The sequence below is a fragment of the Brevundimonas lutea genome (assembly GCF_003704105.1).
Taxonomy (GTDB): domain Bacteria; phylum Pseudomonadota; class Alphaproteobacteria; order Caulobacterales; family Caulobacteraceae; genus Brevundimonas; species Brevundimonas lutea.
Genome location: NZ_QUOQ01000002.1, coordinates 552631 through 607616, shown reverse-complemented (window position 1 = coordinate 607616; position 54986 = coordinate 552631). Strand labels below are relative to the sequence as shown.

55 protein-coding genes and 1 tRNA gene (1 of these 56 running past the window's edge) are annotated in these 54986 nt (G+C 68.4%); 17 read left to right on the top strand and 39 right to left on the bottom strand.

The annotated features are described in order from the left end of the window. Positions 1 to 4 precede the first annotated feature (4 nt). Positions 5 to 1174 (top strand): aspartyl/asparaginyl beta-hydroxylase domain-containing protein, encoded by a 1170-nt coding sequence (locus EES48_RS03160; protein WP_240623193.1) that lies wholly within the window; start codon positions 5 to 7, stop codon positions 1172 to 1174. Between the two features lie 337 nt (positions 1175 to 1511). On the opposite strand, the gene rplA is transcribed toward EES48_RS03160, so the two are convergent. The 5 genes from rplA to EES48_RS03135 form a co-directional block, all read right to left on the bottom strand. After that, positions 1512 to 2201: a 50S ribosomal protein L1 gene (rplA, locus tag EES48_RS03155; protein ID WP_122464900.1), complete on the bottom strand. Its 690-nt coding sequence runs from the start codon at positions 2199 to 2201 to the stop codon at positions 1512 to 1514. 2 nt (positions 2202 to 2203) lie between these two features. Further along, positions 2204 to 2635 (bottom strand): 50S ribosomal protein L11, encoded by a 432-nt coding sequence (rplK, locus tag EES48_RS03150; protein WP_122464899.1) that lies wholly within the window; start codon positions 2633 to 2635, stop codon positions 2204 to 2206. A gap of 163 nt (positions 2636 to 2798) precedes the next feature. After that, positions 2799 to 3374 carry a transcription termination/antitermination protein NusG gene (gene nusG, locus EES48_RS03145; protein WP_122464898.1) on the bottom strand — a complete coding sequence of 192 codons (576 nt, stop codon included), beginning with the start codon at positions 3372 to 3374 and terminating at the stop codon, positions 2799 to 2801. Between the two features lie 26 nt (positions 3375 to 3400). After that, on the bottom strand, positions 3401 to 3712 hold the full coding sequence (secE, locus tag EES48_RS03140; protein ID WP_122464897.1) for a preprotein translocase subunit SecE: 312 nt from the start codon (positions 3710 to 3712) through the stop codon (positions 3401 to 3403). Between the two features lie 76 nt (positions 3713 to 3788). Further along, positions 3789 to 3864 (bottom strand) — tRNA-Trp (locus EES48_RS03135). Positions 3865 to 4085: 221 nt separating this feature from the next. On the opposite strand from EES48_RS03135, the gene EES48_RS03130 reads away from it, so the two are divergent. From EES48_RS03130 to EES48_RS03120, 3 genes are all read left to right on the top strand, one after another. Further along, entirely contained in the window at positions 4086 to 5588 is a 1503-nt protein-coding gene (locus EES48_RS03130) for a pilus assembly protein (RefSeq protein WP_122464896.1), read from the top strand. 24 nt (positions 5589 to 5612) lie between these two features. Beyond that, on the top strand, positions 5613 to 6461 hold the full coding sequence (gene gluQRS, locus EES48_RS03125; RefSeq protein ID WP_122464895.1) for a tRNA glutamyl-Q(34) synthetase GluQRS: 849 nt from the start codon (positions 5613 to 5615) through the stop codon (positions 6459 to 6461). Between the two features lie 214 nt (positions 6462 to 6675). Continuing rightward, positions 6676 to 7587, top strand: coding sequence for a DMT family transporter (locus EES48_RS03120; protein ID WP_122464894.1), 912 nt, complete (start codon positions 6676 to 6678; stop codon positions 7585 to 7587). A 27-nt stretch (positions 7588 to 7614) separates the two neighbouring features. Here the strand turns inward: EES48_RS03120 and EES48_RS03115 are convergent, their stop codons facing one another. The 3 genes from EES48_RS03115 to EES48_RS03105 form a co-directional block, all read right to left on the bottom strand. Then, entirely contained in the window at positions 7615 to 7818 is a 204-nt protein-coding gene (locus EES48_RS03115; RefSeq protein WP_122464893.1) for a cold-shock protein, read from the bottom strand. A gap of 167 nt (positions 7819 to 7985) precedes the next feature. Next, positions 7986 to 8747 carry an extensin-like domain-containing protein gene (locus EES48_RS03110; protein ID WP_122464892.1) on the bottom strand — a complete coding sequence of 254 codons (762 nt, stop codon included), beginning with the start codon at positions 8745 to 8747 and terminating at the stop codon, positions 7986 to 7988. A 37-nt stretch (positions 8748 to 8784) separates the two neighbouring features. Then, complete coding sequence (locus EES48_RS03105; protein WP_122464891.1) at positions 8785 to 9897, bottom strand: serine hydrolase domain-containing protein; 1113 nt, start codon at positions 9895 to 9897, stop codon at positions 8785 to 8787. A 48-nt stretch (positions 9898 to 9945) separates the two neighbouring features. On the opposite strand from EES48_RS03105, the gene ppk2 reads away from it, so the two are divergent. After that, positions 9946 to 10701, top strand: a complete 756-nt coding sequence (ppk2, locus tag EES48_RS03100) for a polyphosphate kinase 2 (RefSeq protein WP_122464890.1) — start codon at positions 9946 to 9948, stop codon at positions 10699 to 10701. A gap of 79 nt (positions 10702 to 10780) precedes the next feature. Further along, complete coding sequence (locus EES48_RS03095; RefSeq protein ID WP_162997977.1) at positions 10781 to 11611, top strand: polysaccharide pyruvyl transferase family protein; 831 nt, start codon at positions 10781 to 10783, stop codon at positions 11609 to 11611. Positions 11612 to 11620: 9 nt separating this feature from the next. On the opposite strand, the gene EES48_RS03090 is transcribed toward EES48_RS03095, so the two are convergent. The 9 genes from EES48_RS03090 to EES48_RS03050 form a co-directional block, all read right to left on the bottom strand. Next, entirely contained in the window at positions 11621 to 12232 is a 612-nt protein-coding gene (locus EES48_RS03090; protein ID WP_240623192.1) for a M23 family metallopeptidase, read from the bottom strand. 346 nt (positions 12233 to 12578) lie between these two features. Further along, positions 12579 to 14390, bottom strand: a complete 1812-nt coding sequence (locus tag EES48_RS03085) for an autotransporter domain-containing protein (protein ID WP_122464887.1) — start codon at positions 14388 to 14390, stop codon at positions 12579 to 12581. Positions 14391 to 14486: 96 nt separating this feature from the next. Further along, entirely contained in the window at positions 14487 to 14996 is a 510-nt protein-coding gene (locus tag EES48_RS03080; protein WP_122464886.1) for a DUF6173 family protein, read from the bottom strand. Between the two features lie 48 nt (positions 14997 to 15044). Continuing rightward, positions 15045 to 16199 (bottom strand): rod shape-determining protein RodA, encoded by a 1155-nt coding sequence (gene rodA / locus EES48_RS03075; protein WP_122464885.1) that lies wholly within the window; start codon positions 16197 to 16199, stop codon positions 15045 to 15047. Further along, the gene (gene mrdA / locus EES48_RS03070; protein ID WP_122464884.1) at positions 16196 to 18214 is read right to left on the bottom strand and encodes a penicillin-binding protein 2; all 2019 of its coding nucleotides are present in this window, start codon (positions 18212 to 18214) and stop codon (positions 16196 to 16198) included. Before mrdA ends, rodA begins: the two co-directional genes overlap by 4 nt. An 8-nt stretch (positions 18215 to 18222) precedes the next feature. Continuing rightward, positions 18223 to 18741: a hypothetical protein gene (locus EES48_RS03065; RefSeq protein ID WP_122464883.1), complete on the bottom strand. Its 519-nt coding sequence runs from the start codon at positions 18739 to 18741 to the stop codon at positions 18223 to 18225. Next, on the bottom strand, positions 18738 to 19880 hold the full coding sequence (gene mreC, locus EES48_RS03060) for a rod shape-determining protein MreC (protein ID WP_122464882.1): 1143 nt from the start codon (positions 19878 to 19880) through the stop codon (positions 18738 to 18740). The genes EES48_RS03065 and mreC overlap by 4 nt, the downstream gene beginning before the upstream one ends. A 125-nt stretch (positions 19881 to 20005) precedes the next feature. Next, on the bottom strand, positions 20006 to 21046 hold the full coding sequence (locus EES48_RS03055; protein WP_122464881.1) for a rod shape-determining protein: 1041 nt from the start codon (positions 21044 to 21046) through the stop codon (positions 20006 to 20008). Between the two features lie 197 nt (positions 21047 to 21243). Next, positions 21244 to 22041, bottom strand: coding sequence for a tRNA1(Val) (adenine(37)-N6)-methyltransferase (locus EES48_RS03050; RefSeq protein ID WP_338067365.1), 798 nt, complete (start codon positions 22039 to 22041; stop codon positions 21244 to 21246). 140 nt (positions 22042 to 22181) lie between these two features. On the opposite strand from EES48_RS03050, the gene EES48_RS03045 reads away from it, so the two are divergent. Next, a complete protein-coding gene (locus EES48_RS03045; protein ID WP_122465113.1) occupies positions 22182 to 23117 on the top strand; it encodes a polyprenyl synthetase family protein in 936 nt (311 codons plus the stop codon). A 3-nt stretch (positions 23118 to 23120) separates the two neighbouring features. Here the strand turns inward: EES48_RS03045 and EES48_RS03040 are convergent, their stop codons facing one another. Further along, complete coding sequence (locus EES48_RS03040) at positions 23121 to 24323, bottom strand: pyridoxal phosphate-dependent aminotransferase (RefSeq protein WP_122464879.1); 1203 nt, start codon at positions 24321 to 24323, stop codon at positions 23121 to 23123. Positions 24324 to 24524: 201 nt separating this feature from the next. On the opposite strand from EES48_RS03040, the gene EES48_RS03035 reads away from it, so the two are divergent. Together EES48_RS03035 and EES48_RS03030 are read left to right on the top strand one after the other, a co-directional pair. Further along, positions 24525 to 25532 (top strand): hypothetical protein, encoded by a 1008-nt coding sequence (locus tag EES48_RS03035; protein WP_162997976.1) that lies wholly within the window; start codon positions 24525 to 24527, stop codon positions 25530 to 25532. Positions 25533 to 25538: 6 nt separating this feature from the next. Further along, the gene (locus EES48_RS03030; RefSeq protein ID WP_240623191.1) at positions 25539 to 26216 is read left to right on the top strand and encodes a glutathione S-transferase family protein; all 678 of its coding nucleotides are present in this window, start codon (positions 25539 to 25541) and stop codon (positions 26214 to 26216) included. Between the two features lie 153 nt (positions 26217 to 26369). On the opposite strand, the gene ileS is transcribed toward EES48_RS03030, so the two are convergent. Then, a complete protein-coding gene (gene ileS / locus EES48_RS03025; RefSeq protein WP_122464877.1) occupies positions 26370 to 29291 on the bottom strand; it encodes an isoleucine--tRNA ligase in 2922 nt (973 codons plus the stop codon). Positions 29292 to 29470: 179 nt separating this feature from the next. Continuing rightward, positions 29471 to 30310 carry an aldo/keto reductase gene (locus tag EES48_RS03020; RefSeq protein ID WP_122464876.1) on the bottom strand — a complete coding sequence of 280 codons (840 nt, stop codon included), beginning with the start codon at positions 30308 to 30310 and terminating at the stop codon, positions 29471 to 29473. Positions 30311 to 30550: 240 nt separating this feature from the next. Between EES48_RS03020 and EES48_RS03015 the strand changes: the two genes are divergently transcribed. Beyond that, positions 30551 to 31057 (top strand): response regulator, encoded by a 507-nt coding sequence (locus EES48_RS03015; RefSeq protein ID WP_122464875.1) that lies wholly within the window; start codon positions 30551 to 30553, stop codon positions 31055 to 31057. Here the strand turns inward: EES48_RS03015 and EES48_RS03010 are convergent. Then, positions 31003 to 31965 (bottom strand): lysophospholipid acyltransferase family protein, encoded by a 963-nt coding sequence (locus EES48_RS03010; RefSeq protein WP_240623190.1) that lies wholly within the window; start codon positions 31963 to 31965, stop codon positions 31003 to 31005. The genes EES48_RS03015 and EES48_RS03010 overlap by 55 nt on opposite strands. Then, entirely contained in the window at positions 31955 to 32725 is a 771-nt protein-coding gene (locus tag EES48_RS03005; protein ID WP_122464874.1) for an SDR family NAD(P)-dependent oxidoreductase, read from the bottom strand. Before EES48_RS03005 ends, EES48_RS03010 begins: the two co-directional genes overlap by 11 nt. Before the next feature lie 123 nt (positions 32726 to 32848). On the opposite strand from EES48_RS03005, the gene tipF reads away from it, so the two are divergent. Further along, complete coding sequence (gene tipF / locus EES48_RS03000; protein ID WP_122464873.1) at positions 32849 to 34120, top strand: flagella assembly cyclic-di-GMP phosphodiesterase TipF; 1272 nt, start codon at positions 32849 to 32851, stop codon at positions 34118 to 34120. 160 nt (positions 34121 to 34280) lie between these two features. Here tipF and EES48_RS02995 read toward each other — a convergent pair whose 3' ends face one another. Further along, on the bottom strand, positions 34281 to 35654 hold the full coding sequence (locus EES48_RS02995) for a class II 3-deoxy-7-phosphoheptulonate synthase (protein WP_122464872.1): 1374 nt from the start codon (positions 35652 to 35654) through the stop codon (positions 34281 to 34283). Positions 35655 to 35771: 117 nt separating this feature from the next. Between EES48_RS02995 and EES48_RS02990 the strand changes: the two genes are divergently transcribed. Continuing rightward, positions 35772 to 37061 (top strand): S41 family peptidase, encoded by a 1290-nt coding sequence (locus tag EES48_RS02990; protein ID WP_162997975.1) that lies wholly within the window; start codon positions 35772 to 35774, stop codon positions 37059 to 37061. Here EES48_RS02990 and EES48_RS02985 read toward each other — a convergent pair. Genes EES48_RS02985 through EES48_RS02975 form a run of 3 tightly spaced genes read right to left on the bottom strand, consistent with a single transcriptional unit; the run spans position 37058 to position 39450 of the window. Continuing rightward, the gene (locus EES48_RS02985; RefSeq protein WP_122464870.1) at positions 37058 to 37816 is read right to left on the bottom strand and encodes a competence/damage-inducible protein A; all 759 of its coding nucleotides are present in this window, start codon (positions 37814 to 37816) and stop codon (positions 37058 to 37060) included. The genes EES48_RS02990 and EES48_RS02985 overlap by 4 nt on opposite strands. Then, positions 37806 to 38492, bottom strand: a complete 687-nt coding sequence (locus EES48_RS02980; protein WP_122464869.1) for a histidine phosphatase family protein — start codon at positions 38490 to 38492, stop codon at positions 37806 to 37808. Before EES48_RS02980 ends, EES48_RS02985 begins: the two co-directional genes overlap by 11 nt. A gap of 37 nt (positions 38493 to 38529) precedes the next feature. Further along, the gene (locus EES48_RS02975) at positions 38530 to 39450 is read right to left on the bottom strand and encodes a histone deacetylase family protein (protein WP_122464868.1); all 921 of its coding nucleotides are present in this window, start codon (positions 39448 to 39450) and stop codon (positions 38530 to 38532) included. Positions 39451 to 39499: 49 nt separating this feature from the next. Between EES48_RS02975 and EES48_RS02970 the strand changes: the two genes are divergently transcribed. The 5 genes from EES48_RS02970 to EES48_RS02950 are packed head-to-tail and all read left to right on the top strand — an operon-like array spanning position 39500 to position 42422. Then, a complete protein-coding gene (locus EES48_RS02970; protein WP_122464867.1) occupies positions 39500 to 40039 on the top strand; it encodes a GNAT family N-acetyltransferase in 540 nt (179 codons plus the stop codon). A 14-nt stretch (positions 40040 to 40053) separates the two neighbouring features. Continuing rightward, positions 40054 to 40338, top strand: a complete 285-nt coding sequence (locus EES48_RS02965) for a nucleotidyltransferase family protein (RefSeq protein WP_122465110.1) — start codon at positions 40054 to 40056, stop codon at positions 40336 to 40338. Further along, positions 40331 to 40684, top strand: coding sequence for a HepT-like ribonuclease domain-containing protein (locus EES48_RS02960; protein ID WP_122464866.1), 354 nt, complete (start codon positions 40331 to 40333; stop codon positions 40682 to 40684). The genes EES48_RS02965 and EES48_RS02960 overlap by 8 nt, the downstream gene beginning before the upstream one ends. Next, positions 40684 to 41880, top strand: a complete 1197-nt coding sequence (locus EES48_RS02955; protein ID WP_122464865.1) for a vWA domain-containing protein — start codon at positions 40684 to 40686, stop codon at positions 41878 to 41880. The genes EES48_RS02960 and EES48_RS02955 overlap by 1 nt, the downstream gene beginning before the upstream one ends. A 23-nt stretch (positions 41881 to 41903) precedes the next feature. Beyond that, positions 41904 to 42422, top strand: a complete 519-nt coding sequence (locus EES48_RS02950) for a hypothetical protein (protein ID WP_122464864.1) — start codon at positions 41904 to 41906, stop codon at positions 42420 to 42422. A 63-nt stretch (positions 42423 to 42485) separates the two neighbouring features. Here the strand turns inward: EES48_RS02950 and EES48_RS02945 are convergent, their stop codons facing one another. The 13 genes from EES48_RS02945 to EES48_RS02885 all read right to left on the bottom strand — a co-directional run. Continuing rightward, positions 42486 to 42668 carry a CsbD family protein gene (locus EES48_RS02945; RefSeq protein WP_122464863.1) on the bottom strand — a complete coding sequence of 61 codons (183 nt, stop codon included), beginning with the start codon at positions 42666 to 42668 and terminating at the stop codon, positions 42486 to 42488. Positions 42669 to 42725: 57 nt separating this feature from the next. Further along, a complete protein-coding gene (locus tag EES48_RS02940) occupies positions 42726 to 43208 on the bottom strand; it encodes an NUDIX domain-containing protein (RefSeq protein ID WP_122464862.1) in 483 nt (160 codons plus the stop codon). 2 nt (positions 43209 to 43210) lie between these two features. After that, positions 43211 to 44254: a sensor histidine kinase gene (locus EES48_RS02935; RefSeq protein WP_122464861.1), complete on the bottom strand. Its 1044-nt coding sequence runs from the start codon at positions 44252 to 44254 to the stop codon at positions 43211 to 43213. Between the two features lie 7 nt (positions 44255 to 44261). Beyond that, on the bottom strand, positions 44262 to 44663 hold the full coding sequence (locus EES48_RS02930; protein WP_122465109.1) for a response regulator: 402 nt from the start codon (positions 44661 to 44663) through the stop codon (positions 44262 to 44264). Between the two features lie 23 nt (positions 44664 to 44686). Then, positions 44687 to 46219 (bottom strand): sensor histidine kinase, encoded by a 1533-nt coding sequence (locus EES48_RS02925; RefSeq protein WP_122464860.1) that lies wholly within the window; start codon positions 46217 to 46219, stop codon positions 44687 to 44689. 46 nt (positions 46220 to 46265) lie between these two features. Further along, positions 46266 to 48365 (bottom strand): flagellar biosynthesis protein FlhA, encoded by a 2100-nt coding sequence (gene flhA, locus EES48_RS02920; RefSeq protein ID WP_122464859.1) that lies wholly within the window; start codon positions 48363 to 48365, stop codon positions 46266 to 46268. Continuing rightward, positions 48358 to 49236, bottom strand: a complete 879-nt coding sequence (gene bla / locus EES48_RS02915) for a class A beta-lactamase (RefSeq protein ID WP_122464858.1) — start codon at positions 49234 to 49236, stop codon at positions 48358 to 48360. The genes flhA and bla overlap by 8 nt, the downstream gene beginning before the upstream one ends. 203 nt (positions 49237 to 49439) lie before the next feature. After that, positions 49440 to 50861, bottom strand: a complete 1422-nt coding sequence (gene flbD / locus EES48_RS02910) for a sigma-54-dependent transcriptional regulator FlbD (RefSeq protein ID WP_122464857.1) — start codon at positions 50859 to 50861, stop codon at positions 49440 to 49442. A gap of 36 nt (positions 50862 to 50897) precedes the next feature. Further along, positions 50898 to 51230, bottom strand: coding sequence for a flagellar motor switch protein FliN (gene fliN, locus EES48_RS02905; protein ID WP_122464856.1), 333 nt, complete (start codon positions 51228 to 51230; stop codon positions 50898 to 50900). A 1-nt stretch (position 51231) separates the two neighbouring features. Then, on the bottom strand, positions 51232 to 51888 hold the full coding sequence (locus EES48_RS14730) for a FliH/SctL family protein (RefSeq protein WP_162997973.1): 657 nt from the start codon (positions 51886 to 51888) through the stop codon (positions 51232 to 51234). 1 nt (position 51889) lies between these two features. Next, positions 51890 to 52927, bottom strand: a complete 1038-nt coding sequence (gene fliG, locus EES48_RS02895) for a flagellar motor switch protein FliG (protein ID WP_122464855.1) — start codon at positions 52925 to 52927, stop codon at positions 51890 to 51892. Then, complete coding sequence (gene fliF / locus EES48_RS02890; protein ID WP_122464854.1) at positions 52927 to 54567, bottom strand: flagellar basal-body MS-ring/collar protein FliF; 1641 nt, start codon at positions 54565 to 54567, stop codon at positions 52927 to 52929. Before fliF ends, fliG begins: the two co-directional genes overlap by 1 nt. A 157-nt stretch (positions 54568 to 54724) precedes the next feature. Further along, positions 54725 to 54986: the final stretch of an MBL fold metallo-hydrolase gene (locus EES48_RS02885; protein ID WP_122464853.1), read on the bottom strand. It continues 605 nt past the right edge of the window; the window shows 262 of its 867 coding nt (coding positions 606-867); its start codon lies off the right edge, out of view — the gene reads right to left on this strand; its stop codon occupies positions 54725 to 54727.

Here is a 54986-nt window from a genome sequence, read left to right as displayed (position 1 = left end):
CCTCATGAATCTGGGCTCTCCCCAGTCCGACCTGCTGCGGCAGGCCGGCGAGCGCCTTGCGCGCATGGATCCGCACGGAGCGCTGGACCTGATTGACCAGGCCGAGCGGATGGGTGGGGCCACCCACAACTCCATTCTCAACCGGGCCCTGGCGCTGAGGCTGATGGGCGACTTCCATGGCTCGCTGGCGACGATTGAGGACGCGCTGGCCATTCAGCCGTATGACTTCATCGCCCTGCTGGCCAAGGGGGCCCTGCTGGAGAAGATCAGCCGCCCTAAGGCCGCCGCCGAGGTGTTCCGGAACGCTCTCAAGATCGCGCCGCCACGCGAACGCTGCCCGCCCGCGATCCTGGCCCAGATCGACTACGCCGACGGCCTCGTGAAGCGCCATGCCGAGCGGCTTGGCGAGGCCATGCGCCGCGCCGTGGCCGACATCGGCTCGGACCTGGACGAGGCCACGCGCGACCGGTTCGAGGAGGGGCTGGAGATCTACGCCGGCCTCAAGCCTGCGCCCAAGCAGGAGCCGATCCTGCTCAACTACCCCCGCCTGCCGGCCATCCCCTTCTACGACCGCGCCCTGTTTCCCTGGCTGTCGGAGCTGGAAGCCGCCACCGACATCATCAAGACCGAGCTGGAGGCCTTGCTGGCCGCCGATCTCGACGCCTTCGCCCCCTACATCCAGTATCCCAAGGGGGCCCCGGTCAATCAGTGGGGCGAGCTGAATCATTCGCGCAAATGGACCTCGCTGTTCCTGTGGCGCGACGGCGAGAGACAGGACGAGGCCTGCGAACGCTGTCCCCGGACCACGGCCCTGCTGGAAGGCCTGCCGATGGCGCATCAGGACGGCTTCGCGCCGACCGCCGTCTTTTCGGCGCTGCAGCCTCATACCCACATCCCGGCGCACACCGGGTCGGCCAATGTGCGGCTGTTGACCCATCTACCGCTGATCCTGCCCGGCCCGGCGCGGTTCCGGGTCGGCAACCGGACGCGGGAGTGGGAGATGGGCCGCGCCTGGGTCTTCGACGACACCATCGAGCACGAGGCCTGGAACGACGCCGACGCCTTGCGGGTCATCCTGATCTTCGACGTTTGGAACCCCTATCTGGCCGAGGGCGAAAAGGCCCTGATCACCGCCATGATGAAGGCCCAGCGCCAGTTCGCGCAGGACGAGTAGCGCGCCAGGTTCGTCGGCCGTTGGCGACTGTCCGGTTCATCACAACGAACACGACGAAGGCACAGCGGGCACGACGGGATCGTGCGCGCTTTAAGACCAGCAACATCATCGTTTTGATTTGATCGATGCCGTGGCGTCGATCCAGGCGCCCCTGCCGTACCCGCCTTATCGTCTCGACGACGACAGCGCCTCACACCCCGTGGTGTTCGTCGTGAGCCCGTGGTGTTCGTTGTGATGAACCCGCCTTCGCATATGGCCGTCAACGGCAAACGAAAAACGGCGGCGCGGATCGCTCCGCACCGCCGCAATATCTAGTGGCCTATCGCCCTTGGAGCGATCAGGCGCCCAGCGAGGCCGGGTCGATCTTGAAGCCGGGGCCCATGGTCGAGCTCAGGCTGATCTTCTTCACATAGGTGCCCTTGGCGCCCGAGGGCTTGGCCTTGTTCAGGGCGTCGACGATCGCCTTGACGTTGGCTTCCAGGGCGTCCTGGGTGAAGGAGGCCTTGCCGATGCCGGCGTGGACAATGCCCGCCTTCTCGACGCGGAACTCGACCGCACCGCCCTTGGCGTCCTTGACGGCCTGGGCGACGTTCGGGGTCACCGTGCCGACCTTGGGGTTCGGCATCAGGCCGCGCGGGCCCAGCACCTTACCCAGACGGCCGACCAGGGCCATCATGTCCGGCGAGGCGATCACGCGGTCGAACTCCATGAAGCCGCCGTTGATCTTCTCGTACAGGTCTTCGGCGCCGACGTGCTCGGCCCCGGCGGCCTTGGCTTCTTCGGCCTTGGCGTCCTTGGCGAAGACGGCGACGCGGACGTCGCGGCCGGTGCCGGACGGCAGGTTCACGACACCGCGGACCTGCTGGTCGGCGTGACGCGGATCGACGCCCAGGTTGACGGCGATCTCGATCGACTCGTCGAACTTGGCCTTGGCGTTGTCCTTGACCGCCTTGATGGCGTCGGCGAACGGCAGAGCCGTCTCGCGGTCGCCGGTCCAGGCCTGAATACGCTTGGGTTGCTTCGCCATGATCAAGCCTCCACGACCTTGAGGCCCATCGCGCGGGCCGAGCCTTCGATGATCTTGGTCGCGGCGTCGAGATCGTTCGCGTTCAGATCCTTCATCTTCTTCTCGGCGATCTCCTGCAGTTGCTTGCGGGTGACCTTGCCGGCGGTCTCGCGGCCCGTGAGCTTGGCGCCCGACTTCAGGCCGGTGGCCTGTTTCAGGTACCAGGTCGCCGGCGGCGTCTTGGTGATGAAGGTGAAGCTCTTGTCCTGATAGACGGTGATGACGGTCGGCAGGGGCGTGCCCTTGCCTTCCTTCTCGGTGCGCGCGTTGAACTCCTTGCAGAAGCCCATGATGTTGACGCCGCGCTGACCCAGAGCCGGGCCGATCGGCGGCGACGGGGTCGCGGAGCCGGCGGGCACCTGCAGCTTGATATAGCCGAGGATCTTCTTGGCCATTGATCTCTCCTAACGATGAAGCCCCGTCAGATCTGACGGGGCCGGTGAGCCGTGGTGCGGCATGGCGGCCTCCCACGGATTTGAGCCCTCTTTCGAGGGAGGCGGGCGTTTAGCAGAGCGGCGGAGCGGTGGCAATCTGAGCCGCCCCGGACCGGCGGGGCGATCACCCCCCCGTCTTCTCCACCTGGCCGTATTCCAGTTCGACCGGCGTCGGACGGCCGAAGATGGAGACGGCGACGCGCAGGCGGGCGCGTTCCTCGTCGACGCTCTCGACCGCGCCGTCGAAGCTGGCGAAGGGACCGTCGATGACCTTGACGTTCTCGCCGATGTCGAAGCGGATCGTCGGCTTGGGACGCTCGACGCCCTGCTCCGGCGAGCCGATGATGGCCTGGACCTCGCGCTCGGACACCGGCAGCGGCCGCGTGCCGCCCTGAGATCCCAGGAAGCCGGTCACCTTGGGTGTGTTCTTGACCAGGTGATAGGCCTCGTCGGTCATCTCCATCTTCACCAGCACATAGCCGGGGAAGAACTTGCGCTCGGAGTTGATCTTGCGGCCCCGGCGGATCTCGACGACCTCCTCGGTCGGCACCAGGATCTCGGAGAAATTACCCTCCAGCCCCTGCTGCTTGGCCTGATCGCGCAGCTGCTCGGCGACCTTCTTTTCGAAGTTCGAATAGGCGTGGACGATGTACCACTTGTGGCGGGGATTGGCGGGGGCGGCGGGCGCGGCGTCCGTCATGGGCGCGTCTCCTGAAATCTTGTGTCTTAACGGCCGAGGGCGATGATGCGCTGGAACGCCGCGCCCAGGGCGAAGTCGACGCCCCAGAAGAACAGCGCGGCGATGATCACCATGATGAAGACCATCACCGAGGTGATCCAGGTCTCCTTGCGGCTGGGCCAGGTGACCTTGCGGCCTTCGGCGCGGACCTGGCTGATGAACTGCATCGGGCTGGTGCGCGGCTTCTTGGGCTCGGGCGCGTCGACGGTCAGGGTGGCGCCCGAAGCGCCGCCGCCGGCTCGCGTTCCCGAAGTCTGCCCCCCGGAGCGGCGTCCGCCCGGAGTCTTCGCCTTGGCCATGATGTCTCTACTCGGCTTTCGTGGTCCCCTATCGTCGCCAGATGGGAAAGCCCGACCGGTTTCGACAGGGGGAAGGTGGCAGGAGTGGAGGGACTCGAACCCCCGGCCCTCGGTTTTGGAGACCGATGCTCTACCAGCTGAGCTACACTCCTAGGCTCCCGGACAAGGAACAGCGCGCCGGAGGGCGGACCCTTCGGCGCGCATGGCCTTGGCCAGACCGGCGCGTTTATCAGCGCCCCCCGCGAGAGGCAAGGACGGGTCGGAGCCGGCACGGCGGAAAATGGTCCCAAGCTAACGGTTCGCTAGCCTATTGCTGATATCCCGCGCGGTATCGGGCCGTCAGAGCCCGCGATGGTGATCGAAGGATACGAGCATGGCGGGGGCCGAGCGCTTCACGGAAAGGTTTCGGCGCGACCAGTCGGGCGCGACGGCCATCATGTTCGGGATCGGGGCGCTGGTCCTGATCCTGATGACCGGCTTCGGCGTCGACTACTACCGCTGGACCATCGCCAAGAGCGAAACCCAGGGCGTGCTGGACGGTGCGGCCCTGTCGGCGGCGGCGTCGCGCGAGATCGATGAATCCGCGCTGAGCACCATCGCCGACGCCCATGTGGCCGCGAATTCGCCGAACATGCGCAAAGCCTTCGTCGATCCCGACTACGACACCGAGCTGACCTATGCCGACGAGAAGGTGACCGTCACCATGACCGGCGGCGTGCCGACCATCTTCATGGGTCTGGCGGGCGTTCAGACCATGCCGCTTAATGTCACCGCCGTGGCGCAGCGTGGCGAGGCGGAGGCCGTCGAACTTGTTCTTGTGCTGGATAACACCGGCTCGATGAACCAGATGGACGCGGGCGGCCAGACCCGTATCGCCGCCTTGAAGGCGGCGGCAGCCTCGCTGGTCACCAAGGTCAAGGAACGCGAGGAGGCCGATGTGAAGGTCGGCGTCGTGCCCTATGCCGAGTACGTCAACGTCGGAAAGGCCAACCGCGGTCAGGCGTGGCTGAGCCTCGAAGAGTACGACAAACATGTGCCTGCCAAAGATCCAGGAAAGCAGGCGGACGAGATCGAGGAATGCACGGCGTACGGCCCGTATTACACCGTCAACCGGACACGCCAGCTGGACGGGCGCACCGAAAGCTACACCGAGCAGCGTCGCGACTGCACCAAGAAGGAAAAACGCCCGAACCCGAACGCCGGCAAGCCGACGGGCGGTCGCGCGGCCTATACCGAACAGTTCCGCTGGGAAGGCTGTGTCTACTCCCGCATCGGAGACCTGCGGCTGAGCGATACGGCGCCCATGAGCCCGTATGCGGGCATCATCGTCAACGACAAGAAGCGCGACTGCCAGACCGAGATCGTGCCGCTGTCCGACAACCGCGCCACCGTCCTCAGCGCCATCAGCGGGATGGTCACGACCAAGCAGCGCGGCGGCGATCCGATGACCTTCATCCCGGGCGGCCTGATCTGGGGCGTCAACGTCCTCTCGCCCGGCGCGCCGTTCACCGAGGGCCGCGCCTATGGCCCCGCCAACCGCAGTCCGCGCAAGATCATGGTGCTGATGACCGACGGCGTGAACACCATGACCTATCGTCCGAACGGCACGAAGTTCGGCCAGCACATCGCCACGACTGCGGCTGGCCAGCTCAAGCAGACAAACGACGACGTCACCGCCATCTGCAACTACGCCAAGTCGCAGAACATCGAGATCTACACGGTGGCCCTGGGCATTGAGGACGACGCCTCGACGACCATGCTGCGCGGCTGCGCCAGCCAGGCGGACTATTTCTTCAACGCCTCCAACAACGCGGCTCTGGGCGAGGCGTTTGACGCGATCGCGGCCTCGATCAATCGGGTGCGTCTGGTCCAGTAAGCAGGGCGGCGCTAAGCGGAGCGGATGCTGGTCACCCGCTTCGCCCCCTCGCCCACCGGACGGCTGCACAAGGGTCACGCCTTCTCGGCCCTGACCGCGTGGCAAGCGGCGCGCGAGGCCGGCGGCCGGTTCCTGCTGCGCATCGAAGATATCGACCCGATCCGCTGCCGGCCCGAGTTCGAGGACGCGATCCTGGAGGACCTGGCCTGGCTGGGGATCGATTGGGACGGGCCGGTCCGACGGCAATCCGATCATCTCGGCGATTACGCCGCCGCGATCGACGATCTGCGGGCGCGCGGTCTGCTCTACCGCTGCTTTCGCACCCGCAAGGACATCCTGGACGCCATCGGCGACGCCCCCCACGGCGCGCTGGAGGCGGCTCGACCCGGCCCGCATCCGGCCGATGAGGAAGCCAGTCTGCTGGCCCAGGGCCGTCCCTTCGCCTGGCGTCTGTCGCTGGACCGGGCGCGCGAGGTTCTAGGCGAGGCGGCCTGGTCGTCGCTGAGCTTCGTCGAGGAGGGCGCGGGTCCGGATGGCGAGACTGGTCGCATCCCGGCCCGGCCCGAAACCGCCGGCGACGTGGTGCTGGCGCGCAAGGACGCCGCCGTCGCCTATCATCTGGCCTGTGTCCACGACGACGCCTTGCAGGGCGTCACCCACGTGATCCGGGGTCAGGACCTGTTCGAGGCCACCCATATTCAGGTGCTGATCCAGACGCTGATGGGCTGGCCGATCCCGACCTATCGCCACCACCGGCTGCTGACCGGCCCGGACGGCCGTCGGTACGCCAAGCGAGACCAGAGCGTGACCCTGGCGGAGATGAGGGCGGCGGGGGTGACGGCGGCGGACCTGCGGGCGGAGCTCGCTCCATAACCGTGTCCCGGGCGAAGGCCGGGGCCCAGATTCACGCGCGGGAGTGAGACGGCGGCCAAGAGACGGCGCTCCTCGCGGCCATAGTCTGCGTCTTACAATCTGGACGCCGGCCTTCGCTCGGGGAGACGGACCTTTTTCACAGCCCTGAGCGGTCGCGGCCCAGCCAAGGCGCAATCCCCATGACAACCGCCCCGGCCGGGTCTATCGGCCGTCGATGAGCCGCATCTCCCAGCATCCCCTGCTTCCCCTGGCCGTGCTGGTCGGGGCGGCCATGGTGTTGGGGCTGGCGCCGATCCTGGTCCGGTTGGCCGACACGGGACCGACGGCGGCCGCCTTCTGGCGCTTCGTCTTCGCCCTGCCGCTGCTGCTGGCGATCGCCGGGCGGCCGGGCGGCGGAGGCTTCGGTTCGCCGACACGGCCGATGGCCCTGGCGGCGCTGTTCTTCGTGCTGGACTTCAGCTTCTGGCACTACGGCATCGTCATGACCTCGGTCGCCAACGCCACCCTGCTGTGCAACCTGGCGCCCGTCGTGGTCACCCTGTTCGTCTGGCTGGCCTGGGGCGAGCGGCCGGGACGCATCTTCATCCTGGCGCTGGTGCTGGCCCTGGCCGGCGCCGCAGCGATGGCGGCGGGGGCCAGCGGCGAGCAGGGCTCGAATCCGCTGCTCGGCGACCTCCTCTCGACCGGCACGGCGGTGTGGTACGCGGGCTATTTCCTGGCGGTTTCGGTGGCGCGACGGCGCGCCTCGGCCATGCGGGTCATGGTGTGGACCACGACCCTGGCCACGCCCGGCCTGCTGGCGGTCAGCTTGATTCTGGGCGAGCAGATCTTCCCCGCCAGCCTCGGCGGGTGGCTGGCCTGCGCGGCCATGGGGCTGATGCATGTGGCGGGCCAGGGCGGGGTCACCTGGGCGCTTGGCCGCGTCCCGGCCAGCCTGACGTCGCTGGTCGTGCTGATCCAGCCGGTGGCGGCCGCGATCCTGGCCTGGTTGCTGTTCGCCGAGACGATGACGGCGGTCCAGATGGCCGGCGGCGTCCTGGTGCTCATCGGGATCGTTCTGGCCCAGCGGGCCTCCAGACGCACGACGGGCGCGATGGCCAAAGCCCCCGCGCCCGTCGCATCCTGATCGAAGCGGTCCGCAGACCGCCGGAAATCAGAGAACCTTGAGGTTCACCGCCGCCGTCTTGCCGCGCTGGTTTTCCAGCTCGTACTCGACCTTGGCGTTCTCATCGAGGCCGGCGAGGCCCGCCTTCTGCACGGCGGTGATGTGCACGAACACATCGGCGCCGCCCGCTTCGGGCTGGATGAAGCCAAAACCCTTGGTGGGGTTGAACCACTTGACCGTTCCGGTCGCCATTGTGCGTCTCCAAATCTAACGCGCTTTCCAGGCGAGAGCGCCGAGACGCCCCCGACAGCCACTCTGGACAGCTCGTTCCAAGAGAAGGAGCGACCGCAAGTTCCTAGCTGCGCAGGGGTTGTCACCCGGTCAAACGAGACCGTCAACAGATAAACGATGACACGGCGTCAACGGCACAGGCTGTAAGGCGCCCCGTCCAGGTGCAGGTGATCGCGGTGCGCCTCGTTGTAGTCCGGGCTGAGCACCACGCCGAACAGGCGGCAGGCCCCGTCGCGCGCGGCGCGGATGAAAGCCTGACCATCACGCCCGGCAGGTCCGTCGCCGTCCCAGTCGGTGAGGACGGACACCTGCCGTCCGTCGGCGAGGGTGACCCCCGCGACGTCCAGGGCGTTGGCCCGCGCATGTTCGCTGGGCCGGTCGCCGTCGGACTGCGAGCCATAGATGCGGCGGCAGGAATAGGTCCCCATGTTGTCGACCGCGGCCGGGGGCGAACCATAACGCGAGCGCGCCAGCGGCTGCAGCACCTGGCGGTCCCAGATGACATAGCGGATGGCCAGCGGGCACTGCATGACAACCCCGCCGGGGCGCAGCGGCGTGACCGCCCCTCCGGTGATGCGGACCGCGCCCTGCACCACGCAGAAGCCGCCGTCGTCGGTATCCTCGGCCCGTTCGACCTGAACGCCGGCCGCGCGCAGGGTGGCCATGCACTCCTGGGTCGTCTGTTCGATGAGGGGCGGCGCCGCGGTCCGGGGGATGTCGAAGTCGCGCACCTGGCGGGCGGTGGCCTGACCAATCGGCCGCTCCAGATCCAGCGGCTTCCAGAACAGGTGTTCAGGCGGCGCCAGGGCGTCGAGCATCAGGAACAGGGCCGCCGCGCCCAGCGCCAACTCCCACAACAGGTTCCAGAAGTCGGCCAGATCACGACGCATGCGGCAGCACCCTGCCCGCTCGCCGAAGAGTCGGCAATCAGGCCTGAGCCGCCATCTCGATCAGGCGCGCGGCCAGGGGCGCGCAGTCATCGGTGTCGCGATTGGCGATGACAGCAGCGGCGAGGCCACGCGCGGGCGCGACGAGGGCGGCGCAGCGCCACATCGTGTTCGAGCCTTCGTGCGCCAGACCGGGCCCCGCCCCCGCCCAGGGCGCGCGCGGCGCCACGCCCCAGCCCAAAGCGTAGGTCGAGGCGGCGTCGGGCCACGGCCGGGCAAGGCGCGCCAGACTGCCCTCGGAGACGAAACCCTGCGGACCACCGCCCAGGAAGACCCGCAACCAGCCGCCATAGTCGGCCAGGCTCATGTGGGCCGTCCCGGCCGGACCGAGCGCCAGCGGATTGTCCGCGCCCGGACTGGCCGGGTCCATGGGGATCAGCTGACCGAACAGGTTGCGGTGGCCCCAGGGCGCGGGATCAGGCGGTGCGCCCCAGCCTGCGGACAAAAGGCCCAGCGGTTGGAAAACCTGCTCGGCGATCGCGGTTTCGGCGGGCCTGCCGGTGATCTGTTCTATCGCGGCACCGACCAACATGTAGTTGAGATTGCCGTAGGCGTACTGGCCCGGCGTCCCATTCGGCGGCGCCGACAGGGCGCGGTCGATCAGGGCGAGGCGCTGCTCCGTCAGACTGCGCGGATCGGCACGAGCGGTGGCGAACCAGCCGTCCAGATGGCCGGCGTCCAGCAGCCCGGCGCGGTGCGCCATGAACGGCTCCAGCGTCATACCCGCCCAGGCTGGATCGACCGAAATCACGGGAAACAGCTGCGCCAGCGGGGTATCCCAGGCCGCCCCGCCCGCCTCGACCAGACGAGCGTAGGTCAGGGCCGTCATCGCCTTGGTGTTGGAGCCGAGGTGCCAGCGATCGCCGAGCGTCACCATGGCGTCGCCGCCCCGACGCCGAACGCCGGCCACATCCGACCAGACCACGCCGTCGCGATCGACCACGATCGCGCCCATGGCGGGAGCGTCGGCCGCCGCTCGCGCCCGATCCAGAGCGCCGGCCATGCCGGGGCGCGGAGGCGACGGCTCGCGTCCGCAGGCGGCGCCTGCCAGGGCGCTGAGGCTAAGCCCGGCCAGGATGTCGCGTCGGCGCATGAATCGATCCCTCTTTCGCTAACTCCGGTTTCAGCCCATCGTCGTTTCATGGGCAAGAAATCCGACAAGAAAGCCTACGATCGCGATCTCGAGGCGCTGCAGATCGAATGGGTCAACACCCAGGCCTGGACGATCGAAACCGGCCTGCGGACCCTGATCGTGTTCGAGGGCCGCGATACCGCCGGCAAGGACGGGGCGATCAAGCGCATCACCGAGGTCGCCGCTCCGCGCCAGACGCGCGTCGTCGCCCTGCCCAAGCCGTCGGATCGCGAGCAGAGCCAGTGGTATTTCCAGCGCTATGCCCCTCATCTGCCGGCCGCCGGCGAAACGGTGATCCTGAACCGGTCCTGGTACAACCGCGCGGGGGTCGAGCCGGTGATGGGCTTCTGCACGCCGGAACAGCACGAAGCGTTCCTGAAGGACGCCCCGGTGTTCGAGCGCCTGCTGGCCGACGACGGCATCAAGATCATCAAGCTGTGGCTCGACATCAGCCGCGAGGAGCAGGCGGCGCGGCTGGAGGCCCGGCGCGAGGACCCGCTGAAGAAGTTCAAGATCTCGCCCCTGGACGGCGAGGCGCAGAAGCGGTGGGACGCTTATTCCGCCGCGCGCGACCGCATGCTGGCCGAAACCGACCACCCGGCCGCGCCCTGGACCGTGGTCGCGACGGACGACAAGAAGACGGCGCGGATCAATATCCTGCGCCATGTGCTGCGCGCGATGGGGCGGCCGGGGGCCAGGGTCGAGGCGCCGAACGTGGATGTGGTGTTCCCCAGCGCCGACAGTCTGGCGCGGCTGGCGACGTGAACCACATCTCGGCTTGACGCCGTCTGCTCGCAGCGAGAGACAGCCCCGGCGCAGTTTCCGGCACGTTCCAAGGACCAGCATGACCCCAGTTGCGACCGCCGGCGAACCTATCGACCTCTACTGGTGGTCGAAGGAAAAGAATTTCGGCGACCTTATTGGGCCCTGGATGGTCGAGATGATGTCGGGACGACCGGTCCGGAATGTCATGGGTCGCCGCCACGAGCCTGACGCCGTAGGCCTCGCCACGGTCGGATCACTGATCCAGACGTTTGATAGACCGGGGCTCGAGGTCTGGGGCAGCGGCTCGATCCGGCACATCAGCAAGGCCCGCGCTGAACGGCTCAAGCCCATGCGGCCTCGACGAATCCATGCCCTGCGTGGTCGCAAGACGCTCTGGTATGTCCGTCATCGCCTGGGATGGGAAGCGCCCGAAGTCTTCGGGGACCCGGCCGTTCTCCTCCCGCGTCTCTACCAACCCAAGCCACGTCCCGACGTGGCGGGAAAGACGGCGATCGTCGCGCACTATGTGCACAAGCCCACGCTCGGCGGGCTGAGCCGCGACCGCTTCCACTGGGTGGATGTTCAGGACGACCCAGACAGCGTCATCGATCAGATCGCGGCGGCCGATCGGGTCATCAGCAGCTCGCTCCACGGACTGATCATCGCCAGCGCCTATGGCGTGCCGTGGGTCTGGCTGTCGGTGGGTGACGAGCCACTGTCAGGCGGTCGCTTCAAGTTCGAGGATCATTTCACCACGCTCGACGCCAAAAAGGTCAGCGAGGCGTTGATCGCTCCCGTCGAGGTCAGCGACGATCGTCTGGCTGCCATCGCAGACACCGCGACGCTGCCGGAGTGGACGATCAGTCACGATCCGCTGTGGAACGCCTTCCCCTACCACAAGCCGGGATAGGGTCGCGGTTCAGCCCAGAGCGGACGTCGATGTCGACCGGAAGGCGAACTCGCGGTCGATGAAGCGGGTGGGGTCCAGCTTCACCCCGCCGCGACGGATTTCGAAGTGCAGGTGCGGGCCGGTCGAATAGCCGGTCGAGCCGATCCGGCCCAGGCGCTCGCCACCCGACAGGCGGTCGCCACGCTTCACCTCCACCCGGCTCATGTGGGCGTAGAAGCTGGTCAGGCCATTGGCGTGCTTGATCTCCGCGAAGCGCCCGTAGCCGCCGGGCTCGTAGCCGGTTCGGACCACCTCTCCAGGAGCCGTGGACAGCACGGCGACGCCCACCGGCGCGGCGATATCGACGCCCTGGTGCGGGCGCGGCTTGGCCTCTCCGGCCAGATGACGGAGGCCGAAATTGGAATTCACGTCATACCCGTCAACCGGCTTGAGAAAGCGGACAATCTGGATCGGCGGGCCCAGCACCTCGGCCTCGGCCTGAACCGGCGGCGCGGTGGGGGCGTCGTCGCCCTGGATCTGGACCAGCGGATCGACGGGCGTCAGCGGCGCCATGGCCATCGCCAGGCCGGCGGCGGCGATCAGACCGGCCGATTGACCGGAATGGATCAGGAAGGATTTCACGCGGGCCCAGCGAGGGGCCTGAAACGAAAAAGTCGGCGTTAGGCGTCGCATTGCGGCGGCGTCTCCGTGTCGGCTCTATGTTGGAAGGTCGCCGGAGCGGGCGCCCTCCCGGAAGGAGCGACGCGCGGGCCCGGAGATGAGCGGGCGGCGACCGAATGGATGGGTCTTATGCCGACCGGTCCGGGCCGGAATGAGGCAGGGAGCGCGGCGGATTGTCGCGGCAACGGAACCCGACACGCGCTTGCGTAACCCGCGCTAGACGAACGCAAAATGTCGGACAGAGCGCGAGAAAAAGGCCGCCCCTGCAGGAGAGGCGGCCTCCAAACTTCAGCAATCGACGTGGAATTTACGGCAGGGTCAGGGTGAAGGCGACGCCCGCCAGATGGCTGTCGGCCGCATCGCCGAACCGGCCTCGATAACCCGCCGATACCCGCATGGTGTCGCTGATGCGGGCGCTGATCCCCGCCTCGGCCAGCCACTCCTCGCCCTGCGGCAGGTCGAAGTCGCGCTCCAGGATCTGGGCGGTGTTTCCCAGGATGCCGACGCGCACGGGATCGGCGGAGTCGTCGAAGGCGTGGCGATAGCCGCCCGAGGCGTAGAAGCCCAGGTTCTCGTCGCCGCCGGCCAGGGCCAGGACGGCTTCGCCCGACAGCGCCTCGACGGTCCGGTCCTGGAATTCCAGCTGCGCCGCCGGACCGGTCTCGCGATAGCCGTCGACTTCGGCCGAGATCCAGTTCAGCCCCACGCGCGGGACGAGGGCCAGACCGCCGAGGGGCACGGCCACGCCGCCCTCGATCTTGGCGCCGACGCTGAAGGCGTCCGTCCCGGCGGTGTGGATGGCCGGGGCCAGCTGGGTCATCCGCTCGATATCGTCGTAGTTCTCGGCCGAGACGCCGCCGTAGGCGTTGACGAACACCATGCCGGAGCGCCAGCCGCCCCAGGCGTCGAAGCTGAGGCTCTCGCTGTCAAAAGTCATCGCCCCCGCGTCCGCGTCGCCGGAGAGGATCGACCCCGCCAGGCCGAACCGCCAGGTGTCGTTGGGGCTGTGCTCCAGCGCCAGGCGCGCGCCGCCCGCCTGGGTGTCGGTTTCGGCCACCACGCCGCGCGCGTCATAGGTGGTGTTCTCGTACAGGCCCATCATGGTCAGACGCGTGCCCGCGCCCCAGCCGGCGGCGTCGGCCATCAGCGCGCCGGCGTCGTCCAGCGCATCCTGGCGCCGGCCATAGGCCATCTCGCCCAGCACCGTCGCCTGGGCGCCCCAGTCGCCGTAATAGATGTAGTCCCGCGCCAGGGAGGCGATGATCCGGTGTCCCGCGGCCGTGGGGTGCACCCCGTCCCAGTAGAAATAGCCGTCGGGGTTGGCGCAGATCGATCCGGTGGTCTCGTTCAGGCAGGTGTCGGTGATGTTGGTGATGCCGAAGCGCTGGGCGTTGGGGGCGATGAAGTCGCCGGCCCGGAACAGATCGACATAGATGATGTTGCTGTCCGTCCCCGCCGCCGTGGTGCGCAGACCGGTCAGCAGGGCGGTGTTGAAGGTGCCCACGCCCTGGTCGGCCAGCGGCCCCGCCGGGCTGTTCAGGAACTGGGGCGTCAGCGACAGGCGCGGCAGGTTGACGACCATGATGGTCCCCGCCCCCGCCTGGGCGACCTGGGAGACCAGGGCGTTGACGTCGGCGGCGGCGGCGCTGGCCACCAGGTTCAGGGCCGCGATGGGGGTCGGGCTGGTGGCCGCGCCGGGAATGCCCTGGAACAGGTTGTTGGCCCCGCCCAACACGCTGACCAGGTCACCGTCGCCGAAGGTCCCGCCATTCTGCAGATAGGCCGCGAGCTGCAGCCGCATGCCCGGGGGGCTCATGGCGAAGTCGGTGCGGGCGCCGCCGAAGGCGTAGTTGACGCTGCCCGAGGTCGTGCCGAAGCCGGTGGCGTCGAAGCCCAGCAATTCGGTGAACACCGGCCCGTTCGAGAACCGGCCGTTCACATAGAATGGCGCGGGCGGCTGGGTTCCGCCGGTGAAGGCGAACAGATTGCCGTTGTCGCTGAGGCTGTCGCCGAACACGACCAGCCGGTTGTAGGTCTGGGCCTCGGCCGCCTGGGGCGCGGCCATGAGAGCCGCCGCCATCAGGGCGCAGGACGCGGCGCCGCGAAGAAGTCGAGACATGATGTAGTCCTCCCGTCGGCCGTCGATCCCGCGACCGTTGCGAGACAGTGTGAACCGCTTCGCGAAAGGTGCAAGATGCCGTTGGGGAAGGTTTCGCTATGACTTGGGATTGGTGCTCTTCACCATCTCCGCCAGATTGAAGCCGATCCGCCGGGCTGGCCGGGCCTCGGGCTTCTTGCGGGCATCCAGCAGCAGGTTCACCTGGGTGTAGTGCTGGATCAGGCGCACCGGCTTGCCGTCCGGGTTCTTGCCGAAGAACAGGATCATGTCGGGGCCCCAAAAGCCGATGTCGTCGATCTGAAGCGTGGCGTCGCCGGGCGCGCCGACCAGCCGCACCCCGACCTCGTCGTCCTTGTCAAGCTTGGACTCGAACTCCTCGACCAGCTTGGACAGGCGCACGAACGCCCATTCCGCCGGGTTGTCGCGCATGCGCACATCGGCGGTCATCTGACGCCGCTCGTCGGGGGTGGCGGCTGGCACCATCGGCTCGGGACACGGCGTGTCGCCGCAGTCGGAAAACATCGCCGGATCGGCCTTGACCGGGGCGGTCTGGGGCGCGGCCTTCTTCGAGGCGGCCTTGGCGGGTTTGGTCTTCGTCTTGGTCATGGCCGCACCCTACACCGGTCCCCGGCGGCGCCGTCCACCCCAGCTGGCTCAGAACAGCGCCTGGCCCTTGGGGAGTTCGCTGTAGCGGTGCACACGGACCGCCATGATCAGACCGAAGCCGATCATCAGCGTCATCATCGACGATCCGCCATACGACAGCAGCGGCATCGGCACCCCCACCACAGGCGCCAGGCCCATGACCATCGCCCCGTTGATCAGGATGAACAGGGCGAAGGTCGAGGCGATCCCCGCCGCCGCCAGTCGCCCGAAATGGCTGTAACTGAGCGAGGCGATCCGAAGCGAAATCAGCACGATGGCGGCGTAGCAAAGCAGGATGGTGAAGGAGCCGACGAAGCCGAACTCCTCCGACAGGGCCGAGAAGATGAAGTCGGTGTGCCGCTCGGGCAGGAACTCCAGCTGGCTCTGACTGCCCAGGCCGAAGCCGCGTCCCAGCAGGCCGCCGGAGCCCAAGGCGATCTTGGACTGGATGATGTTGTAGCCGGTGCCCGCAGGGTCCGCTTCGGGATTGAGGAAGGTCAGCACGCGATTGCGCTGATAGTCGTGCATCACGAACATGACGAAGGGCGGAATGATCGCCACTGCCGCGCCGACGCCGACCGCGATGATGCGCCAGCTGAGCCCCGCCAGGAACATGATCGCCGCTCCGGTCAGGGCGATCAGCATGGCCGAGCCCAGGTCGGGCTGTTTGGCCACCAGCAGGAAGGGCACGCCGACCATGGCGGCCGGGATCAGCAGCTTCCACGACAGCCGGGCGTCCTGGGCGGAATGCGCATGGTACCAGCGGGCCAACGCCAAAACCAAACCGAACTTGATGAACTCGGCCGGCTGCAGACGGATGAAGCCCAGGTTCAGCCAGTTACGGGCGCCGCCGGCCGTGTAGCCCAGCGGCGTGAACTCGGTCATCAGCACCAGCAGCAGGAACAGGCCGTACAGCGGATAGGCGGCGCGGAACCACCATTTCAGATCGATCAGGGCCAGGCCGAGCATGACCACGGTCATGACCGAGAAACGGATCACATGGTCCGCCGCCCATGGGCTCCACCCGCCGCCGACGGAATAGAGCATCATCGCGCCCGTCCCGCCGACCACGGCGAGCAGGATCACCAGGCGCCAGTCGATCTCGGTGATCTTCTCCGACAGCCGGTCGCGTTGGCCCGGCCGGGTCAGGGCCGAGGCGGTCATCCGCGCGGCTCCGACAGATAGGGGCGTGGCCCTGTCGGGGTGGCCGCGGGCGCAGCGGTGGGCGGCGCGGCCGCCGGGGCCAGGGATTCCGGCACGTCGTGGGCGCCGGGATCCTCGGTCTCGACGAAGCCGTTGCGCTCGATGCGCTCGCGCAGCTCGGCGTCCTTGAGCAGAGTGACCCGCATCACCTCGCGGGCGCGGGGCGCGGCCGCGGTGCCGCCGCCAAGGCCCCCGTGCTGGATGATGACGGCCATGGCGTAGCGCGGCTTGTCGATCGGGGCGTAGGCGATGAACAGGTTGTGGTCCTTCATGGCCCAGGGCTGGCCGGCGCCCTTGCGTGAGCCGGCGCCGTAGTTGCGCACCTGGGCCGTGCCGGTCTTGCCCGCCATGCGCACGGCGCCCAGGCCCAGCTGACTGTTGCGGAAGGCGGTGCCGCCCGCCTCGGTCACCGCATTCATGCCGTCGCGCAGCACCTGGATGCGGTCCTCGGGGAAGGGCAGCGGCTGGAAGGCCTGGCGCGGCTGCTCGACCCCGCCGACCGAGTGGATCAGGCGCGGCAGCACGTTCTGTCGACCGTTGGCCAGGCGCGCGGTGTAGACGGCCAGTTGCAGCGCATTGACGCTGACGGCGCCCTGACCGATGCCGAAGCTGGGGTTCTCGCCGGGATACCAGTTGGGGTCGCCGCCCACCGGATTGCGCCGCCGCCAGGCGCGGTCGGGCACCAGACCTTCGCTCTGGCCGCCGATGCCGATGTCGAACTCCTGTTCGAAGCCGAACTTGCGGGCCGTCTCGGCGATGGGATCCGGCCCCATCTCGACCGCCAGCGTCATGAAATAGACGTTGCAGGAATTCTTAATGGCGTCGCGCATGGTCTGGGCGCCGTGCGTGGCGTGGCAGGCGAAACGCCGGCCCAGGTAATATCCGCCGGAGCAGTTGATGACGCGGTCGGGGTTCGCCCCGCGCAGCATGGCGGCCATGCCCACCACCGGCTTGAAGGTCGAGCCCGGCGCATAGGTGCCGGTGGTGGCCTTGTCGAGCAGCGGGCGACGCTCATAGTCGGCCCAGGCGCGGTAGATCGAACTGGGCACCCCCGAGACGAACAGGTTCGGATCGAACGCCGGGGCCGAGGACATGCACAGGATGTCGCCGTTCCTGACGTCCATCACGACGCAGGCGCCGGATTCCTCGCCGAATACCTCCAGAGCGCGCTTCTGGATGTCGGCGTCCAAAGTCAGGACCACGTCCTTGCCCGGAACGGCGGGGCGTGATCCGGCCTGGTCCTCGGCGACCACGCGGCCGCGCGCGTCGACCTCGACCCGATTGCCGCCGGCCTCGCCGCGCAGCTGGGCGTCCAGCGCCTTTTCCACCCCCATGCGGCCGATGCGGTAGCTGGGGTTGAACACCACCTGGGGCACGTCCTCGCCCCGGTCCTTCATGGCGTCGACGTCTTCGGCCGAGACCTTGGCCACATAGCCGACCACATGGGCGAAGGCGCCGCCATGCGGATAGTAGCGGGCCTCGTTCATGTCGGCCATCACGCCGGGCAGTTCGGTGGCGTGCAGATTGACCTTGGAGAACTCCTCCCAGGTCAGGTCCGACTTGACCGGCACGGGCGAGAAGCGCGGCGCGGCGTTCACATCGCGGATGATGGCGCGGCGCCGCTCCAGGGTGTCGGGCAGGATCTTGCCGACGTAGTCCAGCGTCTGGTCCAGGTCGTCGATCTCGTCGCGCACCACCAAAACGCGGAAGCTGGGGCGGTTTCCGGCCAGGACCACGCCGTTGCGGTCCAGCACCCGGCCGCGCGGCGGCGGCACCAGGCGATAGTTGAACTGGTTCTCGGTCGCCAGCGTCGAATATTCCGCCGCCTGGACCACCTGAATTTGACCCAGCCGCGCGCTCAGCACCGTCACGCCCAGGGCCGTGCCGCCCCCGAACAGCAGGGTGCGGCGCAGAAACGACCCCTGGCGCTCATTGGCGTCGGAGAAGAAGATCGAGGGTTCGGACTTCTTGCTCATAAGCCTACTCAGCGGAACCCGACGTCCGCGTCATCGAACCGCCGGATCAGCCAGTCGGCGGCGGGAAACAACACAAGGGTCGGGATGATCTGCCACACCACCGGCCAAAAGTGCGGCCCGGCCCCCAGGTCCAGTCTGAGCGTCCAATAGGCCACGAAAAAGGCGATCAGGACGGCTCCGGCGAACCAGAAGAACAGCATGCGCGTGTCCTGTCCCGCCAGCAAGCTTCGCCCAAACAGAACAAGGCCATAGACGATCAAGAGTGAGAGAGGCCACAGCCCCAGCGTCCCGCCCCAGAACAGATCGAGGAACACCCCCAAGCCTAGCAGCGCGACCGGCGCCAGCACTGATGGCCGGATCAACGGCCAGGCGAAAGCCAGCACCAGAGGCGCCACCGGCTCGGGCAAATGCGCACCCCAGAATCGCAGGGGAACGGCCAGCAGGATGGTCACCCCCAGAGCCGCCAGGGCCGGCAGTACGATCCACTCCAGCGGACTGAAGCTGCGCGATCCCCGGCCCCGCCTCACGGTTGGGCGGCCGGCTGGGTGGGCGCGGGCGAGGTTCCGGCGCCGGGCTGCGCCGGCGCGGTCGCCTGCTGGCGCGCTCTGGCTTCGGCCGCAGCCTGGGCGGCGGCCTCGATCCGGGTCTGCTCCTGGATGCGGGCGCGCAGGATCGCCTCCTCGCGCTGGCGAGCGGCGGCCTGTTCCTGGGCCAGGCGTCGGTTGGCGGCGTCGGTGACGGCGGCGGCCAGCTCAGGGCTCGGCGACGGCGCGGTGTTCAGCCCGGCCAGGGGCGCTTCGTTGAGTTCGCCCTCGCTCACCAGCTGGGCGAAGTCCTGGAACAGCAGCACCTTGACCACATCGACGGGATTGCGGTCCGAGAACAGCTTGACCCGCCAGGCCCCGTCCAGCCCCTTGGCCGCCACGCCGACTGGCACGCCGCGCGGGAAACCGCCGCCGTCGCCGGAGGTGACGACGCGGTCGCCCTCCTGGATCACGTCCTCGCCGCGCACGAAGTCGAGGCGAGGATTGTTGGATGCGTCGCCCGCCAGCAGGGCGCGCGCATTGGTGCGCTCGATCATCACCGGAATGCGGCTGGCCACGTCGGTGACGAGAAGCACCCGCGAGGCGATCGGCGTCGTCCCGACGACGCGGCCTACCAGTCCGTCCTGGCTGACCACCGGATTGCCCACGCGCACCGCCTTGTTGGCGCCCGCGTTGATCAGCCGGGCGTTGGCGAAGGGGCCGCGCGCATCGGACACGACCCTCGCGCCCACCGTCGGCACCGGCGGCTCGGGCTGGACGCCCAGCAACGCCTCGTAGCGAGCATTTAGGTTCGAAAGCGCTCGGGCCTGATCGCGCCACTGCTCAAGTTCGACGATCTCCGCCTTCAGGCGGCGGTTCTCGGAAACGGCGTTGAAATAGCCGCCGACATAACTGCCGGCCCCGCGCAGCCAGCGCCCCGGCAGGGACAGCACTCCGCCGACCGGCGCGGCCGCCGTGTCGAAGGCCTGACGCGTCGGGGCGTAATTTTCGGCCGCCATCGCCTCGCGCCGGTCGCCGAGCAGCAGCATCACCGCCGCGATCAAGGCGACGATCACCGCCGCGGCGGCCGTCCAGGCCACCGGCAGTTTCAGCTTCTCGAACGGTCCGTCGCGAAACGCCACGGCGCGCCTTCCTGGAAATGGCCCCGGTCGGGAGAGGTCCCGTCCCTTTGGGCCGCGAGTCTATCGCGATTGTCGATTCCCGGTCACGCCCGGCCGCAAACGACCGCGTGATCCGGCGCGGGGGCTCAGAGCGTGGCGTCGAGCACGCCCTTCATCCAGCGCGGATGCTCCAGCACCCGGCCGCAGCCCACGGCCACGCATGACAGCGGATCGTCGGCCACGGAAACCGGCAGGCCGGTGTGATCGCGGATTTCGGTGTCCAGACCGCGCAACAGGGCGCCGCCGCCGGTCAGCATGATGCCCTTGTCGGCGATGTCGGCGGCCAGTTCGGGCGGGGTCGCTTCCAGCGCCACCTTCACCGCCTCGACGATCTGGACCACAGGCTCGGACAGGGCCTCGGCGGCCTGGCGCTCGGAGATGCGCACCTCGCGCGGCACGCCCTGCATCAGGTCGCGGCCCTTGACCTCGATAAACAGGCCCTCGCCATCCGGCGGCATGCGGGCGGTGCCGATGTCCTTCTTGATCCGCTCGGCGGTGGTTTCGCCGATCAGAAGGTTATGGTTGCGGCGCATGTAGCTGATGATGGAGTCGTCCATCTTGTCGCCGCCGACCCGCACGCTGCGCGAATAGACGATGCCCGACAGCGACAGCACGGCCACCTCGGTGGTGCCGCCGCCGATGTCGACGACCATCGAGCCCTGCGGCTCATGAATCGGCAGGCCGGCGCCGATGGCCGCGGCCATGGGCTCATCGATCAGGCCGACGCGGCGCGCGCCGGCGTTCAGGCAGCTGTCGTTGATGGCGCGACGCTCGACCGCCGTGGCGCCCGAGGGCACGCACACGATCACCTTGGGGTTCACGAAGCCCTTGCGGTTGTGAACCTTGCGGATGAAGTACTTGATCATCTCCTCGGCGACTTCGAAGTCGGCGATGACCCCGTCGCGCATCGGGCGGATGGCCTCGATGTGGCCGGGCGTGCGGCCCAGCATCTGCTTGGCCTCGATGCCCACGGCGTGGACGATCTTGCGGCCGCCGACGTTTCGGAGCGCCACGACCGAGGGCTCATTGAGCACAATGCCCTTGCCCTTTTGATAGATCAGGCAGTTGGCGGTGCCCAGGTCGATGGCGATGTCATTGGAGATAGCGCCAAACAGGGAAAAGCTCATGGGGGTCGGTACCGTGCGGGAGGCCAGATGCGAAGCGATCAGCCGACCCCAGCAACGCCCCCACGATGCGGGACCCCTCATCCGAGATGTCCGGCGACCTGATCGTGATCACTGCGACCGACTGTCGCCGGTTTGCCCGTCCCCGCCCCTCATGGCAAGTGCGCACACCGCCTGAATCCGGGCTTTGCCGCGCTTATTCAGACTGGGGTCCAGCCAAGCGCTGATTCCCCACGATAAAGCCGCTCCGCCTCGGCCGAATGCGCGCCGTCGGCGGTCTGCAGAATCAGCGGCGGCAGCAGGGTGACGGGCCCCTTCGACGCCTTGGTGGCCCGCACCAACACGCGAGTCGCCGCTCGATTGGGTCGGGCGTGGACCGGTCGGATTCGCATATCGCCCATCGCGGCCCCCCACCCGGCCAGGATATCGGCCAGCCGCTCGGCGCGGTGGATGATGACCGCATGGCCGCCTTCCCTCACCGACCGGCGCAGATAGGCCAGCCACGCGTCCAGCCCGTCCTCGGCCATCCAGGCTCCGGCGCGGCTGGCGTCCGGCGTCCGCATCGCGCCTGGGTCGTCGAAGAAAGGTGGATTGGCCACGGCCCAGTCGAAGGCGGCGCCCGGTGTCGGCGCGGGCCGGTCGGCGATAGCGCCCGCGACCACCTCGGCCCGTTCGCCCAGCCGGTTCAGTTCCAGGTTCATCCGCGCAAGCGCCACGGCCGCCGGATCCCGCTCCAGCCCGGTCAGCATCACGCCCGGCCGCCGCGCCGCCACCTGGCAGAGCACCGCCCCCGGCCCGCAGCCGACGTCCAGGATCCGCTGCCCCGGCGCGGCCTCCACCGCCGCCGCCAGCAGAGCCGCGTCCATGCCGGCGCGATAGCCCCGCGCGGCCTGACGCAGCCGCACCCGGCCGCCCAGCAGGGCGTCCTCGCGCCAGTCGCCGTCGCCGCCCACGCCCATCTCCCGCGCTTCAATCCCCGTCTGTGTCGTCGTCACCATTGTGCGCCGTCGCGCCGTGGGGCAAGGAGCGCGCAATCTTCCTTTGCACGGACCGACGCTTGCCGCTCGCCCCTCGCCCTGCTCCGGACGCCCGCTCGCCGGGAGACGTCGAGGCCCTGATCGGTCTCGCCGCCGGGGACATGGCGCGCGTGGACGCCCTTATCGTCGAGCGCATGCAGTCGGACGTGCCGGTCATTCCGCTGCTGGCCGAGCATCTGGTCCAGGCGGGCGGCAAGCGGCTGCGCCCGCTGCTGACCCTGGCCGCCGCCCGCGCGGTTGGCGGATCGATCGAGGCGCCGCTGCGCCTGGCCGCGGCGGTCGAGTTCATCCACACCGCCACCCTGCTGCATGACGATGTGGTCGACGGCTCCAAACTGAGGCGCGGCAAGGTCGCCGCGCATCTGATCTGGGGCGCGCCGTCCAGCGTGCTGGTCGGCGACTTCCTGTTCGCCCGCGCCTTTGAGCTGATGGTCGAGACCGGCCAGATGCGGGCCTTGGCCGTGCTGGCCCGCGCCTCGGGCGTGATTTCCGAGGGCGAGGTGCTGCAGCTGACCCGCGCCCACGATCTCAACCTGGATCAGGACACCTACCTCCAGATCATCCGCGCCAAGACCGCCGAACTGTTCGCCGCCGCCGCCGAGTCCGGAGCCATCGGCGCCGGCGCGACGGAGCCCCAGGTCGAGGCGCTGCGCGACTACGGGCTGAACCTGGGCCTGGCCTTCCAGCTTGCCGATGACGCGCTGGACTATTCAGGAGAGACAGGGGCGCTGGGCAAGAACGCCGGCGACGATTTCGCCGAGGGCAAGGTGACGCTGCCGCTGCTGCTGGCCATCCAGCGCACGCGCGGCCGCGAGGACGCCTTCTGGACCCGCGCCATCGAACAGGGACAGCGCGCCGACGACGATTTCGCCCGCGCCCGCGAGCTCGTCATCGGCTCCGGCGCCCTGGTGGCAACGCTCGAGGCCGCCGGTGCCTACGCCGATACCGCCAAGGCCAGCCTGGCGACCCTGCCCGACAGCGACTGGACCCAGGCCCTGGCGTCCCTCGCGGATTTTGCCGTCAGCCGGGCGGCGTAAACGTCAGCGCAAGCTGGCGCAGAACCGCTGGATGCGTTGGCAGGCCTCGGTCAGCGCGTCCTCACCGGTCGCATAGCTGACGCGAAAATAGGGGCTCAACCCGAACGCCGAGCCCTGCACCACCGCCACGCCCTCGGCGTCCAGCAGCTCCTTGGTGAAAGTCTCATCATCCGCGATCGTCGTCCCGCCCGGAGTCGTCTTGCCGATCAGTCCCTCAATCGAGGGATAGACGTAGAAGGCGCCCTCCGGCGTCGCGCAGCGCACGCCCTCGGCCTGGTTCAGCATCGACACCACCAGGTCGCGGCGCCGCTCGAAGTGGCCGGCGCGTTCGGCGATGAAGTCCTGCGGCCCGTTCAGCGCCTCGACCGCGGCCCACTGGCTGATCGACGACGGGTTCGACGTGGTCTGCCCCGCCACCTTGCGCATCAGGTCGATCAGCGGCTTGGGCCCGCCGGCAAAGCCGATGCGCCAGCCGGTCATGGCGTAGGCCTTCGACACCCCGTTCATCGTCAGCGTCCGGTCGATCAGGTCGGGCGCCGCCTGGGCCAGGGTGACGAACTGAAAGTCGCCATAGGTCAGGTGCTCGTAGATGTCGTCGGTCAGCACCCAGACCTGGGGATGGCGCCGCAGAACCTCGGCCAGCGCCTCCAGCTCGGCGCGGGTATAGGCCGCGCCGGTCGGATTGGACGGCGAATTGAGGATCAGCCAGCTGGTCCGGTCGGTGATCGCCGCCTCCAGCGCCTCGGGCTTCAGCTTGAAGCCGTCCGCCTCGTGCCCGACCACCACCACCGGCTCTCCGCCGGCCAGCAGCACCATGTCGGGATAGGATACCCAGTACGGCGCCGGCACGATCACCTCGTCGCCCGGCGACAGGGTGGCGACCAGGGCGTTATAGATCACCGCCTTGCCGCCCGGCGCCACGTGGATCTGGCTGGGCGCGTAGCTCAACCCGTTCTCGCGCTCGAACTTGGCCGAGATGGCCGCCTTCAGTTCCGGCAGGCCATCGACGTCGGTGTATTTGGTCTCGCCGCGCCGGATGGCGTCGATGGCCGCCTCCTTGACGTTGTCCGGCGTGTCGAAGTCCGGCTCGCCGGCGCCCAGACCGATCACGTCGCGCCCCTCGCGCTTCAGCTCGCGCGCCCGCGCGGTCACCGCGAGGGTGGCGGACGGCTTGACGCGGGCCAGGGCGGAGGACTGCAGGGTCATGCGAAACGCCTCTTCAATCGGGAGCCCGCCGTTCTTACGCACCTGCGAAGGGCGTGAGAAGGGCGCATCCGAAGCCAAGGTCGCCAAGCCGAACGGCAAATTGGCGGCCTCGTCAGCGGCGGCGATGCCTTAACCAAACCGATCAATCGCCGCTTAAGGGAAGGATGAAAGGCTACGCCACTCAACATTGTGGAGACGGCCGTGCCGCTCATCCGTTCCGACTCAAAAGGCTTCGGGATTCAGGCCGCCTTCGCCGCCGCCTTCCTGTTCTTTTCGCTGCGCAACGGCTTGCTCGATTTGCCGGACGTGCTCAGGAGCTATGATCGACTGGTCTTGTGGCTCCTCATCGGAACAATTCTCTATGCTGGCCTGTTCGTGGGCGGCCACCATCTGCTCCGTTGGAAAGGCGTCGGCTCCAGAGGGGCCTATGCGGCACTGGGCGCAGCCGCCCTGGTGATGCTGCAGGCCGTGATGCAGGGCCCTCAAGATCTGGCGGCGGCCTTCACGCGTGGCGTGGGCCTGATGCAGTTCATCTTTCCCGCCCTGCTCGGCGCGGCCTTCGGCTTTCTCTACGCCAAGCGAGCAGGCTGGGAAGAAGCGCCTGATGATTGGAGCAGGCTTGACGGCGCAGGGGCGCCTAGTTCGGCGTCGGACGGTGCGGTCCAGGCCGGCGGATCGACCTATTTCGCCGGACCAGTGCGCGTCAGGACGTCAATCCCGATCATACTGCTGGCGGCGCTGGGCGGCATGCTGTTGTGCGGGCTGGCCCGCATGGCCTTCTACACCAGTTGGGAAATGTCCTTGCTCGGTGACGCCAGCACAGCGGACGCCCTTCGGCATGCAGCCGGGGCCAGCGCCTTTGGCGGGTTTATGATGGTCGCGGAAGCGGTGATCGGTGTGCCGATCCTGTTCGTTTCCATACTCGCGGGCCACTACGTGGCGCGAGGCTTCGGGCGGTCAGACTACGGCGCTTACTTCGGGATCGGCTTGGTCGCTCCAATAATTCTCGTCGTCGTCGGCATGTTCGTCCTCGCTCCACTCGCCCTTGCACTGGCGCTCGCGAACGGCGTAGCGATGGTCCTCTATCGGAACCTCGCGGGATTAGAGCCCGTGCCGGTGAGAGAAGACATAATCGTCGCTCGCGAGCAGGATCTCGTCCCGGCGAACCATCCGCGCCGCGCCTTCGGTAGGGTGGTGAGGAGCCGCTGATCGCCGGTGAACCGACCGGTCACCGAGATCGTTTGCTCCGACGACCCCGCGATTCTGGAGACGCCGATGCTCAAGCTTTATTACTCGCCCGGCGCCTGCGCCATGGCCTCGCACATCGCTCTGGAGGAGGCCGGCGCGGATTATGAGGCCGTGAAGATCGACCTGAAGAAGGGCGAGCAGAAGACGCCCGAGTATCTGGCCATCAACCCGGCGGGCGTGACCCCGGCCCTGGTCACTGACGAGGGCGTGCTGACCGACAATCTGGTGATCATGGGCTATGTCGCCCAGACCCATCCCGAGGCGAAGCTGGCCGACACCGACTCCGCCTTCCGCTTCGGCCAGATGCAGGCCTTCAACGCCTTCCTCGGCTCGTCCCTGCACCCCGCCATCGGCCGCGCCCTGTTCTCAAAGCCGCCGCTGGAGGGCGAGGCCAAGGATCAGGCGCTGGAGAACGCCCTGGTCAAGTACCGGCTGGTCGAGGACCACCTGTTCAAGGGTCCGTGGGCCATGGGCGAGGCCTATACCGTCGCCGACGGCTATCTGTCGGTGTTCAGCCGCTGGGGCCGCCAGGCCGGCTTCCTCGACACGGGCCGCTTCCCCAAACTCAACGCCCACCTCGACCGCGTCCAGCAGCGCGACGCGGTCAAGCGTGTGTTGGAGCAGGAGGGGATCGAGGCGGTTTAGGGGCCACACCCGGCGCACCTTCCCGCCTCCCCGGCGAAGGCCGGGGTCCAGATTGTAAGACACCGAACGCGCCGATCAGGCACGGTGAGGCAATATCCAACACACTCCGGCGCTCTGTAATCTGGACCCCGGCCTTCGCCGGGGAGACGGTGTTTATCCCGCCCGCCGCGCGTCCAGCCACCGCACCGCGTCGGCATCCCGCGCCGACAGGTCGGGATAGTCGGGGTCCGAGCCCACGTCAGGAACGCGGCGCCAGGAACGGGCGCATTTGGCGTGATCCGCCGGCTTGATCTCGACGCTCACGGCGTCGCCGCCGACCCGCAGTTCGGCGCCCGAGGTGCGGAACACCTCGGCGGGGTCCAGGGCCTGAAAGGGAGCGAAGGCCTCGCCCGGGCCGCTGACCACCGGCCAGGCGTCCAGGGCGCCGCCGATGATCTTGTCGCGGCGGGCAGCCTCCAGGGCCTCGTTGACGACCTCAAGTACGGCCTCGACCTTCGCCCACCGCTCGGCCTCCGCGTCGTTGCGCCATGCCCCCGGCGTCTCCGGCATCACCCGCAGGCAGTTCGAGCCGGCGTTCGGGAAGCGGGTCGTCCACGCCTCCTCCATGGTGAAGGGCGTCAGCGGGGCCAGCCAGGCGGTCAGCCGCTCGAACACCGCGTCCATCACCGTGCGGGCCGCGCGCCGGCGGATCGCGTCGGGGCGGTCGCAGTACAGGCTGTCCTTGCGGATATCGAAATACAGCGCCGACAGATCGCCCGAGCAGAACTCCAGCACCGGCCGCACCACGTCCTGGAAGTCATAGGTCTCATAGGCGCGGCGCACCTGGCCATCCAGCTGCCACAGGCGGTGCAGGATGAACCGCTCCAGCGGCGGCATCTGGTCCAGCGGCAGGCGCTCGCTCTCCTCGAACCCGTTCAGGGCGCCCAGCAGATAGCGGACGGTGTTCCTCAGCTTGCGATAGGCGTCGACCGTGGTCTGGAGGATCTGCTTTCCGATCCGCTGGTCCTCGGCATAGTCGACCAGGGCGACCCACAGGCGCAGGATGTCGGCCCCGCTCTCCTTGATCACCACCGCCGGATCGGTGGTGTTGCCCCGGGACTTCGACATCTTCTCGCCGTTCTCGTCCTGGGTGAAGCCGTGGGTCAGGACTGCGTCGTAGGGCGCCCGGCCACGCGTGCCCGACCCTTCCAGCAAGTTGGACTGGAACCAGCCCCGATGCTGGTCCGAGCCCTCGAGATAAAGGTCCGCCGGCCAATGGCTGGGCCGATCGCCCTCATAGCCGTGGGCGGGATCACGCGGCTCCAGGGTGAAGGCGTGGGTGCAGCCGCTATCGAACCAGACGTCCAGGATGTCCTCGATACGCTCATAGCGGGCCGGGTCGTGGGTCCCCAGGAAGTCGGCGTCGGGCGTATCGAACCAGGCGTCGGCGCCGCCCTGTTCGATGGCCGTGAGTATGCGGGCGTCGACGGCGTCGTCGTGCAGCGGCTGGCCGGTGTGTTTGTCGACGAACATGGCCAGGGGCGTGCCCCAGGCGCGCTGGCGGCTGATCAGCCAGTCTGGACGCCCCTCGACCATGGTGCGGATGCGGTTCTTGCCCGCCGCCGGGTGGAAGGCGGTGGCGTCGATGGCGGCCAAGGCGCGTTCGCGCAGGGTGCCGTCGTCGTCCAGCGGCTTGTCGAGCCGGATGAACCACTGCGGCGTGTTCCGGAAGATCACCGGCGCCTTGGAGCGCCAGCTCATCGGATAGGAGTGCTCCATCCGGCCGCGCGCCAGCAGGTTGCCCGCCTCGATCAGCCTTTCGGTGACCGCCTTGTTGGCCGGGCCGAACTTTCCGATCTTGTCCTTCTTGCCCTCGGTCTCGATGACCTTCAGGCCGGCGAACAGCGGCACGTGCGGATAGTAGGCGCCGTCCGCGTCCACGGTGTCGGGCACTTCGTGATGCCCGTGGGCCTTCCACACCTCGAAGTCGTCGGCGCCGTGGCCGGGAGCGGTGTGGACAAAGCCCGTGCCCGCGTCGTCGGTGACGTGGTCACCGGCCAACAGCGGCACGGAGAAGCCATAGCCGGGATCCAGCGACGCCAGCGGATGGGCGCATTCCAGGCCCGACGGGTCCAGATCGTCCACCCGCGTCCAGGACGCCACCTTGGCCGCCTTGAACACCGCCTCCGCCAGCTTGTCGGCCATGATCAGCCGGTCGCCCGGCCTGGCCCAGGGCTCGAACTCCAGCCCCTCTTCCATGGCCGTGACCTCGTACAGGCCATAGGCGATGTCGGGGCCATAGCTGATCGCCCGGTTGGCCGGGATGGTCCACGGCGTCGTCGTCCAGATGACGATGGCCGGGGTGGCGTTGCGGAACGCCAAAAGGTCGTCCGGGTGGCTGTCGGTCGCCCCGATCACCGGGAACTTGACCCACACCGTGGGCGAGACGTGGTCGTGGTACTCGATCTCGGCGTCCGCCAGGGCGGTGCGCTCAACCGGCGACCACATCACGGGCTTTGAGCCGCGATACAGCTGGCCTGAATTCTTGAACTTGTGGAACTCGCGCACGATGGCCGCCTCGGTGGCGAAGTCCATGGTGGCGTAGCGGTTGTCCCAGTCGCCCAGCACGCCCAGCCGCTTGAACTGGTCGCGCTGCACGTCAATCCAGCCAGCGGCGTATTCGCGACAGGCGGCGCGGAAGGCGGCCTTGGAGACCTCGTCCTTGCGCTTGCCCTCGGACCGAAACCGCTCCTCGATCTTCCATTCGATCGGCAGGCCGTGGCAGTCCCAGCCGGGGACGTAGTCGACGTCATAGCCCAGCAGGAACCGCGACCGGACCACGAAATCCTTCAGCGTCTTGTTCAGCGCATGGCCGATGTGGATGTCGCCGTTCGCATAGGGCGGGCCGTCGTGCAGCACATACAGCGGCGCGTTCTGGCTCTGCCGCTCAGCGCGCAGCCGGCCATACAGGTCGCCCCAGGCCTCAATGATCGTCGGCTCCTTCTGGGGCAGACCGCCGCGCATGGGGAACGGCGTCTCCGGCAGGAAGACGGTGTCGCGATAGTCGCGGCCGGTGGAAGCGGGAGTGTCGGTCATCTGGGGTCTCGTCGTGTGATCGTCGGGAGGAAGCGTCGAACCCGGCGGGCGCTGGGGACACTCCCCTCGGGCGCTACGCCGGGCGGCTAATCACGATCGGACGGGTCCCGAAGACGAACATGGGCCGCAGATAGCAGACGGCGCGGGTCCGGGGCCAGCGGTTTAGGCCGGCCGCGGGCTCAATCCCGGTCCCACTGGAACTCAGGGTCGATCCAGTCGCCCAGCCGGCCCTCGGGCGTGGCCAGGGCGTGCAGCCGGTCCATCTCCTCGCCGGTCAGTTCGAAGTCGAAGATGTCGAAGTTCTCGCGCGCCCGGGTTTCCTTGGTGGTGCGCGGAATGGCGATGACGCCCTGCTGGACCAGCCAGCGCAGGGTGACCTGGCCGGCGGTCTTGCCGTGCGCCTCGGCGATCTCCTTGATCGTCGGATCATCGGCGATCTTGCCCTGGGCCAGGGGCGACCAGGCGGTGATGGTCGAGCCCAGCTCGTTGGCCGTGGCCATCAGGGTGTGGAGCGACAGATAGGGGTGGTACTCGACCTGGTTGGTGACCAAGGGCGCCTTGGAGGCCTCGGCCGCGCGCCGGAACTCCTTCGACGGATAGTTCGACACCCCAATCGACCGGGTGAAGCCCCTGTCCTTGGCATCGTTCAGCGAGGCGATGGTGTCCTCGATCGACGGCGTCGTCTTGGGCCAGTGCAGCAGCAACAGATCGGGGGTGAAGCCCAGGCTCTCGGCGGATTCCGCGGCCTGACGCTGCAGGTCGCCGTCGGCGAAATGCGCCACCCAGATCTTGGTGGTCAGGAAGATGTCCTCGCGCGGCACGCCCGAGTCGCGGATGCCGTCGCCGACCGCCTTCTCGTTCTTGTAGATCCAGGCCGTGTCGATGTGGCGGTAACCGATCCTCAGCGCCTCGGCGACCATGCGCCGCGCGTCCTCGGGCTCCAGTTGCCAGGTGCCGAAGCCCAGTAGGGGAATCTCGACGTCGCCGGACTTGACGGTGGGCTGGTCGCTGAAGGGCATACGGGGTCTCGCGATCGGATCGAGGAGAGGAGCTTGGGCATATAGAAACCCCTCGCCGCGCCGCCAGTTGCCGCACTCCGAGCGCGGCTCTTTACCGCGCCTCAACGCCTGATGTGTTGTGCTGACGACAGTACCGGGGATGGGAACGGTTACAGCGAGCTTTCGGGCTCGCATTCCCATTTTCAGTGACACGCGACCCCGCTAGCGTGCGGCGACTCAATCGACCGGACCCTTTTTTCGATGGCCTTCCTCAAATCGGTGCAGATTCTGCTGGTGGACGACAACCAGCACATGCGCGCCATCGCCTCGGCCATCCTCGCCTCGGCCGGCGCGTCGAAAATCCGGGAGGTGTCCGACGGCGCCCAGGCCTTGCAGGCGCTGCGCGAACAGCATTTCGATCTCGCCATCGTCGATTTCAACATGGCCCCCCTGGATGGCGTCGATTTCACCCGCCTGGTCCGCAACAGCCCCGACAGCGCCAACCCTTATCTGCCCATCATCATGATGACCGGCCATTCGGAAAAGACCCGGGTGCAGGAGGCGCGCGACGCCGGCGTCACCGAATTCGTGGTCAAGCCGATCACCGCCAAGGCCATGCTGGACCGCATCCAGGCGGTGATCCTGAGGCCCCGCCCCTTCGTGAAATGCGACGGCTATTTTGGTCCTGATCGACGCCGGATGCAGAAGCCGGACTATGCGGGCCCATTCCGCCGCTCGACGGACACGTCGGACGCCAACGTGGCATAGACCGCGGGCGGCCAACGCTTGTGGGTCCAGAACCACTCCCACGGCCGCGCCCGGATCTGTCCCTCGATCAGGTCGGTGATGGCCTGGGTCGACGCCACCACATCCGCCGCCCTGTCGCCGGTGTCCGGCACGGTCAGCGTGGGATGAATGACCACCTTCAGCCGCGCCGGCCCGATCCGCTCCACCGTGATCGGCTGGATCACGCACCCGAACCGCTGGGCCAGGCGTGACGGCCCGGTCGCCGTATTGGCCGGATGGCCGAAGAAGCTCACCTCCGGCCCCTCCGAGAATTTCTGGTCGTTCAGCAGGGCCACCGACAGCCCCCGCTTCATCCCGGCCATCAGGTCGCGCGCCCCGTCGCCGCCCTTGGGCGCGAACAGCTTCACGCCATAGGCGGCGCGGCTGTCGATGATCCGCCGGTCGATCAGCGGATTGTTGGCGGCGCGATAGGTAATCTGGGTCGGCGCGCCCGAAGCCACGATCGCCGCCGCCATCGCCTCCCAGTTCGAGAAATGCCCCGACACCATCACCGACGGCCCGCCGCTGTCGCGAATGGCGTGCAGCCGCTCCATGCCCTCGACCACGATCCGACCGTTCTCGACCGTGATCCGGTCCATCAGCGAGAATTCCGCCACCAGCCGCCCCAGCTCGGCCCAGTGACGCACTGACAGATCACGCCGCGCGTCGTCGCTCAGCTTGGGAAAGGCCAGGCGCAGGTTGCGCTGCACGGTCTTTTCGGTGCCCGTCCGGGGCCCCAGCCGTGACAGCACCCAGGCCCCGAAGTTCGACGCCGTCTCGACGTCCAGCAACCGCATCGTCCCGGCGAAGAGGCCGAACAGGGCGTCCTCGACCCGCCACTTGATCCGGCGGCTCAGCTGAGGCTTCGGTGAGGACCCCTCACCAGGCAATGGTCAGCCCGCCATCGACCACCAGGGTCTGGCCGGTCATGTAGCGGCTGGCCGGCGCCGACAGATAGACCACCGCGCCGGCGATCTCGTCCGGCTGGCCGATCCGCTTCAGCGGGGCCGGATCGGTCACGGTCTTCAGCAGCTCGGGATTCTCCCACAGGTATTTGGCGAAGTCGGTCTGGACCAGGCCGGGGGCCACGCAGTTCACCCGCACCCCTCGCGCGCCCCACTCCACCGCCAGATTTCTGACCAGCTGCATGTCGGCGGCCTTGGAGATGTTGTAGGCGCCGATCAGGGCGTTGCCGCGCATCCCGCCGATGGAGGAGATCACCGTGATCGCCCCGTCGCCCCGCTCCAGCATCTCGGGCGCCACCATCTGGATCAGCCAGTGGTTGGAGATGATGTTGTTCTGCAGGATCTTTTCGAACTGCTCGTCGGCGATCCCGGACATCGGCCCGGCGTAGGGGTTCGACGCCGCGTTGCAGACCAGGATGTCGATGCGCCCGAAGGCGGCGCGGGTGTGATCGACCAGCCGCTGCAGGTCCTCTTTCGACCCGATGTTGGCCGGGATGGCGATGGCCCGACCCTCGCCGCGCTGGGCGTTGATGGCCTCGGCTACCTCCTCGCAGGGCCCGGCCTTGCGGGACGAGATCACCACCCGCGCGCCATGTTCCGCCAGACGCTCGGCGATGGCCCGGCCGATGCCGCGCGACGAGCCGGTGATGATCGCCACCTTGCCGGTCAGATCGAACAGTTCCATCGTCCCTTATCCCCTCGAAATCGTCCTTAACCGCCCGGCGGCGGCTTGAATGTCGCTGGTCGCGCGAACCTGATACCCTGATACTTGACCGATTCCACGGGGAAAGGCGGGCTGACCGATCCCATGAAGACCCTGACCCAAGGCTTGCTGTTCGCGGCCTACGCCTTTCTGGCTCTGACCGTCGCCGCCCTGATCTGGCGCGGCGGCCTTGGCCTGGGCGGCGCCATCGCCGCGACGCTGGGCGGCGCGGGCCTCTTGGTGGCTGTGCACGCGCTGGTCCAGGGCGGCGCCGAGCGCACCCGCCTGCGCAAGGAGGTCGAGCAGATCCGCCAGGCCCACCGCCTGCTCGCCGACGCTCTCGAGTCGACGCAGGGCGCGCTCGGCGACCTGGCCCAGGCCATCGAGACCGGCGCCATCGACCGCACCGAGGCCCTGACCGGCGAAGTCCGGATGCTGGAATCCCTCATCACGCAGATGAGTGACAGCCTGGCCGAGCGCCTGGCCGCGCCCGAGCCCGTGTCCAGCCCGTTCGAGACCCGCCGCCACCATCAGTCGAACGCCCTGCTCAAGACCGTCCACGACGCCCTGGCCGAGAACCGCGTCGACCTCTACCTGCAGCCGGTCGTCACCCTGCCCCAGCGCCGCACCGTCTTCTACGAGAGCTTCACCCGTCTCCGGGACTCCACCGACCGGGTGATGATGCCGGCCGAATATCTGTCGATCGCCGAGGGCGAAGGCATCCTGCCGGCCATCGACAATCTGCTGCTGTTCCGCTGCGCCCAGATCGTGCGCCGTCTGGCGCGCCAGGATCGCAAGGTCGGGGTGTTCTGCAACGTCTCCCTGTCGTCCCTGGGCGACGAGACCTTCTTCCCCCAGTTCCTGGCCTTCCTGTCTGAGAACCGCGACCTCAACCAGGCTCTGATCTTTGAGATGGGCCAGGCCGCCTTTGATGCCCGTGGGGCGGGTGAAGCGAGGAATATGGCCAAGCTGGCCGACCTCGGCTTCCGCTTCTCGATCGACAAGGTTCAGATGCTGGACCTCGACTTCGCCGACCTGCAGCGCTCGGACGTCAAGTTCATCAAGGTCGGCGCCGACCTGCTGATCGAACAGCTGCTGGACCAGGACGCGGGCGCCGCCCTGCCCTCCCTGCGTGACATCCGCGCCGACGACTTCGCCGCCCTGTCGCGCCGCTATGGCCTGGAGATCATCGCCGAGAAGGTCGAGCACGAGCGCCAGGTGCCCGACATCCTCGAGCTCGACATCGCCATGGGCCAGGGCCACCTCTTCGGCGAACCCCGCGCCATCAAGGAACAGGTCCTGGCCGAGGCCGACGCCCCGTCGGAGTTTGTGCGGTCGACGCTCCAGAGCATCGAGCGGCGGCGACGGATGGGGTAAAGGTCTTCTCCCGGCATGCGGGGAGAAGTGGCCTCTGGACCGAAGGGACAGAGGTCGATGAGGGGAAGTCTGTGACGCATCACCCACCGGTGGGCCCTCATCGACCCTTGTCGCTACGCTCCAAGGCCCACTTCTCCCGCAAGCGGGAGAAGACAGCTCCTTAGGCCGCCTCGGCCGCCGCCACCCGGCCCGACTTCAGCCGTTCCGCCACCAGGAAGGCAAGCTCCAGCGCCTGATCGGCGTTCAGGCGCGGGTCGCAGTGGGTGTGATAGCGGCTGTGCAGGTCGTCCTCGGTCACCGCCTGGAAGCCGCCCAGGCATTCGGTGACGTTCTGGCCGGTCATTTCCAGATGGACGCCGCCGGGGTGGACGCCCTCCGACTCGGCCACGTCGATGAAGCCGCGCACCTCGGCCAGGATGCGGTCGAACGGCCGGGTCTTGTAGCCCGTGGACGCCTTGAGGGTGTTGCCGTGCATCGGGTCGATCGACCAGACCACGCGCTTTCCATGCGCCTTGGTCGCCGCCATCAGGCGCGGCAGGCGGTCGGCCACCTTGTCCGCCCCGAACCGCCCGATCAGGGTCAGGCGGCCGGGCGTGTTCTCCGGGTTCAGCACGTCGATCAGGGCCAGCAGGTCGTCCGGCTCCATGGTCGGTCCGCACTTCAGCCCGATCGGATTTCTGATGCCGCGCACGAACTCGACGTGCGCTCCATCGATCCGCCGCGTCCGCTCGCCGATCCAGACCATGTGCGCCGAGGTGTCGAACCATTCGCCGGTCGCCCCGTCCCGGCGCGTCAGGGCGCTCTCGACGTTCAGCAGCAGGGCCTCGTGGCTGGTGAACACCTCGACACGGCCCAGGTCCGGGTGCGTCTCCGGCGTCACCCCCACCGCCTCCATGAAGGCCAGGCTCTCGCCGATCTTGTCGGCCAGCTCGCGATAGCGGGCCGCATAGCCGGCGTCATCGGCGAACCCCAGGGTCCAGCGATGGATGTTGTGCAGGTCCGCGAACCCGCCGTCGGCGAAGGCCCGCAGCAGGTTCAGCGTCGCCGTCGCCTGATGATAGGCCTTGATCAGCCGCGCCGGATCGGGCGTCCGCTCGTCGGGCGTGAAGCCCATGCCGTTGATGATGTCGCCACGATAGCTGGGCAGGGCGACGTCGCCGATCGTCTCGATGTCCGAGCTGCGCGGCTTGGCGAACTGACCGGCGATGCGGCCAACCTTCACCACCGGCTTCCTCCCCGCGAAGGTCAGCACCACCGCCATCTGCAGCAGCAGGCGGAAGGTGTCGCGGATATTGTCGGTCGAGAATTCCTTGAAGCTCTCGGCGCAGTCCCCGCCCTGAAGCAGGAACGCCCGCCCGGCCTCGACCTCGGCCAGCCGCGCCTGCAACCGCCGCGCCTCGCCCGCGAACACCAGCGGCGGCAGCGTGCGCAGCTCGTCCTCGGCGTCGGCCAGGGCGCGCGCGTCCGGATAGTCCGTCGGCATGTGGCTGACGGGTTTCGTTTTCCAGCTCTCGGGCGTCCAGCGGGCGGTCATACGGCCAAGATAGGCCGGGGCGGCATGAGGGACAACGCAGGCTGTCTGCGGAAAATGCGCGCGCCGCTGCATCCGAACGGCCCACGCGCCGCCTCATGGGGTCAACCGAGGGATGACATGATGAGTTTCAGACGCTGGACACGGCGCGCGGCGTCGGGCCTGGCCGCATGGGCGGCGCTCGCGACGGCGGCTCCCGCCGCCGCCCAGACCGACTGGACCGCCCTCTATGACCGCCTGTGGCAGGCGGTCGACACAAACTTTTATGATCCACATTTCCTCGGAACGGACTGGGAGACCGTGGGCCAGACCTATCGCGCCCGCGCCGCCGGCGTGACGTCGGAGGCGGAGTTCCTCGATCTCGCCAACGCCCTGCTGGGCGAGATCGGATCGTCGCACCTGCACGTGTCCGCCCCGGCGGCCACCTCGGGCCGGATAGGACGCACCTCGATCGCCGCCCGGTTCGAGACGATGGACGGCCGCCGGGTTGTGGCCGAGGTCGCGCCCCTGTCCGACGCCTGGCGCCAGGGCCTGCGTCCCGGGCACATTCTCACGTCCGAGCCCTCCGCCCTGCTGGGCGACATCGGGACGCTGGCGGAGTTCGAGGTCACGACCTGCGAAGACCGTCCCCTGAGCCTCCAGGCCCGGCGCGAACAGGCCTTCTGGCCGCCCGAGGGGCCGGGCTTCCGCTGGTCCAGGATCCGCACGGGCGCGGACGCCCGCCTCGGCTATATGCGCATCGACCGGTTTGACGACGGCGCGGCCGAGCTGGCCGATCAGGCCATGGCGGCCTTCGATGATGTCGGGGCCATCATCATCGACCTGCGCGGCAATTCGGGCGGCAATGTCTCGTCTCTGCGGCTAGCCAGCTATTTCGCCGATAAGCCCGTGCCCGGCGTCATCCTGATGTCGCGCCCCTATCTGGAGGCCCTGGGGCGCCCGGCCACGCCCGCCGACCTCGCCGCCGCGCCGCGCATTGACCGGGGCTATACCGGCGGGGCCGTGTTCGAGGCCATCAGCCGGCACGGCGGCGCCGCCTTCTGGACCGAGGCGGTGGACACGCCCTTCACTGGACCCGTGGTGGTGCTGATCGGTCCCGAGACCGGCAGCGCGGCCGAGGGCTTCGCCTGGTTCATGCGCGAGCACACCGACGCCCGCCTGATCGGCGAGGAGACGGCCGGCGCCCTGCTCAGCGGCGACCGTTTCGACCTCGGCGACGGCTGGAGCGTGACCATCCCCGTCCATGGCCTGTGGGGTGCCGACGGAACCGACTATGGCGACCGCGCCGTACCGCCGCACACCCCTGTCGTCACAGGCCGCGACGACCTCTGCGCCGGCCGCGATCCGGTGCTGGAGGAAGCCTTCCGTCAGGCCGAAGGCGACATCTCGACAGGGGCCGTCGCCCGCTAATCCGTAACCGGCCTGGCCGCGATCCCCGCCTCGGCCAGGGCCTTCCACAACTCAGCCAGGGCGGCCGCCACCGCGTCGGCGTTCTTGCCGCGGATCACCAGATTCGTGCCGACCTCGCCGTCCGAGCCGTGGCCGAACGGATAGCTGCCGACGCTGAGGTCGCGGTGGCGGTCGGCGAATGGGCCCAGCACCTCGGCCACCGTCCCCTCGCCCACCCCGCTGACCCGCAGGGTCCGCGCATGGGTCACCGCGCCGGTGCGCAGGCGGGGCGCCACGTCCTCCAGCATCGCCGTCATGATCTTGGGCACCCCGGCCATGACGAAGACATTGTCGATCTGAAACCCCGGCGCATCGGTGACCGGATTGGCGATCAGGCTGCCGCCCTCAGGAACGCGCGCCAACCGCCGCCGCGCGGCGTTGAAGTCGTCGCCATAGCGGGCCTCAAGGATCGCCACTGCGTCGGGGTGTTCCGGCAGGGGCACGCCGAACGCCTCGGCCACGCAGTCGGCGGTGATGTCGTCGTGAGTTGGGCCGATGCCGCCGGTGGTGAACACATAGTCGTGGGCGGCGCGCAGGGCGTTCAGCGCCTCGACAATCTGGTTCGCCCGATCTCCGACCGTCCGCGCCTCAAGCACGTCGATGCCCAGGGCGGCCAAAAACCGCGCGATGGTGTTCAGATTGGTGTCGCGCGTGCGGCCCGACAGGATCTCGTCGCCGATGATCAGGACAGCGGCGGTCGGGCTGTCACCGGGCACGGGCGTCCGTCTCGTCGTCCGCGGGACCGCAGGTCCTGAAGGTCCGGGTCGACCAATATTTGAACCCCTGGTCCTCTGTGCAGCGCCAGCCGCGCGTCTTCAGGCGGCGCCCGACCATGTGATTGAAATAGCCGTGGGCCAGCACCAGCACGTCGTGGCCCGCCTTGGCCCGGCCGATCAGGGCCTCGGCGGCGCGGTCGGCGCGGACCTCGGCCTCCCTGCGGCTCTCCTCCCCCTGGTGATGGTCGAAGGCCCACCACCAGATGCGGGAGATCACCCCCCACCAGCGCGGCGACAGGCGAACCCAGCTGGGGAAACGCGGCGGCGGCAGGGGGGCCTCGATGAACAGGGCGTCGGACGCCACTTCCCGACCCGCCGCCACGGCCGCGGCCGTCTGCACCGCGCGCGGACGGGTCGAGGACAGCACCACCCCCGCCCTCTTGGCCGCCTCGATCAGATGCGGTGGCGGCGTCTGGCCGGGCAACAGGCCGCCGACCTCATAGTCGGCCCACCAGCGGCGGTACTGGTCCGAGGTGATCAGGCATTTGCGCGACAGGGCCGGCTCGCCGTGCCGCGCCAGGATGATGGCGCCGCGCCGGCCGGCGGGCTCGGACTCGATCACCGCGGCCGGAGGATCGGCGACGATGTCAGGGGGGAAGGGATCGGATGTCGCCATACAGGGGCGCGGTCAGCCTGAGAAACGACCGGAGCGCCTAATCCTCCCCAAGCGCCTGAACATGGGCGACGGCTGATGCGCCGAGCCCTTGCAGGTCGTAGCCGCCCTCGAGGGAGGAGACAACCTTGCCGCCGCACCGTCGACGCGCGACCTCCAGCACCGCCCGGGTCGCCCAGGCGAAGTCTTCCGCCTCCAGCGACTGATGCGCCAGAGGATCGCGCCGGTGCGCGTCGAATCCCGCCGAGATCAGGATCAGGTCCGGTGCGAACTCGTCCAGCGCCGGCATCAGCACCCCCGCCAGCGTGTTCCGCCAGGCCTCGCGGGCAGCATGCGGCGCAACGGGGGCGTTGACGATATTGCCGACGCCCCTCTCCTCGGGCGCGCCGGTGCCGGGATACAGCGGCATCTGGTGGATCGAGCCGAGGAACAGGCTGGGGTCGGCTTCGAACGCCGCCTGGGTGCCGTTTCCGTGGTGGACGTCAAAATCGATCACCGCCACCCGATCGGCGCCGCCCGCCCGGGCTGCCTGGGCCGCCACGGCGACCGAGGAGAACAGGCAGAACCCCATGGCCCGGGCCGGCTCGGCATGGTGGCCGGGGGGGCGCACGGCGGCGAAGGCGCGGGCCGTCTCGCCCGCCATCACGTCCCTGACCGCCTGAACCGCCGCCCCGGCCGCCAGCCGCGCCGCCCGCACGCTGCCCGGCGACAGCACCGTGTCCGGGTCCAGCTGCACCGCGCCTGTCGCCGGCGATGCCCCCAGGATGCGCGCCACATAGTCCGCCGGGTGCACCCGCTCCAGATCGGTGACCTCGGCCTCCGTCGCCTCGCGCCGGTCGAGGGCCAGCCCCGAGTCGTCCAGCGCCGCCAGCACCGCCTTGAGCCGGGCCGACCGTTCCGGGTGCCCCTCCCCCGTCCGGTGCTCCAGCATGTCGAGATGGGTGTAGAGGGCGACGCTCATGCGGTGGAGAATAGCGGATTCCCCGCGCCGGTCATGCTAGGCGACGGTGATGATCGACACCGCTCCCCAAGCTGTGATCCGCCACGCCCGGCCGGCCGACGCCGAACAGCTGGCCGAGCTGGGCCGCCGCACTTTCCTCGACACGTTCGTCGAGGGCTTTGGCATTCCCTATCCGTCCGAGGATCTGGAGCCGTTCCTGGCTTCCAGTTTCGATCCGGCCGTCCTTGCCCGCCGCATCGCCGACCCGGCCGAGGCCTGGTGGGTCGCCGAGCGCGACGGCGCCCTGCTCGCCTTCGCCAACGCCGGTCCGAACACCCTGCCTCACCCGGAGGGCCGGCCCAGCCACGCCGAGCTGCGCCGCCTGTATGTCGCCCGCGAGGCCCAAGGCCAGAGACTGGGCACGCGGCTGCTCGATATCGCCCTGGCCTGGATGGACGACCACACCGACGGCCCCCTGTGGATCGGCGTCTGGAGCGGCAACGCCAAGGCCCAGAAACTCTACGCCGCCCACGGCTTCGCCAAGGCCGGCGAGTACCAGTATCCCGTCGGCCGCTGGCTGGACGACGAGTTCATCCTGCGGCGGGGGTGAGCTATACTGTCGCCATGACCCGCGCCGAACTTCTGGAAAAGCTGCGTGAACTGAAGCCTTGGCTGGAAGAGCAGGGCATCGTCAACGTGCGCCTGTTCGGCAGTTACGCCCGCGACGAAGCCGGTCCCGACAGCGACGTGGATCTGCTGGTCGAGATGACGAAGCCGTTGGGCTTCAATTTCTTCAGTGTAGAGGACGAACTGTCCGACGTTTTGGGGGCGCGCGTTGAAATGGGAACTGAACGCGCCATGCACCGTCTGGTCCGCGAACGCATCCTACCCGAACTCATTCATGTCTGACTTCAGGGACCGCCTCCATCTCACCGAGATGCTTGAGGCCATAGCGGACCTCGAAAGCGACACTGCGGCCATCACGAAGGCTGAGTGGGCCGAGAACGGCTCACTTGTCCGGGCGGTATCGATGAGTCTCATCGCTCTTGGCGAAGGGGCGGTTCAGCTGAGCGACGATGCGAGAGCCAAAGCTCCGGACGTGCCGTGGCGCGCCATGATCGGGCTACGCAATCGCTTGGCGCATGCCTATGCTCGCGCCGACCGCGACGTCATCTGGGACGCGGCCGCGCTGCATGCTCCAGTCATTCGCGAGGAGCTGAAACGGCTGCTGGTGAGCCTGAGCGATCCCGACTGATGCTCCTCCCCTTCTTCACCGCCCTTCGCGAGGCGCGGGCGCCCGTGTCGATGAAGGAATGGCTGCATCTGATGCAGGCTCTGGACAGGGGCGTGGCGGCGCCGGACGGGTCGATGCCGGTCGAGGACTTCTACCGCCTGTCGCGCGCCATCCTGGTCAAGGACGAGCGTCACTATGACCGCTTCGACCAGGCCTTCGCCAAGGCCTTCAAGGGCATCGAGATCGTGGGAGGCGAGGGCGCGGGCCCGGGGGCCGTCGACCTGCCCGAGGACTGGTTGCGTCTGCTCAACGAGAAATTCCTCACCGACGAGGAAAAGGCCGAAATCCAGGCTCTCGGCGGTTTCGACAAGCTGATGGAGACACTACGCCAGCGTCTGGCCGAACAGACCGGCCGGCACGAAGGCGGCTCAAAATGGATCGGCACGGGCGGAACCAGCCCCTTCGGCCATGGCGGCTACAATCCCGAGGGCGTCCGCATCGGCGGCCCCGGTCGCCAGGGCCGCGCCGTCAAGGTCTGGGAGAAGCGCGAGTATCGCAATCTCGACGACTCCGTCGAACTGGGCACCCGCAACATCAAGGTGGCGCTCCGCCGCCTGCGCCGCTTCGCCCGCGAGGGCGCGGCCGAGGAACTGGACCTGGACGGCACCATCGCCGGCACCGCGCGCCAGGGCTGGCTCGACATCCAGATGCGGCCCGAGCGGCGCAACACCATCAAGCTGCTGCTCCTGCTCGACATCGGCGGCTCGATGGACGCTCACGTCACCCTCTGCCAGGAACTGTTCTCGGCGGCGCGATCCGAGTTCAGGAACCTGGAGTTCTGGTACTTCCACAACTGCCTCTATGAGGGCGTCTGGAAGGACAACCACCGCCGCCATGCCGAAAAGACCCCGACCTGGGACCTGATCCACCGGCTGAACGGCGACTGGCGCTGCGTCTTCGTCGGCGACGCCTCGATGAGTCCCTATGAGATCACCATGCCGGGCGGCTCGGTCGAGCATTACAACGAGGAGGCCGGGGCGGTCTGGATGCGGCGCGCGCGTGACCAATGGCCGCGCTCGGTCTGGCTGAACCCCACGCCCGAGCGGTTCTGGCGGCATACGCCCTCGACCGGCATGATCGGAGAGCTGATGGAGGGGCGGATGTTCCCCTTGACCTTGGGCGGTCTGGATGACGCCATGCGCACCTTGGTGCGCTGACGGCGCCTCGGGAGGGCCTGCCCATGTTGATGAGCGTTTTCGCCGTGCTGGCCCTGTCGCAGGATCCGACCACCGCCGGCGTCTCCTCGCCCGACATCCGTTGGGCCGAACCAACGCCGGAGGTCGCCGCGCCGCCTGCCGAGCCGCCGCCACCCATCCCCGACAGCGCCCGGGCCGATCCCTTCGGCTACGAGCGAGCCCAGTGCAGTCCCTATGTCCGGGACGAGGGCGAAAGTCTGGAGGCCTGCCAGATGCGGGTGCGACAGGCGCTGGCGGCCAATCTGGGGTCTGATCTTCCGGAGGGACTGGCTCTGGAGCGTCGCGCCCCGGACTGCACGCCTGGTCTGGAGGGGCAGAGACCCCTCGAGTGCGATCGCCCCCGTCGCCAAAGCGGCATCGTGCGTCCGACCCTGGCCCAGACCTGCCGCACCGTGCCCCAGAGCGATGGAAATGACCGCGTCACCTGGCGCGAGGAATGCCGCACCGACGGAGCGGAGGAAGAAGGCGAAGGCCTCAAACTGCGCCTGTTCGGCGGCGACTAGACGTGACAACGCCGGCGCGGATTGGTCCGCGCCGGCGTGTTAATCAATCATTGATCGCCTTGTTTAGTGGCGATTGTCCTTGAGGCTGTCCTTGACGCCGCCGACGGTGTTCTGGACCTTGCCCTCGACCTGTTCGGCCTTGCCTTCGGCTTTCAGCTTCTCGTCGCCGGTCACATTGCCGACGCCTTCCTTGATCTTGCCGCCGATGTTCTTGGCGGCGCCTTCGACTCGATCATGATCGGCCATGGGGAGGTCTCCTTGTGGATGAATCCAGAGCGCGCCGAGCGGCGACGCTTCGGAGTTTCAACCCCCGGGCGCGATGCTTGTTCCGGTGGTCACGGAAGCCTGATCGCGCAGCCAGGTCGTGACCGCCCAGGCATGCGCCTCGTGTCGCAGGGTGCGCACCGCCTCGACCGGGTCGATCCAGCGCAAATCATGGTCGTCCTCGCACTTGGCCGCAGGATCATGGGCGACGACGGTTCCGGTCCAGAAGCCGCCGGTGTTGTTCACGGCCCGACCGTCGGACTTCAGCACATACTGGCCGGCCTCGATCATGCGCCGCCCGGCCGTGATGGTCAGGCCGGTCTCCTCGACGAATTCGCGGACCAGGGCCTGGGCCTCGGTCTCGTCGCCGTCGACGGCGCCGCCGGGCAGGTCGAGATAGCTGTTCTCGCCGCGCTCAACCCGAACCACGGCCAGCAAGCCATCGCGGACCACCACGCCGAAGGCGGTCGGGCGATGATCGTAATCGCGCGCCGCCTGCCTATGGCCGAACTGCAGCGCCATGCTCACAGGTCGAAGGCCAGCCTGGCCCGGCACCCCTTGTGCTCGGGGTCGAACTCCACCGCCGATCGCAAGCCCGAGGCCATGGCGGCCATGATCTTCGAGCCCAGACCCGTGCCGCGCGGCTGGTCGGTCTGAACCATTCCCGGTCCGTCGTCCTCGACCATCAGGAGGGCGCGGCCCTCACTGTCAGGTCTCAGGATCACCCGGATCTCGCCGCTCTCGCCGGGTCCATAGGCGTATTTCACCGCGTTAGTGATCAGCTCGGTCACGACCACGCCCAACGACACCGCCTGGTCGGTGTTGACCCGCATAGGCTCGGCTTCCAGCACCAGCCGCGGTCCGGGGCCCTCGGCGCTCATCGACTTGCCCAGTTCGTCGATCAGCCCGGCCAGATACTCGTCCATCGCCACGCTGGCCATGTCCGAGGAGGTGTAGAGCCGCCGGTGCACATGCGCCACGGCCTCGATCCGCGACTGGGCCTCGCGCAGCGCCGCGCGCGCGCCCTCGTCAATCAGGTCTCGCTGTTGCAGCGACATGAAGCTGGACACCAGCTGCAGCGAGTTGCCGACCCGGTGGTTGACCTCCTTCAGCATGGCCTCGGCCCGGTCACGGGCCAGGCGCACCTCGTCCTGGGCGCGCTCGTTGGCCTGTTGCAGGCGCCGGCGCTCCATAGCGTCGTCGATGGCGGCGCGCAGCAGCGAGAAGAAGTCCTCGGTGATGTCCTTGATCACATAGTCGGCGGCGCCGGCGCGCAGGGCGGCGATGGCGATCCGCCCTTCCTCCGCGCCCGTCACATAGACCACGGGCGGCGCATCGGGGATGGCCAGCATCTCGGGCAGCACGTCCAGCCCCTCTCGGACCGGCATGTAATGATCCAGCGCGATCACATCATAGACTTCGCCGGCCCGCAGCAGTTCCAGCCCCCGGTCGCCGTCGTTGGCGCAGGTCACCTCGAAGCCGTGACGCGCGAGCGCCTTATCGACGAGCCGGCAAAGGCCGGCGTCGTCGTCGATGTAGAGCAGCCGCTTTCGGGCGTCGTCGCTCATCGGCGGCCTAGTCGATGTCCGGCGACTGCATCACCGACAGAAACAGGCCAAGCTGGCGGATGGCCCCCGCGAAGCTCTCATAGTCGACCGGCTTGGTGATGTAGACGTTGCAGCCCAGATCGTAGCAGCGCTGGATCTCGACCTTGTCGTCGGTGGTGGTCAGCACCACCACGGGCGCGCGGCGCAGGCGCTCATCGCCCTTCACCTTGGCCAGGATGTCGGTGCCCGACATGTCCGGCAGGTTGAGGTCCAGCAGGATCAGCAGCGGCCCGTTGGCGCGCACCTCAGGGCTGAACAGATAATCCAGCGCCGACCCGCCGTCGTCGAAGTGGGCGATCTCGTTGGCGATGTTCGCCCGGCGGATGTTCTTCTCGATCAGCTTGGCGTGGCCGTGGTCGTCTTCGACCATGACGATCTTCACTGGATTGTTGGTCACTGGAACTCCTCCCCCGACGCGAGGACTAGGCGTTTCGGAAATTTCAGACGGAAAGTCGAGCCCTTGCCAAGCTCTGACTCGATATCGATGGTCCCGCCAAGACGGCGAACGCTGTTGCGCACGAAGGCCAGACCCAGCCCCTCGCCCGGCCGGTCCTGACGGCCCGAGCGACGGAACAGCTCGAAGATGCGCTCGTGGTCGCGATCCGAGATGCCGCGTCCGTTGTCGGTGACCTCATACTCCACCCAGCCTCCGGCCGTCTCGCGACCGCCGACCGTGATCAGCCCGGGCCGGTCGCGGTCGAGGTACTTGACCGCGTTGTCGATCAGGTTGCCGAAGATCTGCTCGATTGCCAGCCGATCGCTCTCGATCGTCGGCAGGTCGGCGACCTGGATTTCCGCGTCCGCCTCCGACGTCTGATGCTGCACGCTGTCGGCGATCTTCTGGCACAGGCCCGTCATGTCCAGAGTTTCGGGCGTCAGGGTCTTTCGTCCCTCGCGCGACAGTTTGAGGATGGCGTTGATCAGCCGGTCCATCTTCTCGGTCGAGGCGCGGATGAAGCCGATCGCCTCGGGCACGTCTTCGCGGACCGCCACCAGGGCGTCCTGCTCCACCAGATCCGGCTGGGCCGTTTCGACCTTGGCCATCTGCAGGTCGATGGTCTTGCCCGCCTGCTCCAGCTCGGACGTGTAGCCCATGACATTGACCAGTGGGGCCCGCAGGTCGTGGCTGACGATATAGGCGAAGCGCTGGATCTCCTCGTTGGCCCGGCTGAGCGCGCCGGTCCGTTCCTTGACCTTCTGTTCCAGGGAGGCGTTCGCGGCCGCCACCTCGTCACGCGCCTCGGCCAGCTCGCCGATGAACCGTCTGAGGATGATGAAGCTCATGGTGGCCAGGATCAGCATCAAGAGCCCGGCCGCCGCGTTGATATAGACCGTGCTGCGCGAGGTGTCCTCGGACTGATCGGTCCGGCGGCGCAGCAGGTTGCGCTCCTGAGTGTCGAGCACGCTGATCTCGTCGCGAAGCTGCACCATCAGCTCGGAGCCCTGCCCTCGCCGCACCACGGCCAGGGCGTCGGCGTTGCGACCCGCTCGCGCCATGTCCATGGCCGTCTCCAGCACAGCGACGCGATCCTCGGCCAGGTCGCGGATGGTCTCGGCGCGGGCGTTCTGTTCGGGATTGTCCAGGGTCAGGCCGACCAGCGCGTTCAGCCGCTCGGGCAGGATTTCCGCGGCCCGCTCATAGTTGGTCAGATAGTCAGCCCGTCCGGTCAGCAGGAAACTTCGCTGACTGGTCTCGGCGTCCAGCAACCAGGCCAGCACCTCGCGCGCCGTGGTGCGCACCTCCTGGGTGTGATCGACCTGCGCGTTGTCGTCGGCGATCCGCTGGATCATGAAGAAGGTCGTCAGATTGACGACCAGCAACAACAGCGTCGCCGCCGTCGCCAGCAGCAGCACCGTGCGATAGGGCGAACGCGTCCTCAGGAACTGCCGAAAGGCGGCCCAGCGGCGGGATGTGCGGGATTCCATCGCCGGACCTTTAGACGGTCCCGAGCGGGTGTCCAGCGGCCACGCTTCAGACCTGGCCCAGCGTCCTAAGGCGAGCCCTCGGGTGAACCTCGTTCTGGCTCATCACCACCGTCTGGCCGCGGAAACGTTCGATGATCGAGCGAACGTATGGGCGCACCTGCGGGCCGGTCAGCAGCACCGCCGCCTCGCCCGCCATCGCGCTGCGTTCGAAGATATCGCGCACCGTGCGGATGAAGTCCTGCAAGCGCGACGGGGCCATGGCCAGCTGCTTGTCCTCGCCCTGGCCGACCAGACTTTCGGCGAAGGCCTGCTCCCACTCCGGCGACAGGGTGATGATCGGCAGGGCGCCGTCGTCGCCGCGATGCTGCCAGCACAGCTGGCGGGCCAGGCGGGTGCGGACATGCTCGACCAGCTGGGTGACAGAGCTGGTGTGCGGCGCGGCTTCGGCCAACCCCTCCAGGATGGCCCCCAGGTCGCGGATCGAGACCCGTTCGCGCAGCAAGGACTGCAGCACCCGTTGCAGGGTGGTGGCGGTGACCACGCTGGGAATCATCTCCTCGACCAGCTTTTTCTCCTCGGGCCCGACTTCGCGCAGCAGCTTCTGCACCTCGGCGTAGGAGAGCAGGTCCGCCATGTTCTCCTTGAGGATCTCGGTCAGGTGGGTGGTCAGCACCGTCGAGGGATCGACGATGGTGTAGCCCCGGATCGCCGCCTCCTCCCTCAGCGAATCGTCGATCCAGGTGGCGGGCAGGCCGAAGGCGGGCTCCTTGGTGTGGTCGCCCGGCAGCTCGACCTGACGGCCGGCGGGATCCATGACCATCAGCTGGCCCAGCCGCACCTCGCCCTGGCCCGCCTCCATCTCCTTGATCCGGATGGCATAGCCCTGGGTGGCCAGGCGCATGTTGTCGAGGATGCGCACCGCCGGCATGACGAAGCCGTACTCCTGGGCCAGCGACCGGCGCAGCGCCCGGATCTGGTCGGTCAGGCGGCGGCCCTCCAGGTCGTTGACCAGGCTGAGCAGCGAATAGCCCAGCTCGATCTTGACCTCGTCGATGGTCAGGGCGGTGCCGATCGGCTCCTCCATGTCCTCGGCTGGCTTGGCGGCGACGGCGGGAGCCGGCGGCGGGCGCAGCCGCTCGCGCCCCAGCCTCCAGGCCATGAAGCCCGCGCCCGCCGCCAGCGCCGCGAACGGCAACAGCGGCATCCCCGGGATCAGGCCGATCAGGCCGGCTGCGCCCGAAACCACGCCCAGGCTGACCGGATTGGTCGCCAGTTGCTTGACCAGCGCCTTGTCCGCCGTGCCCTCGACGCCCGCCTTGGACACCAGGAAGCCGGCGGCGATCGACACGATCAGGGCCGGCACCTGGGTGACCAGGCCGTCGCCGATGGTCAGCAGGATGTAGGTGTTGGACGCCTCGCCGACCGGCATGCCGTGCGACGCCACCCCGATCAGGATGCCGCCGATGGCGTTGACGAAGGTGATGACCAAGCCGGCCACGGCGTCGCCACGCACGAACTTGGAGGCGCCGTCCATGGCCCCGAAGAAGGTCGATTCCTGCTCAAGCTCCTTGCGGCGCAGCTTGGCGGTCTCTTCGTCGATCAGGCCCGAGGACAGGTCGGCGTCGATGGCCATCTGCTTGCCGGGCATCGAATCCAGGGTGAAGCGGGCCGAGACCTCGGCGATACGGGTCGAGCCCTTGGTGATGACCACGAAGTTCACCACCAGCAGGATCACGAAGATGATGATCCCGATGATGAAATTGCCGCCCATCATCAGGGCGCCGAAGGCCTGGATCACCTGCCCGGCCGAGTCGTGGCCTTCGTGGCCATGGGTCAGGATCAGCCTCGTCGTCGCCAGGTTCAGGCCCAGGCGGTAGAGTGTCGCGACCAGCAGCACCGTCGGAAAGATGGCGAAATCCAGCGGCCGCTTCATCATCAGCGCCGTCATCAGGATCAGCACGCTGGCCACGATCGAGATGGCCAGCAGCATGTCCAGCAGGATGCTGGGGATCGGCACGATCAGCAGCATGATCACGCCGATCACGCCGACGGCCATCAGCACTTCGCCGCGCACCACCCAGCCCAGCATGTCCTTGCCAGTCGGGCGGGCCATGCCGTCCTTCATCATGATCGGGGCGTCAGCCATGTCCCAGCGCCCCCAGTCCCGCGCGCATCGCGTCGGCGATGACGGCGTCGCGCTGTTCCGGCGTGGTCGCCTCGGGCGCGTCATAATAGGCGGCGACCAGCATCAGCCCGCCGTCGGCGTTCCAGATCAGGCCGATATCGCCCGTCGGGCCCTCTCCGGTCCCGGTCTTGTGCGCCACGGTCCAGCCGGCGGGGACGCCCGCCTTGATCCGGCCCGCGCCGGTAGGCGTGTCGGTCAGCCACTGGGTCAGCAAATCACGATGCGCCCCCACCCCGCCGCCGACGAACAGCCGCTGCAGATTGCGCACCACTTGGGCCGGGGTGGTGGTGTCCTTGTCCCCGTCGGGGGTGTTGAGCTCGGTTTCGAGGCGATCGACACGCGTTGTCTCGTCGCCAATCGAGCGGTACCAGCCGCGCCAGGCGTCCAGCCCACTTAGCTCGCGGATCAGGATGTTGGCGGCGGGGTTATCGCTGACTTCGACCGCAGCCTGACACAGCGTTTCGATGGTCAGGGTAGAGCCCACGGCCGGCTCGGTCGCCGGGGCGTGCGGGGTGATGTCCTCGGCGGTGATCGGCACGGCGCGATCCAGTCGCTCTTCGCCCCGATCCACGCGGTTCAGAGTGGCGGCCGCCAGGAACAGCTTGAAGGTCGAGCAGTAGAGGAACCGCTCCTCGGCGCGCCAGCCGACGTCGCCGCTGGGTCCCTGGAGGCGGAAGCCGATGCGGCCGCCGGCGTGACGGGCTTCCAGGGCTGACAGGTCGAGGCCCACGTCAGACGCGGGGCCGTCCACTGCTCCTCGACCGCAAGCTGACACCGCAGCGGTGGCGCCCAACGCCGCCAGAATGGCCCGGCGATCGGTGATCGTTTTCACAACACCCACCCCAGACGCTCAAAGCCCTTCCCCCTGGAGGGGGGAAGGGTTGGGATGGGGGTGGAGGCGCCGGGCGCACGCTCTGAGCCGGACACGTCGAACACTGAACGTGGCTCAGCCGCCGCCACCCCCATCCCCGGCCCTTCCCCCTTCCAGGGGGAAGGGAGAAGGCAGCCGTCTGTCGCGACCACGCCGCTTGTCATCTAGGCGGCCGCATAGCCCGAGGCGCCGGCCACGCCCGACTGCGGCGCGGGAATGGACGTCCCCTCGTCGGCGTATTCGTTCAGCTTGTTGCGCAGGGTGCGGATGGAGATGCCCAGGATGTTGGCGGCGTGGGTGCGGTTGCCCAGACAGTGGTTCAGCGTGTCGAGGATCAGGGTCTTCTCCATCTGCGCCACGGTCTGACCGACATAGGCGCGCGACACCGCGTCCGCCGTCTGGGCCGCCCGGGCGGCCGGCCCGGCGTCCACGCTGCCGTGAGTCGCCGCCGGCGCCGAGACGCCTCCGCCTCCCAGGCTCAGCGGGCTGCCGTCCGGCAGGCGGATGGCCTCCAGATCGATCTCCGCCCCAGTCGCCAGCAGCACCGCGCGGTGCATGGCGTTCTCCAGTTCACGGACATTCCCCGCCCAGCGATGGCCGACCAGGGCGCGCTTGGCTTCCGCCGAGATCGCGCGCGGCGCCACGCCGTTGGCGGCGGCGTATTTCTTGACGAAGTGATCGGCCAGCACGGCGATGTCGCCCGGCCGCTCGCGCAGGGCCGGCAGACGCAGGTTCACCACGTTCAGCCGGTACAGCAGATCCTCGCGGAAGGTCCCCTCCGCCACCGCCTTGGCCAGGTCGCGGTTGGAGGTGGCGATGATGCGGATGTCGACCTTGACCGGGGCCGAGCCGCCGACCCGGTCGATGACCCGCTCCTGGATGGCGCGCAGCAGCTTGGCCTGCAGCCGGGCGTCCATTTCCGAGATTTCGTCCAGCAGCAGGGTGCCGCCGTCGGCCTCCTCGAACTTGCCGATGCGCCGCGCCACCGCGCCGGTGAAGGCGCCCTTCTCGTGCCCGAACAGCTCGGATTCCAGCAGGTTGTCGGGAATGGCCGCGCAGTTGACGCTGATGAAGGCCTTGGAAGCCCGGCGCGATCCCTGGTGCAGATGCCGCGCCATCACCTCCTTGCCGACGCCGCTTTCACCGGTGATCAGGATCGAAGCCTCGGACTTGGCCACCTGGTCGGCCAGCTTGATCACCGCCGCCATCGAGGGGTCGGCCGAGACCATCGGCCGCTCGTCGTCGGCCACCGCCGCCAGCACCGCCGCGATCAGGTCTGCCTCGGGCGGCAGGGGGATGAACTCCTTGGCCCCGGCGCGGATGGCGTCGGCGGCCTCCTGGGCGTTGGCGTCGACGCCGCAGGCCACCACCGGCACGTGGATGCGCTCGGCCTCGTTGGCCGAAATCAGGGCGGCGATGTCGACGCGATAGTCGACCATCAGCAGGTCGGCCCCCTGCCCCCGGCGCAGCTGCTCGGTGGCCTGGTCTCCACGCTCGACGTGGCTGACCTTGGCGCCGTGCGTCATGGCCATCTTCACCGCCGTGGCGAGTTGTCCGGACAGGCGTCCCACGACCAACAGGCGCATCGCTCTTCTCCCCTAAATCCTACGTGCGGTCGCCGATCAGGCGCCCGTGTCCTCGGTCTTGATGATTTCGGTCATGGTCACGCCCAGCCGATCCTCGACCAGCACCACCTCGCCGCGCGCGACCAGACGGTTGTTGACAAAGATGTCGATGGCCTCGCCGACCTTGCGGTCCAGCTCCAGCACGCTGCCGCTGTCCAGCTTGAGCAGCTGGGCCACAGTCATATGCGCCTTGCCCAGCACCGCCGAGATGTTGACCGGCACGTCAAAGACCGTGGCCAGGTCGTGGGCGGTCTTCTCCAACGCGCCGTCCTCGGGCGCGGCCAGGGCCGTGCCGGGCTGGAACTCCTCCAGGGCGAGGTCTTCGGCCATGTCAGTCAGTCCTCTTCAGGGGTTCGCCGTGCCCGTTTTCGGCGGCCAGGGCGGCGGCCAGCGCCTCATTGACGCGTCCGGCAACGGCCTCGGGATCGAATTCGGCGCGGCCGTCGGGCCACTCCAGGATGAAGGCGGCGGTCGCCATGCCCGGCTCGTCGCGGAACACCACCTGACCGCCAACCCCGGCCTGATCGCAAGCGGCCTCGATCTGGGAGCGGGCGTCCTCGTCCAGTCCGGCGGTGCGGATCACCAGCCGGGGCGCGCCGCCGATCTCCTGGGCCAGGGCCTCGATGGCGGTCGACAGCGGCGCCTCGGGGCAGCGCTCCAGCGCCCCGCCGGCCATGGTCCGCGCCGCCGCCATGGCCAGGGCCGCCGAGTCCGCCCGGTGCGCCAGGGCCACCGCCGTCAGGGTCGCCGCCGCCTCGCAGGCCGCCCGGCCGATCTCGCCCAGCGCCATCGACCGCATACTCTCGGCCTCGGCCAGGGCCTCCGCGCGCGCCTCCGCCCGCGCCTGGGCCACCAGGGCGTCCACCTCGGCCGCCAGGTAGGTGCGCTTGACCGGCCGGATCGGGGCGCCGGACGCCACCACACGCCCGGTGGCGTCGAACTCGGTGTCGAAGGCGAAGGGACGGGCCTTTTCTGGAGACAGGGTCATGTCAGTAGATCAGCTCGTCGTCGGCGCCCTGGCCGGCCAGCATGATCTCGCCCTTGGCCGCCAGATCCTTGGCCACCTGCACCATGGTCGTCTGGGCCCCGTCGACGTCCTTCAGACGCACCGGCCCCATGGCCTCCATGTCCTCGCGCATGATCTTCGACGCCCGCTCCGACATGTTGGAGAAGAACATTTCGCGCAAGGATTCCGACGCCCCCTTCATGGCCAGGGCCAACTGATCCTTCTCCACCGCCCTGAGCAGGGTCTGGACCCCGCCGGGGTCCAGTTTCGACAGATCCTCGAACACGAACATCAGCGCCCGGATGCGCTCAGCCGCCTCGCGGTTGCGCTCTTCCAGCGCCCCGATGAACCGCGCCTCGGTCTGGCGGTCGAAGGCGTTGAAGATGTCGGCCATCATCTCGTGGCTGTCGCGCTTGGAGGTTCGCGCCAGGTTCGACATGAACTCGGTGCGCAGGGTCTGTTCGATCTTGTCCAGAATCTCGCGCTGAACCGGCTCCATGCGCAGCATCCGCTGCACGCATTCCAGGGCGAAGTCCTCGGGCAGCGCGGTCAGAACCCGCGATGCATGCTCCGGCTTGATCTTGGACAGCACCACCGCGACCGTCTGCGGATATTCGTTCTTCAGATAGTTGGCGAGGACGGCCTCGTTCACATTGGCCAGCTTGTCCCACATGGTCCGGCCGGCCGGCCCGCGAATTTCCTCCATCAGGCCTTCGACCCGGTCCTGGGGCATGAAGGAGGCCAAGAGCTTCTGGGTCTGCTCGTAGCTGCCCATGACGGCGCCCGATCCGCTCATTCCGGCCACGAACTCGACCAGCAGCTCCTCGACCACCTGGGCGTTGACGGTGCCCAGCCCGGCCATGGCCTGGGAGATTTCTTTGATCTCGTCCTCGTGGAGCGACTCCCACAGCTTGGTGTGGTCCGCTCCCAGCGCCAGCAGGATGACGGCCGCCTTCTCGGGCCCCGTCAGCTTCCTGGCGTCCTCGACGACCGGCTTCTTGGTGACCAGACGCGCCGCCATCAGCCTTCATGCACCCAGTTGCGCAGGATGGTGGCCGACTCGTCGGGATGCTTCTCGACGAACTCGGCCACGCGCCGCACGGACGAGGCCTTCACCTCGCCTTCGAAATGCGCGTTGTTCAGCCGCTGCTCCATCTCCGACGGCGGGCCGGTCAGGAGAGGCGCGCCACCCGCGGTCGCGGCGGCCAGCATCCCCGGCGCCCCGCCCGGTCCGCCCGCCGGCGAGGTGGCCAGGTGGGTCACCGGCATTCCGCCCTCGCCCCGCGCCGTCTTCAGCAGCGGCCGCACCACGAAGAAGATCAGCGCCAGTCCGGTCAGCACCAGGACCAGCAGCTCCACCCCCCGCATGATGTCGTTCTTGGTGAAGTCCATCAGCGACGATCCGCCGTCCTCGCCGACCGCCAGGCCGGTGTCGCGGTTGAAGCGGACGTTGGTGACGGTGATCTGGTCGCCGCGTTCGGCGTCGATGCCGGCGGCGGCGCGGACCAGCGCCTCGATCTGCTGGATTTCCTCAGCCGGACGCGCCGCATAGGTCGCCTCGGCCCCGTCGGCGCCGGGGGTCAGCACGCCGTCGACCGCGACGGCCACCGACAGCTTCTGGATCTGCCCCGGCTCACGCACCGTGGTCGTGGTGGTGTTGGAGATTTCGTAGTTGGTGATCTCGGCGTTGTCGCCCGAGGTCGAGCCGATCGGAATGGTGTTGGCCTGCTCGCCGCCCGGGATGTTGTTGGTCGCCGTCACCCCGCCGTCCATCTGGCCCGAGGTGTCCTGGCTGGTCGAATTGTTCATCGACGACGAGCGCACCACCTGACCGTCGGGGTCGAAACGCTGCTCCTGGGTGGTCTGGCGGCTGGTGTCGATGTCGGCGGCGACCGTCACCCGGGCGTTGCCCACGCCGACCACGCCCTCGACCAGTTCGCGGATGCGGGCGGTCATCTGGGCCTCGATCTCGACCTTCTTCTGGCCCGCCAGGCCCGAGGTGAAGCCCTCGTCGGCGCTGCCGGCGGCCAGGGTCCGGTTGGCCTGGTCGGTGACCGTCACCCGGTCGGGCTTCAGGTTCGGCACGGCCGAGGCGATGACGTTCCGGATCGCGCGGATCTGGTCGCCCGACAGCTCGCGCGCGCCCAGCCCCACCACCACCGCCGCGGTCGGCTCGGCCGACTGGGCCTGGAACAGTTCGCGGCGCGGCATGGTCACATGCACCCGCGCGGAATTGATGCCGCGCATGGTCAGGATAGTGCGCTCCAGCTCCCCCTGCAGGGCGCGCTGTTCGTTGAGGTTCTGCTGGAATTCGGTCTGGCCCAGCACAGACTGGTTGTCGAAAAGCTCGTAGCCGACCGAGCCGGTCGAGACGATGTCTCCCTGGGCCAGGATCATGCGGGCCCGGCCGACGTCGTCGCGGTGCACCATGATGGTCGAGCCGTCGCCCCGGCTCGCGTGTTTGATGCCCTGCTGGTCCAGCGCGGCGGTCACCTCGCCGGCCTCGCGCAGGTCGAGATTGGAATACAGCAACGCGTCCGGCTGTTGGCCGATGCGCAGCATGACCGCCACCAGCACGGCCGCAACGCCCGCCGCGACGCCCAGCACCGCAGCCAGCCGGCCGATGCCGAATCTTTGGATCGCCGCCGTGAAGCCGCCCACGCGTCCCGCCCCGTCAACGCGGGAACACACTCGAACGCCCGCTAGGCAGAAACTGCCGCCCGCGTGGTAAACGCCGCGTTAAGTCTGATGGAATGCGGGCACATCGATCCCAATCCGTTCCCCACCAGCGGCTGGGCACCGGCCTGCCGCGCTGGCGCTAGATCACGTTCAGCGGCATCTTCAGGAACCGGCGGCCGTCCGCTTCCGGCGGCGGCATCGCGCCCGCTCTGATGTTGATCTGGAGCGAGGGAAGGATCAGCTGCGGCGCCTTCAAGGTGGCGTCACGGGCCTCGCGCATGGCCACGAACGCGTCTTCGGACACGCCGCCGCCGACGTGAATGTTATGGGCGCGCTGGTCGCCGATGGTCGTCTCAAATCGGAAATCGGCGCGTCCGGCGGGCAGGTAGTCGTGCCCCACG

Excerpts from the sequence above, each read along its gene's own strand:
- EES48_RS02995 (WP_122464872.1), bottom strand. The coding sequence starts at position 35,654 with ATGACCGCCCGCTGGACGCCCGAGAGCTGGAAAACGAAACCCGTCAGC.
- EES48_RS02955 (WP_122464865.1), top strand. The coding sequence starts at position 40,684 with ATGCTCCTCCCCTTCTTCACCGCCCTTCGCGAGGCGCGGGCGCCCGTG.
- EES48_RS03045 (WP_122465113.1), top strand. The coding sequence starts at position 22,182 with ATGGCGCGCGTGGACGCCCTTATCGTCGAGCGCATGCAGTCGGACGTG.
- fliG (WP_122464855.1), bottom strand. The coding sequence starts at position 52,927 with ATGGCGGCGCGTCTGGTCACCAAGAAGCCGGTCGTCGAGGACGCCAGG.
- EES48_RS02940 (WP_122464862.1), bottom strand. The coding sequence starts at position 43,208 with ATGGCGCTGCAGTTCGGCCATAGGCAGGCGGCGCGCGATTACGATCAT.
- secE (WP_122464897.1), bottom strand. The coding sequence starts at position 3,712 with ATGGCCAAGGCGAAGACTCCGGGCGGACGCCGCTCCGGGGGGCAGACT.
- rplK (WP_122464899.1), bottom strand. The coding sequence starts at position 2,635 with ATGGCCAAGAAGATCCTCGGCTATATCAAGCTGCAGGTGCCCGCCGGC.
- ileS (WP_122464877.1), bottom strand. The coding sequence starts at position 29,291 with ATGACCGACACTCCCGCTTCCACCGGCCGCGACTATCGCGACACCGTC.
- EES48_RS03040 (WP_122464879.1), bottom strand. The coding sequence starts at position 24,323 with ATGACCCTGCAGTCCTCCGCCCTGGCCCGCGTCAAGCCGTCCGCCACC.
- EES48_RS02945 (WP_122464863.1), bottom strand. The coding sequence starts at position 42,668 with ATGGCCGATCATGATCGAGTCGAAGGCGCCGCCAAGAACATCGGCGGC.
- EES48_RS03120 (WP_122464894.1), top strand. The coding sequence starts at position 6,676 with ATGAGCCGCATCTCCCAGCATCCCCTGCTTCCCCTGGCCGTGCTGGTC.
- ppk2 (WP_122464890.1), top strand. The coding sequence starts at position 9,946 with ATGGGCAAGAAATCCGACAAGAAAGCCTACGATCGCGATCTCGAGGCG.
- EES48_RS02980 (WP_122464869.1), bottom strand. The coding sequence starts at position 38,492 with ATGGCGACATCCGATCCCTTCCCCCCTGACATCGTCGCCGATCCTCCG.
- EES48_RS03055 (WP_122464881.1), bottom strand. The coding sequence starts at position 21,046 with ATGAGCTTTTCCCTGTTTGGCGCTATCTCCAATGACATCGCCATCGAC.
- nusG (WP_122464898.1), bottom strand. The coding sequence starts at position 3,374 with ATGACGGACGCCGCGCCCGCCGCCCCCGCCAATCCCCGCCACAAGTGG.
- EES48_RS02965 (WP_122465110.1), top strand. The coding sequence starts at position 40,054 with ATGACCCGCGCCGAACTTCTGGAAAAGCTGCGTGAACTGAAGCCTTGG.
- fliN (WP_122464856.1), bottom strand. The coding sequence starts at position 51,230 with ATGGCCGAAGACCTCGCCCTGGAGGAGTTCCAGCCCGGCACGGCCCTG.
- EES48_RS02925 (WP_122464860.1), bottom strand. The coding sequence starts at position 46,219 with ATGGAATCCCGCACATCCCGCCGCTGGGCCGCCTTTCGGCAGTTCCTG.
- EES48_RS03110 (WP_122464892.1), bottom strand. The coding sequence starts at position 8,747 with ATGCGTCGTGATCTGGCCGACTTCTGGAACCTGTTGTGGGAGTTGGCG.
- tipF (WP_122464873.1), top strand. The coding sequence starts at position 32,849 with ATGAAGACCCTGACCCAAGGCTTGCTGTTCGCGGCCTACGCCTTTCTG.
- flbD (WP_122464857.1), bottom strand. The coding sequence starts at position 50,861 with ATGCGCCTGTTGGTCGTGGGACGCCTGTCCGGACAACTCGCCACGGCG.
- EES48_RS02960 (WP_122464866.1), top strand. The coding sequence starts at position 40,331 with ATGTCTGACTTCAGGGACCGCCTCCATCTCACCGAGATGCTTGAGGCC.
- EES48_RS03080 (WP_122464886.1), bottom strand. The coding sequence starts at position 14,996 with ATGACCAAGACGAAGACCAAACCCGCCAAGGCCGCCTCGAAGAAGGCC.
- EES48_RS03050 (WP_338067365.1), bottom strand. The coding sequence starts at position 22,041 with ATGGTGACGACGACACAGACGGGGATTGAAGCGCGGGAGATGGGCGTG.
- EES48_RS02970 (WP_122464867.1), top strand. The coding sequence starts at position 39,500 with ATGATCGACACCGCTCCCCAAGCTGTGATCCGCCACGCCCGGCCGGCC.
- EES48_RS02930 (WP_122465109.1), bottom strand. The coding sequence starts at position 44,663 with ATGGTCGAAGACGACCACGGCCACGCCAAGCTGATCGAGAAGAACATC.
- EES48_RS03130 (WP_122464896.1), top strand. The coding sequence starts at position 4,086 with ATGGCGGGGGCCGAGCGCTTCACGGAAAGGTTTCGGCGCGACCAGTCG.
- rodA (WP_122464885.1), bottom strand. The coding sequence starts at position 16,199 with ATGACCGCCTCGGCCCTGACCCGGCCGGGCCAACGCGACCGGCTGTCG.
- EES48_RS02990 (WP_162997975.1), top strand. The coding sequence starts at position 35,772 with ATGATGAGTTTCAGACGCTGGACACGGCGCGCGGCGTCGGGCCTGGCC.
- EES48_RS03160 (WP_240623193.1), top strand. The coding sequence starts at position 5 with ATGAATCTGGGCTCTCCCCAGTCCGACCTGCTGCGGCAGGCCGGCGAG.
- EES48_RS03115 (WP_122464893.1), bottom strand. The coding sequence starts at position 7,818 with ATGGCGACCGGAACGGTCAAGTGGTTCAACCCCACCAAGGGTTTTGGC.
- EES48_RS14730 (WP_162997973.1), bottom strand. The coding sequence starts at position 51,888 with ATGACCCTGTCTCCAGAAAAGGCCCGTCCCTTCGCCTTCGACACCGAG.
- EES48_RS02950 (WP_122464864.1), top strand. The coding sequence starts at position 41,904 with ATGTTGATGAGCGTTTTCGCCGTGCTGGCCCTGTCGCAGGATCCGACC.
- EES48_RS03020 (WP_122464876.1), bottom strand. The coding sequence starts at position 30,310 with ATGCCCTTCAGCGACCAGCCCACCGTCAAGTCCGGCGACGTCGAGATT.
- EES48_RS03005 (WP_122464874.1), bottom strand. The coding sequence starts at position 32,725 with ATGGAACTGTTCGATCTGACCGGCAAGGTGGCGATCATCACCGGCTCG.
- EES48_RS03015 (WP_122464875.1), top strand. The coding sequence starts at position 30,551 with ATGGCCTTCCTCAAATCGGTGCAGATTCTGCTGGTGGACGACAACCAG.
- EES48_RS03085 (WP_122464887.1), bottom strand. The coding sequence starts at position 14,390 with ATGTCTCGACTTCTTCGCGGCGCCGCGTCCTGCGCCCTGATGGCGGCG.
- EES48_RS03095 (WP_162997977.1), top strand. The coding sequence starts at position 10,781 with ATGACCCCAGTTGCGACCGCCGGCGAACCTATCGACCTCTACTGGTGG.
- EES48_RS03105 (WP_122464891.1), bottom strand. The coding sequence starts at position 9,897 with ATGCGCCGACGCGACATCCTGGCCGGGCTTAGCCTCAGCGCCCTGGCA.
- EES48_RS02935 (WP_122464861.1), bottom strand. The coding sequence starts at position 44,254 with ATGAGCGACGACGCCCGAAAGCGGCTGCTCTACATCGACGACGACGCC.
- EES48_RS02975 (WP_122464868.1), bottom strand. The coding sequence starts at position 39,450 with ATGAGCGTCGCCCTCTACACCCATCTCGACATGCTGGAGCACCGGACG.
- mrdA (WP_122464884.1), bottom strand. The coding sequence starts at position 18,214 with ATGAGCAAGAAGTCCGAACCCTCGATCTTCTTCTCCGACGCCAATGAG.
- gluQRS (WP_122464895.1), top strand. The coding sequence starts at position 5,613 with ATGCTGGTCACCCGCTTCGCCCCCTCGCCCACCGGACGGCTGCACAAG.
- rplA (WP_122464900.1), bottom strand. The coding sequence starts at position 2,201 with ATGGCGAAGCAACCCAAGCGTATTCAGGCCTGGACCGGCGACCGCGAG.
- flhA (WP_122464859.1), bottom strand. The coding sequence starts at position 48,365 with ATGGCTGACGCCCCGATCATGATGAAGGACGGCATGGCCCGCCCGACT.